Annotated in this window: 49 protein-coding genes and 3 tRNA genes (2 of these 52 running past the window's edge); 29 read left to right on the forward strand and 23 right to left on the reverse strand. The window is 64.3% G+C overall.

The window, feature by feature from the left end; genetic code table 11:
• Nucleotides 1-422 carry the 3' portion of a DUF2214 family protein gene (locus EVC45_RS12035; protein WP_129958206.1) on the forward strand. It extends 43 nt beyond the left edge of the window, so only the last 422 of its 465 coding nucleotides appear in the window; the start codon falls outside the window, past its left edge; the stop codon is at nt 420-422.
• Nucleotides 423-506: 84 nt separating this feature from the next.
• On the opposite strand, the gene EVC45_RS12040 is transcribed toward EVC45_RS12035, so the two are convergent.
• The 5 genes from EVC45_RS12040 to EVC45_RS12060 all read right to left on the reverse strand — a co-directional run bounded on the left by EVC45_RS12040 (nt 507) and on the right by EVC45_RS12060 (nt 5,163).
• On the reverse strand, nt 507-2,381 hold the full coding sequence (locus EVC45_RS12040) for an ABC transporter ATP-binding protein (RefSeq protein WP_129958207.1): 1,875 nt from the start codon (nt 2,379-2,381) through the stop codon (nt 507-509).
• A 517-nt stretch (nt 2,382-2,898) separates the two neighbouring features.
• Nucleotides 2,899-2,973 (reverse strand) — tRNA-Val (locus EVC45_RS12045).
• A 48-nt stretch (nt 2,974-3,021) separates the two neighbouring features.
• Nucleotides 3,022-3,756: a DNA polymerase III subunit epsilon gene (dnaQ, locus tag EVC45_RS12050; protein WP_129958208.1), complete on the reverse strand. Its 735-nt coding sequence runs from the start codon at nt 3,754-3,756 to the stop codon at nt 3,022-3,024.
• 82 nt (nt 3,757-3,838) lie between these two features.
• Entirely contained in the window at nt 3,839-4,285 is a 447-nt protein-coding gene (gene rnhA, locus EVC45_RS12055; protein WP_129958209.1) for a ribonuclease HI, read from the reverse strand.
• Nucleotides 4,282-5,163, reverse strand: a complete 882-nt coding sequence (locus tag EVC45_RS12060) for a class I SAM-dependent methyltransferase (RefSeq protein WP_129958210.1) — start codon at nt 5,161-5,163, stop codon at nt 4,282-4,284. The genes rnhA and EVC45_RS12060 overlap by 4 nt, the downstream gene beginning before the upstream one ends.
• An 18-nt stretch (nt 5,164-5,181) precedes the next feature.
• On the opposite strand from EVC45_RS12060, the gene gloB reads away from it, so the two are divergent.
• The 7 genes from gloB to EVC45_RS12095 all read left to right on the forward strand — a co-directional run bounded on the left by gloB (nt 5,182) and on the right by EVC45_RS12095 (nt 15,570).
• Nucleotides 5,182-5,973: a hydroxyacylglutathione hydrolase gene (gene gloB, locus EVC45_RS12065; protein ID WP_129958211.1), complete on the forward strand. Its 792-nt coding sequence runs from the start codon at nt 5,182-5,184 to the stop codon at nt 5,971-5,973.
• Nucleotides 5,974-6,132: 159 nt separating this feature from the next.
• Nucleotides 6,133-7,812 carry a transglycosylase SLT domain-containing protein gene (locus EVC45_RS12070; RefSeq protein WP_129958212.1) on the forward strand — a complete coding sequence of 560 codons (1,680 nt, stop codon included), beginning with the start codon at nt 6,133-6,135 and terminating at the stop codon, nt 7,810-7,812.
• Between the two features lie 263 nt (nt 7,813-8,075).
• Nucleotides 8,076-9,317, forward strand: a complete 1,242-nt coding sequence (locus EVC45_RS12075; RefSeq protein WP_129958213.1) for a nitrate/nitrite transporter — start codon at nt 8,076-8,078, stop codon at nt 9,315-9,317.
• A 457-nt stretch (nt 9,318-9,774) separates the two neighbouring features.
• Nucleotides 9,775-10,929 (forward strand): glutamine-hydrolyzing carbamoyl-phosphate synthase small subunit, encoded by a 1,155-nt coding sequence (gene carA, locus EVC45_RS12080; RefSeq protein WP_129958214.1) that lies wholly within the window; start codon nt 9,775-9,777, stop codon nt 10,927-10,929.
• A gap of 226 nt (nt 10,930-11,155) precedes the next feature.
• Nucleotides 11,156-14,410, forward strand: a complete 3,255-nt coding sequence (gene carB, locus EVC45_RS12085) for a carbamoyl-phosphate synthase large subunit (protein WP_129958215.1) — start codon at nt 11,156-11,158, stop codon at nt 14,408-14,410.
• Between the two features lie 153 nt (nt 14,411-14,563).
• A complete protein-coding gene (gene greA, locus EVC45_RS12090) occupies nt 14,564-15,040 on the forward strand; it encodes a transcription elongation factor GreA (RefSeq protein WP_026228283.1) in 477 nt (158 codons plus the stop codon).
• A 20-nt stretch (nt 15,041-15,060) separates the two neighbouring features.
• Nucleotides 15,061-15,570 (forward strand): DUF4149 domain-containing protein, encoded by a 510-nt coding sequence (locus EVC45_RS12095; protein ID WP_211193411.1) that lies wholly within the window; start codon nt 15,061-15,063, stop codon nt 15,568-15,570.
• A gap of 191 nt (nt 15,571-15,761) precedes the next feature.
• Here EVC45_RS12095 and EVC45_RS12100 read toward each other — a convergent pair whose 3' ends face one another.
• Entirely contained in the window at nt 15,762-16,289 is a 528-nt protein-coding gene (locus EVC45_RS12100) for a YhbY family RNA-binding protein (RefSeq protein ID WP_129958217.1), read from the reverse strand.
• Nucleotides 16,290-16,486: 197 nt separating this feature from the next.
• On the opposite strand from EVC45_RS12100, the gene EVC45_RS12105 reads away from it, so the two are divergent.
• The 11 genes from EVC45_RS12105 (at nt 16,487) to phoR (ending at nt 28,826) form a co-directional block, all read left to right on the forward strand.
• On the forward strand, nt 16,487-17,149 hold the full coding sequence (locus tag EVC45_RS12105; RefSeq protein ID WP_129958218.1) for an RlmE family RNA methyltransferase: 663 nt from the start codon (nt 16,487-16,489) through the stop codon (nt 17,147-17,149).
• A 189-nt stretch (nt 17,150-17,338) separates the two neighbouring features.
• Complete coding sequence (ftsH, locus tag EVC45_RS12110) at nt 17,339-19,228, forward strand: ATP-dependent zinc metalloprotease FtsH (protein WP_129958219.1); 1,890 nt, start codon at nt 17,339-17,341, stop codon at nt 19,226-19,228.
• Nucleotides 19,229-19,311: 83 nt separating this feature from the next.
• A complete protein-coding gene (gene folP / locus EVC45_RS12115; RefSeq protein WP_373683014.1) occupies nt 19,312-20,211 on the forward strand; it encodes a dihydropteroate synthase in 900 nt (299 codons plus the stop codon).
• Nucleotides 20,212-20,240: 29 nt separating this feature from the next.
• Nucleotides 20,241-21,599, forward strand: a complete 1,359-nt coding sequence (gene glmM / locus EVC45_RS12120) for a phosphoglucosamine mutase (protein ID WP_129958220.1) — start codon at nt 20,241-20,243, stop codon at nt 21,597-21,599.
• 425 nt (nt 21,600-22,024) lie between these two features.
• Entirely contained in the window at nt 22,025-23,056 is a 1,032-nt protein-coding gene (pstS, locus tag EVC45_RS12130; RefSeq protein WP_129958221.1) for a phosphate ABC transporter substrate-binding protein PstS, read from the forward strand.
• 160 nt (nt 23,057-23,216) lie between these two features.
• Nucleotides 23,217-24,218, forward strand: coding sequence for a phosphate ABC transporter permease PstC (pstC, locus tag EVC45_RS12135; RefSeq protein WP_168991452.1), 1,002 nt, complete (start codon nt 23,217-23,219; stop codon nt 24,216-24,218).
• Nucleotides 24,215-25,111: a phosphate ABC transporter permease PstA gene (gene pstA, locus EVC45_RS12140; RefSeq protein WP_129958222.1), complete on the forward strand. Its 897-nt coding sequence runs from the start codon at nt 24,215-24,217 to the stop codon at nt 25,109-25,111. Before pstC ends, pstA begins: the two co-directional genes overlap by 4 nt.
• 16 nt (nt 25,112-25,127) lie before the next feature.
• Complete coding sequence (gene pstB / locus EVC45_RS12145; protein WP_129958223.1) at nt 25,128-25,976, forward strand: phosphate ABC transporter ATP-binding protein PstB; 849 nt, start codon at nt 25,128-25,130, stop codon at nt 25,974-25,976.
• 28 nt (nt 25,977-26,004) lie between these two features.
• A complete protein-coding gene (gene phoU, locus EVC45_RS12150) occupies nt 26,005-26,709 on the forward strand; it encodes a phosphate signaling complex protein PhoU (protein ID WP_129958224.1) in 705 nt (234 codons plus the stop codon).
• A gap of 26 nt (nt 26,710-26,735) precedes the next feature.
• A complete protein-coding gene (phoB, locus tag EVC45_RS12155) occupies nt 26,736-27,437 on the forward strand; it encodes a phosphate regulon transcriptional regulator PhoB (RefSeq protein ID WP_008922879.1) in 702 nt (233 codons plus the stop codon).
• Nucleotides 27,438-27,512: 75 nt separating this feature from the next.
• Entirely contained in the window at nt 27,513-28,826 is a 1,314-nt protein-coding gene (gene phoR / locus EVC45_RS12160) for a phosphate regulon sensor histidine kinase PhoR (protein ID WP_129958225.1), read from the forward strand.
• Nucleotides 28,827-28,942: 116 nt separating this feature from the next.
• On the opposite strand, the gene ppk1 is transcribed toward phoR, so the two are convergent.
• A complete protein-coding gene (ppk1, locus tag EVC45_RS12165) occupies nt 28,943-31,006 on the reverse strand; it encodes a polyphosphate kinase 1 (protein WP_129958279.1) in 2,064 nt (687 codons plus the stop codon).
• A gap of 204 nt (nt 31,007-31,210) precedes the next feature.
• Here ppk1 and ppx point away from each other — a divergent pair, with 204 nt between their 5' ends.
• A complete protein-coding gene (gene ppx / locus EVC45_RS12170) occupies nt 31,211-32,863 on the forward strand; it encodes an exopolyphosphatase (protein ID WP_129958226.1) in 1,653 nt (550 codons plus the stop codon).
• A gap of 96 nt (nt 32,864-32,959) precedes the next feature.
• Here ppx and EVC45_RS12175 read toward each other — a convergent pair whose 3' ends face one another.
• From EVC45_RS12175 to EVC45_RS45570, 5 genes are all read right to left on the reverse strand, one after another.
• Nucleotides 32,960-33,772 (reverse strand): GNAT family N-acetyltransferase, encoded by an 813-nt coding sequence (locus tag EVC45_RS12175; RefSeq protein WP_129958227.1) that lies wholly within the window; start codon nt 33,770-33,772, stop codon nt 32,960-32,962.
• Nucleotides 33,773-33,929: 157 nt separating this feature from the next.
• A complete protein-coding gene (locus EVC45_RS12180; RefSeq protein WP_129958228.1) occupies nt 33,930-34,388 on the reverse strand; it encodes a histidine phosphatase family protein in 459 nt (152 codons plus the stop codon).
• 224 nt (nt 34,389-34,612) lie between these two features.
• Nucleotides 34,613-34,689, reverse strand: a tRNA-Pro gene (locus EVC45_RS12185).
• Between the two features lie 110 nt (nt 34,690-34,799).
• The gene (locus EVC45_RS12190) at nt 34,800-34,958 is read right to left on the reverse strand and encodes a DUF3309 family protein (RefSeq protein WP_018421226.1); all 159 of its coding nucleotides are present in this window, start codon (nt 34,956-34,958) and stop codon (nt 34,800-34,802) included.
• A 396-nt stretch (nt 34,959-35,354) separates the two neighbouring features.
• Nucleotides 35,355-35,531 carry a hypothetical protein gene (locus EVC45_RS45570; RefSeq protein WP_168991453.1) on the reverse strand — a complete coding sequence of 59 codons (177 nt, stop codon included), beginning with the start codon at nt 35,529-35,531 and terminating at the stop codon, nt 35,355-35,357.
• Between the two features lie 181 nt (nt 35,532-35,712).
• On the opposite strand from EVC45_RS45570, the gene EVC45_RS45575 reads away from it, so the two are divergent.
• Entirely contained in the window at nt 35,713-35,880 is a 168-nt protein-coding gene (locus tag EVC45_RS45575) for a hypothetical protein (RefSeq protein WP_168991454.1), read from the forward strand.
• A gap of 287 nt (nt 35,881-36,167) precedes the next feature.
• Here EVC45_RS45575 and EVC45_RS12195 read toward each other — a convergent pair whose 3' ends face one another.
• The 6 genes from EVC45_RS12195 to EVC45_RS12220 form a co-directional block, all read right to left on the reverse strand.
• A complete protein-coding gene (locus EVC45_RS12195; RefSeq protein WP_373683015.1) occupies nt 36,168-37,577 on the reverse strand; it encodes an MATE family efflux transporter in 1,410 nt (469 codons plus the stop codon).
• Complete coding sequence (locus EVC45_RS12200; protein WP_129958229.1) at nt 37,574-37,882, reverse strand: DUF2288 domain-containing protein; 309 nt, start codon at nt 37,880-37,882, stop codon at nt 37,574-37,576. The genes EVC45_RS12195 and EVC45_RS12200 overlap by 4 nt, the downstream gene beginning before the upstream one ends.
• A gap of 814 nt (nt 37,883-38,696) precedes the next feature.
• Entirely contained in the window at nt 38,697-38,879 is a 183-nt protein-coding gene (locus EVC45_RS45580; protein ID WP_168991455.1) for a hypothetical protein, read from the reverse strand.
• Between the two features lie 12 nt (nt 38,880-38,891).
• Nucleotides 38,892-39,218 (reverse strand): hypothetical protein, encoded by a 327-nt coding sequence (locus EVC45_RS12210; protein ID WP_129958231.1) that lies wholly within the window; start codon nt 39,216-39,218, stop codon nt 38,892-38,894.
• A gap of 94 nt (nt 39,219-39,312) precedes the next feature.
• The gene (locus tag EVC45_RS12215) at nt 39,313-40,032 is read right to left on the reverse strand and encodes a peptidoglycan DD-metalloendopeptidase family protein (RefSeq protein ID WP_129958232.1); all 720 of its coding nucleotides are present in this window, start codon (nt 40,030-40,032) and stop codon (nt 39,313-39,315) included.
• A 160-nt stretch (nt 40,033-40,192) separates the two neighbouring features.
• Nucleotides 40,193-41,101: an aldose epimerase gene (locus EVC45_RS12220; protein WP_129958233.1), complete on the reverse strand. Its 909-nt coding sequence runs from the start codon at nt 41,099-41,101 to the stop codon at nt 40,193-40,195.
• A gap of 587 nt (nt 41,102-41,688) precedes the next feature.
• On the opposite strand from EVC45_RS12220, the gene EVC45_RS12230 reads away from it, so the two are divergent.
• Together EVC45_RS12230 and EVC45_RS12235 are read left to right on the forward strand one after the other, a co-directional pair.
• Nucleotides 41,689-42,519: an undecaprenyl-diphosphate phosphatase gene (locus EVC45_RS12230; protein WP_129958235.1), complete on the forward strand. Its 831-nt coding sequence runs from the start codon at nt 41,689-41,691 to the stop codon at nt 42,517-42,519.
• 119 nt (nt 42,520-42,638) lie between these two features.
• A tRNA-Arg gene (locus EVC45_RS12235) sits at nt 42,639-42,715 on the forward strand.
• 71 nt (nt 42,716-42,786) lie between these two features.
• Here the strand turns inward: EVC45_RS12235 and EVC45_RS12240 are convergent.
• Nucleotides 42,787-44,295, reverse strand: coding sequence for an amidohydrolase family protein (locus tag EVC45_RS12240; protein ID WP_129958236.1), 1,509 nt, complete (start codon nt 44,293-44,295; stop codon nt 42,787-42,789).
• Nucleotides 44,296-44,555: 260 nt separating this feature from the next.
• Here EVC45_RS12240 and EVC45_RS12245 point away from each other — a divergent pair, with 260 nt between their 5' ends.
• The 3 genes from EVC45_RS12245 (at nt 44,556) to EVC45_RS12255 (ending at nt 47,128) form a co-directional block, all read left to right on the forward strand.
• On the forward strand, nt 44,556-46,121 hold the full coding sequence (locus EVC45_RS12245) for a methyl-accepting chemotaxis protein (RefSeq protein WP_129958237.1): 1,566 nt from the start codon (nt 44,556-44,558) through the stop codon (nt 46,119-46,121).
• A gap of 127 nt (nt 46,122-46,248) precedes the next feature.
• On the forward strand, nt 46,249-46,632 hold the full coding sequence (locus EVC45_RS12250; RefSeq protein ID WP_129958238.1) for a hypothetical protein: 384 nt from the start codon (nt 46,249-46,251) through the stop codon (nt 46,630-46,632).
• Nucleotides 46,633-46,678: 46 nt separating this feature from the next.
• A complete protein-coding gene (locus tag EVC45_RS12255) occupies nt 46,679-47,128 on the forward strand; it encodes an NUDIX hydrolase (protein ID WP_129958239.1) in 450 nt (149 codons plus the stop codon).
• Between the two features lie 16 nt (nt 47,129-47,144).
• Here the strand turns inward: EVC45_RS12255 and EVC45_RS12260 are convergent, their stop codons facing one another.
• Together EVC45_RS12260 and EVC45_RS12265 are read right to left on the reverse strand one after the other, a co-directional pair.
• The gene (locus EVC45_RS12260; RefSeq protein WP_248295102.1) at nt 47,145-48,038 is read right to left on the reverse strand and encodes a transporter substrate-binding domain-containing protein; all 894 of its coding nucleotides are present in this window, start codon (nt 48,036-48,038) and stop codon (nt 47,145-47,147) included.
• A 191-nt stretch (nt 48,039-48,229) separates the two neighbouring features.
• Nucleotides 48,230-49,939 (reverse strand): glutamine--tRNA ligase/YqeY domain fusion protein, encoded by a 1,710-nt coding sequence (locus tag EVC45_RS12265; protein WP_129958241.1) that lies wholly within the window; start codon nt 49,937-49,939, stop codon nt 48,230-48,232.
• A 350-nt stretch (nt 49,940-50,289) separates the two neighbouring features.
• Between EVC45_RS12265 and ggt the strand changes: the two genes are divergently transcribed.
• Both ggt and EVC45_RS12275 read left to right on the forward strand, forming a co-directional pair.
• A complete protein-coding gene (gene ggt / locus EVC45_RS12270) occupies nt 50,290-52,095 on the forward strand; it encodes a gamma-glutamyltransferase (protein WP_129958242.1) in 1,806 nt (601 codons plus the stop codon).
• A gap of 55 nt (nt 52,096-52,150) precedes the next feature.
• Nucleotides 52,151-52,711 (forward strand): alpha/beta hydrolase, encoded by a 561-nt coding sequence (locus EVC45_RS12275; RefSeq protein ID WP_129958243.1) that lies wholly within the window; start codon nt 52,151-52,153, stop codon nt 52,709-52,711.
• A gap of 79 nt (nt 52,712-52,790) precedes the next feature.
• Here the strand turns inward: EVC45_RS12275 and EVC45_RS12280 are convergent, their stop codons facing one another.
• Nucleotides 52,791-54,011: a CaiB/BaiF CoA-transferase family protein gene (locus EVC45_RS12280; RefSeq protein ID WP_129958244.1), complete on the reverse strand. Its 1,221-nt coding sequence runs from the start codon at nt 54,009-54,011 to the stop codon at nt 52,791-52,793.
• A gap of 320 nt (nt 54,012-54,331) precedes the next feature.
• Between EVC45_RS12280 and alaS the strand changes: the two genes are divergently transcribed.
• Nucleotides 54,332-56,956, forward strand: a complete 2,625-nt coding sequence (alaS, locus tag EVC45_RS12285; RefSeq protein WP_129958245.1) for an alanine--tRNA ligase — start codon at nt 54,332-54,334, stop codon at nt 56,954-56,956.
• A 160-nt stretch (nt 56,957-57,116) separates the two neighbouring features.
• On the opposite strand, the gene EVC45_RS12290 is transcribed toward alaS, so the two are convergent.
• On the reverse strand, nt 57,117-57,206 hold the 3' end of the coding sequence (locus EVC45_RS12290; protein WP_248295098.1) for a LysR family transcriptional regulator. It continues 855 nt past the right edge of the window; 90 of the gene's 945 nt are visible here — the last part of the coding sequence; its start codon lies beyond the right edge, outside the window; it ends in the stop codon at nt 57,117-57,119.

Below are 57,206 nucleotides of genomic sequence, written 5' to 3' on the forward strand. Positions count from 1 at the left end.
ATGGCTTTGCGCTCGCGTCGATTCTCAGGCGCACGTGGTCGCTGCGTCGCGCGTCGGTGCCCGCCGCATTGCGTTCGGTGTTCCGCGCCGATTCACGCTGGGGCATCGCCGGACTGGTGCTGATCGTGACCGGCCTGATGCGTGTGTTCGGCAGCTATGAGAAGGGCGCCGACTACTACCTGCACGAGCCGCTCTTTCACGTGAAGATGGCTTTGCTGGTGCTGATCCTGATCCTCGAAGTGCCGACGATGCTCGGCCTGATGCGCTGGCGCGCGTCGATCCGCAGCGGCGCGGCGCCGAATCTGAAAAAGGCGCGTTCCTACGCGCATTTCAATGTGATCCAGACCGTGCTGCTGGTTCTGATGGTGTTTGCCGCGACCGGCATGGCGCGCGGCATCGGGCTGCCCGCCGGCGTGGTCTAGCCCGGCGGACCTTTTATTGCGGCGGGTAGGTGGCCTCAGGTGTGGCGCCGCTGGCTACGTCGGCCAGTGCGCCCCCGTCTCGTGCTAGCCGACCAGCAAGCCGGAATCGTCGACCCGGTCGGCTTTGACCCTTGCCGTTTCGCGCGCGAGTTCCGGCTCGCCGAGACCCTTGATCAACTCCAGCGCCTGACGCTCGAACAAGCGACGGTACAGGCCGTTGTCGCGTTTGATCAGCGCGTCGTGGCTGCCTTCCTCGATCACCTTGCCCTTGTCGAGCACCAGCAGCCGGTCGAGCGCACGCACCGTCGATAGCCGATGCGCGACCACCAGTGTCGTGCGCCCCTGCATCAACCGCTCCATCGCGCGCTGGATCAGCACTTCGCTTTCGCTGTCGAGGCTCGACGTGGCTTCGTCGAGAATCAGGATCGGCGCGTCGGCGAGGAACGCCCGCGCGATCGCGACACGTTGGCGCTCGCCGCCCGATAGCTTGATGCCGCGTTCGCCGACCAGCGTGTCGTAGCCATTCGGCAGCGCGGCGATGAAGTCGTGCGCGCTCGCGAGCCGCGCGGCCCGCTCGATGTCGGCGCGGCTCGCGCCGGGTCGTCCATACGCGATGTTCTCGGCAAGCGAGCGGTGAAACAGCACCGGCTCCTGCTGCACGATCGCGATCTGGCTGCGCAGCGACGTCTGCTGGACCTGCGCGATGTCCTGACCGTCGATCGTGATCCGGCCGCCCGAAATGTCGTGAAGGCGCTGGATCAGCTTGATGAAGGTCGTCTTGCCCGAGCCGGAATGGCCGACCAGCCCGACGCGCTCGCCCGGCGCGATGCGTATCGAGAAGTCGTCGTAGAGCGGCCGGCTATGCGCGCCATAGTGAAACGACACGTGCTCGAAGCGGATCTCGCCGTTGCGGATCGCGATCGGGCCGGCGCCGGGACGATCCTCGATCCCAAGCGGCTGGCTCTCGAGCGACACCAGTTCCTCCATGTCGTTGACCGAGCGCTGCAGGTTGCGGATGTGCATGCCGATGTCGCGCAGATAGCCTTGCAGCATGAAGAACATCGTCAGCGCGAACGTGATGTCGCCGACGCTCGCTTCGCCGCGCGCCCACAGCAGCAGCGCCACGCCGAGAATCGCGGCCTGGATCGCGGCCAGCATGCCGCCCTGGAGTCCGCCGTTGAGCGTGCCGCGCACCCACGTGCGGCGCGTGCGCTGCCGCCATTTGCCGATCACGTGCGCGAGGCGCGCTTCCTCGCGCGCTTCCGCGCCGAAAGCCTTGACGACGCCGTTGCAGCTGACGGCATCGGCGAGCGCACCGCCCATGCGCGTATCCCACGCGTTCGCGAGACGCGCGGACGGTGCGACGAAGCCGAGCGACACCGTCACGGTCACGCCGATGTACAGCAGCGAGCCGATGCCGACGACGACGCCCATCATCGGCCAGCGCCAGCCGAGCAGCATGGTCGCGCCGACCAGCATCACGAGCGACGGCAGCAGTGCGATAAGCAGCGTGTCGTTCAGCAGGTCGAGCGCCCACATGCCGCGCGTGATCTTGCGCACGGTCGAGCCGGCGAAGCTGTTCGCGTGCCAGTCGGTCGAAAAGCGCTGCACGCGATGAAACGCGCGCACGGCGATCTCGCTCATCATCTTCAGCGTGAAACGGATGATGTTGAAGTACACCCCCTGGCGCAGCAGCGTCGCGGTGAGCCCGAGCGCGGCGAGCACGCCGAAGGCCTGGAGCGCGTGATGCCAGACGGGCGCCAACGTCGCCGGACCGGACGCGATCGCGTCGACGAGACGTCCGGCGAAGACCGGGGTCAGGATGTCCGCGCCCGCCGTGAACAGCGCGAGCGCCGCGATCACGACGATGCGCCACGGCTGTTGCGCCCAGTGACGGAAGGTGAAGCCGAGGACATCCTTGAAGGCTTGTCCGCGAAAGTCGAGTTTTCTGTTGGCCATTTGCTTTCGACCCGGCGACGCACGAGCGCGCCGAGGTTCCAGTCAGAAGCGAAAAAGAGTAGACAGCCAGCGAATGCCGGAACGCGCGCGGGACTGCGCGAAAAATGCGACGGCAAACAACGGCAACGGAACAACGGACTGTCTGGGATGAACGCGGCGCGCCTGTCGAGGCGGCTTTGTACCAGCTACGACGCTGCGGCTTTCAAGGTCGCATCGGTCGTGGCGGACGGGCCGACGGCCGTGGAACCATGCGAGGGAACGCGCGCTGCACAGCGAACATGTGGCGCCTCCCTGAGATGGTTCAAGATGGAGAAACCGGACGGAGCCGGACCGGGCGAATACCCGTCTGCCGAATATAGCAACAGGGCGGGGCGCTCGCCAACCTACGGAACGACGTGGTTCTACAGCCAGCGGTAGCCCGCATGGGCACGCGCGATGTAGCGCCGGACAATAGAAAAAGGGCTTACGCATTGCTGCGTAAGCCCTTTTGTCTTCGGTGATCGACACACCAAGAATCTGGTGGGTAGTACTGGGATCGAACCAGTGACCCCTGCCGTGTGAAGGCAGTGCTCTACCGCTGAGCTAACCACCCGAAGAGATTGAGATTATGTCAGGGAATTTAGGGTTCGTCTAGTCTTTTTTAAGCAGTTTGCTCATCCATTGCTGGCGCGGGTTCAACGCGCCATACGCTCGCGCCTTTGATCTCTTTGTCGAGGCTGTCGAGCACGGCTTCGTGTGCGGCGCTTTCCTCGTCGCTCGCGGCGATCACGACCAGCTCCAGCGAGTCGAGCGCCACCCGCGGCGCATGCGTATCGCCGCCGGCCTGCGTTTCGCCGAGCATGTCGATGACGAGGCTTTCCTGGCCGCGCGTCATCGACAGATAGACTTCGGCGAGCAGTTCCGAGTCGAGCAGCGCGCCGTGCAGCGTACGGTGCGCGTTGCTGATGCCGAAGCGGTCGCACAGCGCATCGAGCGAATTGCGTTTGCCGGGGAACATCTGCTTGGCTTGCGCGAGCGTGTCGATGATCTCGCCGCAGTGCGTGCTCACCGGCGGCAGACCGAGCAGCGCGAACTCGGCGTCGAGAAAGCCGATGTCGAACGGTGCGTTGTGGATGATCAGGTCCGCGTCCTGGATGAAGTCGCGGAACTGGTCGACGATCTCGCCGAACTTCGGCTTGTCGCTCAAGAACTCCGTGGTCAGCCCGTGCACCGCGAGCGCGCCCGGATCGCTGTCGCGCTCGGGGTTGATATAGAAGTGCAGGTTGTTGCCGGTCAGCCGGCGGTTCACCAGCTCGACGCAACCGAGTTCGAGAATCCGGTCGCCGCCGCGCGGGTTCAGGCCGGTAGTTTCGGTGTCGAGGATCAGTTGACGCATGTCGGATTAGCCTGCTTCGAAAAAAATTGCAGAAAGAAAGCGAAGAGGGCGGCGTGCGTCGTTGCCGATGCACGCAGGCCCTTTACATTTCGGCGAGCGACGCCACGCCGCGGTTGGCCAACTGGTCGGCGCGTTCGTTTTCCGGGTGGCCGTTGTGGCCGCGCACCCAGCGCCATTCGATTTCGTGTTGCGCGACGAGCGCGTCGAGCCGCTTCCACAGATCGGCGTTCTTGACCGGCTGCTTCGCCGCGGTGACCCAGCCTTTTTTCTTCCAGCCGTGAATCCACTCGCTGATGCCTTTCTGCACGTATTGCGAATCGGTATGGACGACCGCCTTGCACGGGCGCTTCAACGCCTCGAGCGCGGAAATCACGCCCATCAGCTCCATGCGATTGTTGGTCGTGTTGGCCTCGCCGCCGAACAGTTCTTTTTCCTGGCTGCCGAAGCGCAGCAACGCGCCCCAGCCGCCAGGGCCGGGGTTGCCCTTGCAGGCGCCGTCGGTATAGATGTCGATGTGATCCGGAGTCATTCGGTATGGTTACGTGTGTTCGGGGTGGCGGCGGGCGTGAGGCCTGCCGCAAGCACGGGCTTTTTCACTTTGAGCGGCCCGACGAGACGCATGCCGCGCACGCGCTTGATCGCCTTGATCATGTAGGTGGCGCCGAAAATCGGCCACCAGCGGTCGCCGGCGGCTTCCATGAAGCCATAGCGCGCGAGCCATTGATCGCTCGCGAGCGGTGGACGATAGCAGCCGAAGCGCCCGCGTTCAAGGTCGAAGCCGAGCAGCTTGATCCAGTCCTTCAGACGCGTGAACGCGATCAGGTCGACGGCCGAGGGCACGAACGGGCGTCCCGTCATCTTGCCGATCGACTGCCGCACGCCCCACAGCGACAACGAGTTGAAGCCGAGGATGATCAATTGGCCTTCGGGCACCAGCACGCGTTCGGCTTCGCGCAGCAGCCGATGCGGATCGCTGGTGAATTCGAGCGTGTGCGGCATCACGAGCAGGTCGACGCTTTGCGCTTCGATCGGTAGATCGAGCAAATCGCACCAGACCGCGCTGCGTCCGGCCGGCGCGTGCAGGCCGGGGGCGGCTGGCGCGGCGTTGGCCGGAATCTCGCCGCCGACGTTGCCCGCGCCGCAAATGTCGCTCACGCTGCCACGACGTGCAGACCGCGGATACGTGTACGGCGCGCTCGCGCCGCTCGCTGCGTCGAGCACGAGGCCGCGGCACGGCATGCGGTTCTCGCGCAGCGCGTCGAGTTGTGGCAGGCCGAGTTGCAGCGCATGATAGCCGAACACGTCCGACACCACGCGATCGAGCTGGGTTTGCTCCCAGTCGAGCACGTAGCGGCCTGGCGGCGAATCGGTCCAGGCGGGCCAGTCTATAATCGCTCGGTCAGTCATATTAAGAATGCGTCGCCTATGAATGCGCTCGAGTACGTACCGGTCCCGGCGTTTGAAGACAATTACATCTGGGTCATCGCCGACGGACATCACGCGGTCGTCGTCGATCCGGGCGAAGCCGCCCCCGTGCGCGCCTGTCTGGCCCAACGAGGCTGGCGGCTGAGCGCTATTTTACTCACGCACCATCATCAAGACCACGTCGGCGGGGTGGCCGATCTGCTGAACGGCCAGGACGTCCCGGTCTACGGCCCCGCCGGCGAAGCTATCGCGCACCTCACACATCGTCTCAAAAGCGGCGATCACGTGACGATCACGGCACCCGCGCTCGAATTCAGCGTGCTCGAGGTGCCCGGGCACACGAGCGGACACATCGCTTATTTCCAGGCGGCGGATTCACGCGGCACACCGCACGTGTTTTGCGGCGACACGCTGTTCGCGTGCGGTTGCGGACGCCTCTTCGAAGGCACGCCGCAGCAGATGCTGAACTCGCTCGATGCGCTCGCCGCGCTGCCCGGCGCAACCGAAGTGCATTGCGCGCACGAATATACGCTGTCGAACATTCGCTTCGCGCTCGCTTGCGAGCCGCACAACGCCGCGTTGCAGGCATGGCGTGACAAGGCGAACGAACTGCGAGCCCGCCACCAGCCGACGCTGCCGACGACGATCGCGCACGAGCGCGCCGTCAATCCGTTTCTGCGCGCAGGGGAGCCGGCGATTCAGTCGAACCTCGAAGCACAATTGCACGAAACGGTGTCTGATAGGCTGAAAGCCTTCACATTGATGCGCGAATGGAAGAACCGCTTTCGTTGATCCGGAGCGCATTCGGCGGTTCTTCACGCGATGAATCGGAAAAATTCGCCAAGCCCCAGATTTGGTTGATTTTTTTCGCAATATTCCAATTGACGGAAACGTTGACGTTTCGTACTATCGGCTGCAAATTCCAGCCCTTTTGTGGAAACCGAGACGTTCATGCGATTCATCTTAAGTGCGTTATTAGTCCTGACACTCGCCGCGTGCGCGAGTCAGGGACCGATGACGAATAACGCCACCAGCCAGCAAGCCGTAGCCGACGCCCTTCGCAAGAACGCCACCGCTAAAGAAACCATCAACGTCGACCAGGGTTCCGTCAATCAGTTGACGAGCCAGGACGCCGATCTGTGGGGCCGCATTCGCCGCGGCTTCCAGATGCCGGACCTGCAGAGCGACCTCGTCGACATGCAGCTCAACTGGTATCTGCAGCGTCCCGACTATGTGCAGCGCATGACCGAGCGCTCGCAGAAATACCTGTATCACATCGTCGAGGAACTCGAGGCGCGCCATATGCCGACCGAGCTCGCGCTGCTGCCGTTCATCGAGTCCGCATATAGCCCGCAGGCTTTGTCGGTCGCCAAGGCTGCGGGTATGTGGCAGTTCATGCCGGGTACGGGCAGAACCTATAACCTGAAGCAGAACATGTGGCAGGACGAGCGCCGCGACGTGCTCGCGTCGACCAGTGCCGCGCTCGACTACCTGTCGAACCTGCACGACATGTTCGGCGACTGGCAACTCGCGCTCGCCGCGTACAACTGGGGCGAGGGCAACGTACAGCGCGCGATCGCGCGGAACGAGGCGGCGGGTCTGCCGACCGACTACATGAGCCTGCGCATGCCGAACGAAACGCGCAACTACGTGCCGAAGCTGCAGGCGGTCAAGAACCTCGTGATGAACCCGCAGATGTATGGGCTCACGCTGCCGGCCATTCCGAACCACCCGTACTTCGTTACAGTGACGACCTCGCACGACATCGACGTCGATGTCGCCGCGCGGCTCGCCAACATGTCGACGGACGAGTTCCGCTCGCTCAACCCGTCGTTCAGGAAGCCGGTGATTCTCGGCACAACGCAGCCGCAGATTCTGTTGCCCTTCGACAACGCGTCCGCGTTCGAGCGCAATCTGAAAACGTACTCCGGCTCGCTGTCGTCCTGGACCACCTACACGGTCGACGAACGCGCGACGCCCGCCGCGATTGCACAGAAGATCGGCGTCGACCCCGACACGCTGATGGAAGTGAACAAGATTCCGGTCGGCATGCGGCTGAAGCCGGGCTCGACGATCGTCGTGCCGCGCGGTTCGGACGACGACGAGGACATCAGCGCCGACGTCGCCGAAAGCGCGGTGCTCGCGATGGAGCCCGACGTGCCCGACACGCGCAAGATGCTGATCCGCGTGCGCCGCAATCAGTCGATGGCCGCCATCGCGCTGCGCTACGGCGTGTCGGTCGGTCAGTTGAAGGCTTGGAACAAGACGCATCGCGATCAGGTTTCGCGTGGCCAGGTGATCGTGCTGCACGTGCCGGTCGGCAAACCGGTTCCTAGCGAGCCGGGTCCGGAAAAGATCGCCGCCGACGTGCAAGGTGGCAGTGTGCAGAAGATCGGCGTCCATGTCGCAGACACACACGGCGATTCGCGCTACGATAAAAAGAAGGGGCGCGGCCACTCTGCGATCGTCAAGGTGTCCGAGCCGGGTGGCAAGAGCGACAAGCCGGCGGCGCCCGTTGCCAGCAAGGGGAAGGTCGAGAAGGTGTCGGCCTCGGTGCCCGGCAAGGCGTCGAAGGCCACGGCAGAGAGCCGCCCGAAGACCGTGGCCAACGCGAAGAAGAAGGGTAAATAGACCAATAGCGGCTCCCACGGTAGTGACCACATGCGTTGCGGGGGCAGCGCATGGATTGCGCTCCGATCACGCACCGTGTTCATCCAACGCCGTCGCCTCAGGGTGACGGCGTTTTTCATTGCGCCGACGATTCCTGCGCGTTTGCGGTATTTACTTTATTGTTCGTGCTGCGGTCGCGTTGGCCGTGGGGTGCCGTTGTGTCCCGAACCGTCCGACCCTCAGGCCTGGTTCTTGAGGCCATTTCCAGGCTTACTTCCTGATTTATGTCGTCGACCCAACTGCGCGTCTTTCTGCTTTTTTCCGCCGGCTACTTCGTCTCTTACGTGTTTCGCGGCGTCAATCTCGGTTTCGCGCCGTTCATCACGCGCGATCTTGGGTTGTCCGCCGCCGATCTGGGTGTGCTGACGAGTCTGTATTTCCTCGGTTTCGCGGGCGCGCAGATCCCCGCCGGCGTACTGCTCGACCACTTCGGCGCGCGTCGCGTGACGGCCGCCACGCTGCTCTTTGCCGCGCTCGGCATCTGGGTATTCGGCGCCGCGCACAGCCTCGGCATGATGATGGTCGGGCGACTGCTGATCGGGGTCGGCGTGTCGGTGTGCCTCGGCGCCGCGTTCAAGGCGCTCGCGCAGCATTTTCCGGTCGCGCGTCTGCCGTTGATGAACGGGCTGGTCATGGCGATCGGCGGCTTTGGCGGCGTGATGGTCGGCTCGCCGCTCACGTGGGTGCTGGGCTTTTCCAGTTGGCGCACGGTCTGCGTCGGGCTCGGTGTGCTGACGGTAGTGGTCGCGCTCGCGCAATGGACGCTCGCGCCCGACGCGCGCGACACGCATCGCCAGGCGAGTCTGGTCGCGCAGTTCAAGGGCACGTGGGACATCCTGCGCAGCGCGGCGTTCTGGAAAATCGCGTCGTTCTCGGTCGTGACGCAAGGCGTCTTTTATGCGATGCAGTCGTTGTGGGTCGGTGCGTGGCTACGCGATGTACAAGGCTTCGAGCCGCACCAGGCGGCGGCGCTCGTGTCGATTCTCGGCTTCGCGATGATGGCCGGCTGCGTCGGTTTCGGCGCGGCGGCGCGCAGCCTCGAGCGGCGCGGCATCTCGCTGTACGCGTTCTGCGGCATCGGCATGGCGCTGTACGTGCTGACGCAGATGCTGATCATGTTCAACGCGCCGTTGCCGGCGAGCCTGTTGTGGGCCGCCTATGGAATCTTCGGCGGCACTGGCATTCTGAGCTACGCGGTGATGGCGCGGCATTTCCCGCCGCAGATGATCGGCCGGGTCAACACCACGCTGACGCTGATTATTTTTCTGCTGATCTTCGGTTTTCAGATCGGCGTTGGCGCGGTGCTGTCGCACTGGCCGGCGAGCGGCGGGCATTACCCGGCGCTCGCGCATCTGACCGCTTGGGAAATCCTCGTCGCGCTGCAGGTGCTGAGCGCGATCTGGTACGTATTGCCGGGGCGCCAACTTGCCCGGTCGGCCGAGATGGGTGCGGAACAGGAGGCGTGAGCGGCCGCGCGACGGGTTTTGCATCGGAGGGAGGGGGCACCACGGGTGTTTCGCCCCCGTCAACAGCGTGTGCTCTTACCGCATAGGTTGGCCCGGCAAGTCCCTCGCGACGCCGCTTGGCAACGCTTTGACCCTCCGCCACGCACGTCGCCTCAAGTCTGCGCCCTATCTCAGATTTGGAGGGAAGGGCCGTTTCAGGCTATAATTTCAAGGTTTGAGCTTATCAACCCGCACCCTAGCGCCTACCTCCCCCATACCGTTCATCCGCCGCGCGCCATTGGCGTAGCAAGAAGGGCCCCGCACCCAGCCGAGTCGTCCACACAATGGACCCATCGCGCCCCTTGCAGCGTCACCGGCAGCTCGCGAGCGAGTCTGCGCGCGCATCCACGATGTGTTTCGCTGCGGCTTGCAATCGGATAGACAGGTGGCAACAGGGTGTTCCCCCAAGGAGTCTCCCGTGTTGCCGTCATTTTCTCCCGCTCTACTCGCGCTCGCCGACGGCACGGTCTTTCGTGGTTATTCGATCGGCGCCCCCGGGCATACCATCGGTGAAGTCGTGTTCAACACGGCCATCACCGGCTATCAGGAAATCCTGACTGACCCGAGCTACGCCCGCCAGATCGTGACCCTCACGTATCCGCATATCGGCAACGTCGGCGTGAACGCCGAAGACGTCGAAGCGACGAAAGTCCATGCCGCCGGCCTGATCATCCGCGATCTGCCGGTTCTCGCGTCGAACTTCCGCATGGAGCGCACGCTCTCGCAATACCTGCAGGACGAAGGCGTGGTCGCCATCGCCGGCATCGACACCCGCAAGCTGACCCGCGTGCTGCGCGACAAGGGCGCGCAAAACGGCGCGATCCTCGCCGGTTCCGACGACGAAGCCAAGGCGATCGAACTCGCGCGCTCGTTCCCGGGCCTCGCCGGCATGGACCTCGCGAAGGTCGTGTCGACGAAGGACACCTACGAATGGACCAAAACCGAATGGCAACTGGGCAGCGGCTACGGCGAGCAGAAGGCGCCGAAGTACCGCGTCGTCGCATTCGACTACGGTGTCAAGCAGAACATCCTGCGCATGCTGGCCGAGCGCGGTTGCCACGTCACCGTGCTGCCGGCGCAGGCGAGCGCGGCTGACGCGCTCGCGCTCAACCCGGACGGCGTGTTCCTGTCGAACGGCCCCGGCGATCCGGAACCGTGCGACTACGCGATCGCGGCGACGAAGGAGTTCATCGAGCGCGGCATTCCGACCTTCGGCATTTGCCTTGGCCACCAGATCATGGGCCTCGCGGTCGGCGCGAAGACGATGAAGATGAAGACCGGCCACCACGGCGCGAATCATCCGGTGAAGGATCTCGAAGACGGCCGCGTGGTGATTACGTCGCAGAACCACGGCTTCGCGGTCGATGCCGATACGCTGCCCGCCAACGCGCGCGTGACCCACGTGTCGCTGTTCGACGGCACGCTGCAGGGCTTTGCGCTGACCGACAAGCCGGCATTCTGCTTCCAGGGCCACCCGGAAGCGTCGCCCGGTCCGAACGATGTCGCGTACCTGTTCGACCGCTTCACCGCGTTGATGGACGCGCACAAGAACGGCAAGAGCGCAGCGGCTTGAAGCAGTAAAGGCCGGCCGCACAAGCCAGCCGCCGACGGAAACGAAAGCGGCTCGCGGCGGCCGCAGCGGCCCGGTCCACCTGGCGGCGGCCGCGCCGCGAAACAGCGCGCGCAACGTGAAAACGGCGCGCGCCGACGGAAAGAATAGCAACCGGGTTGCATGGGACTGGAGTAAGGCGCTGAAGCGCCAACTCCAGTCGACACAGGAATACATTAGCGAGAGCGTTATGCCCAAGCGGACAGACATCAAGAGCATCCTCATCATCGGCGCGGGTCCGATCATCATCGGCCAGGCGTGCGAGTTCGATTATTCGGGCGCGCAGGCATGCAAGGCGCTGCGTGAGGAAGGCTACAAGGTCATTCTCGTCAACAGCAATCCGGCGACGATCATGACCGACCCGAACACGGCCGACGTGACCTACATCGAGCCGATCACGTGGGAAGTGGTCGAGCGCATCATCGCGAAGGAGCGCCCGGACGCGATCCTGCCGACGATGGGCGGCCAGACCGCGCTGAACTGCGCACTCGATCTGCACGCGCACGGCGTGCTGGCGAAGTACGACGTCGAGTTGATCGGCGCATCGCCGGAAGCGATCGACAAGGCGGAAGACCGCCAGAAGTTCAAGGACGCGATGACCAAGATCGGTCTCGGTTCGGCCAAGTCGGGCACCGCGCATTCGATGGAAGAAGCGCTGCAGGTGCAGGCGAAGATCGCCGCGGAAACAGGCAGCGGCGGCTATCCGGTCGTGATCCGTCCGTCGTTCACGCTGGGCGGCTCGGGCGGCGGTATCGCGTACAACCGCGACGAGTTCGAAGAGATCTGCAAGCGCGGTCTCGACCTGTCGCCGACGCGCGAGCTGCTGATCGAAGAATCGCTGCTCGGCTGGAAAGAGTACGAGATGGAAGTGGTCCGCGACAAGGCGGATAACTGCATCATCGTGTGCTCGATCGAAAACCTCGACCCGATGGGTATTCACACCGGCGACTCGATCACGGTCGCGCCGGCGCAGACGCTCACCGACAAGGAATACCAGATCCTGCGTAACGCGTCGCTCGCGGTGCTGCGCGAGATCGGCGTCGACACGGGCGGCTCGAACGTGCAGTTCTCGATCAATCCGAAAGACGGCCGGATGATCGTGATCGAGATGAACCCGCGTGTGTCGCGTTCGTCGGCGCTGGCGTCGAAGGCAACCGGCTTCCCGATCGCGAAGGTCGCGGCGAAGCTCGCGGTCGGCTACACGCTCGACGAACTCAAGAACGAAATCACCGGCGGCCAGACCCCGGCATCGTTCGAACCGACGATCGACTACGTCGTCACGAAGATCCCGCGTTTCGCGTTCGAGAAATTCCGCGAAGCCGACTCGCGCCTGACCACGCAGATGAAGTCGGTCGGCGAAGTGATGGCGATCGGCCGCACCTTCCAGGAGTCGTTCCAGAAAGCGCTGCGCGGCCTCGAGGTCGGGGTCGACGGTCTGGACGAAAAGACCAGCAATCGCGACGAGATCATCCGCGAGATCGGCGAAGCCGGTCCGGATCGCATCTGGTATGTCGGCGATGCGTTCCGTGTCGGTATGAGCGCGCAGGAAATCTTCGAAGAGACCGCGATCGACCCGTGGTTCCTCGCGCAGATCGAACAGATCGTGCTGAAGGAAAAGGCGCTGGCCGGCCGTACGCTCGCGAGCCTCTCGAAGGAAGAGCTGAAGTATCTGAAGCAGAGCGGCTTCTCGGACCGGCGTCTGGCCAAGCTGCTCGGCGCGAAGACGGCGGACGTGCGCGCGCGCCGTATCGAGCTGAACGTACGTCCGGTGTACAAGCGCGTCGACACCTGCGCGGCGGAGTTCGCGACCAAGACCGCATACATGTACTCGACCTACGAGGAAGAGTGCGAAGCGAATCCGACGAACAACAAGAAGATCATGGTGCTGGGCGGCGGCCCGAACCGGATCGGCCAGGGTATCGAGTTCGACTACTGCTGCGTGCACGCCGCGCTCGCGATGCGCGAGGACGGCTATGAAACGATCATGGTCAACTGCAACCCGGAAACCGTGTCGACCGACTACGACACCTCCGACCGTCTGTACTTCGAATCGCTGACGCTCGAAGACGTGCTCGAAATCGTCGACAAGGAAAAGCCGGTCGGCGTGATCGTGCAATACGGCGGCCAGACCCCGCTGAAGCTCGCACTCGATCTCGAAGCGAACGGTGTGCCGATCATCGGCACGTCGCCGGACATGATCGACGCGGCCGAAGACCGCGAGCGCTTCCAGAAGCTGCTGCAAGACCTCGGTCTGCGCCAACCGCCGAACCGCACCGCACGCGCCGAAGACGAAGCGCTGAAGCTCGCCGACGAAATCGGCTATCCACTCGTCGTGCGTCCGTCGTACGTGCTGGGCGGCCGCGCGATGGAGATCGTCCACGAACCGCGCGACCTCGAACGCTATATGCGCGAGGCCGTCAAGGTGTCGAACGATTCGCCGGTGCTGCTCGACCGCTTCCTGAACGACGCGATCGAATGCGACGTGGATTGCATCTCGGATGGCGAAGCCGTGTTTATCGGCGGCGTGATGGAGCACATCGAACAGGCGGGCGTGCACTCGGGCGACTCGGCCTGCTCGCTGCCGCCGTATTCGCTGTCGAAGGCGACCGTCGCCGAACTGAAGCGCCAGACCGGCGCGATGGCGAAGGCGCTGAACGTGGTCGGCCTGATGAACGTGCAGTTCGCAATCCAGCAGGTTCCGCAGGCTGATGGCTCGAAAGAAGACATCATCTACGTGCTCGAAGTGAACCCGCGCGCGTCGCGCACGGTGCCGTACGTGTCGAAGGCGACCAGCCTGCCGCTCGCGAAGATCGCGGCGCGCGCGATGGTCGGCCAGAAGCTCGCTGCGCAAGGCGTGACGAAGGAAGTCGAGCCGCCGTACTTCAGCGTGAAGGAAGCGGTGTTCCCGTTCGTCAAGTTCCCGGCGGTCGATCCGGTACTCGGACCTGAAATGCGTTCGACCGGCGAAGTGATGGGTGTCGGCCAGACCTTCGGCGAGGCATTGTTCAAGTCGCAACTCGCGGCGGGTTCGCGTCTGCCGGAATCGGGCACGGTGCTGCTGACCGTGATGGATGCCGACAAGCCGAAGGCGGTCGAAGTCGCGCGCATGCTGCATGAGCTCGGCTACCCGATCGTCGCGACCAAGGGCACGGCTGCCGCGATCGAAGCGGCCGGCGTGCCGGTCAAGGTCGTCAACAAGGTGAAGGATGGCCGTCCGCACATCGTCGACATGATCAAGAACGGCGAGATTGCGCTGGTCTTCACGACGGTCGACGAAACGCGCGCGGCGATCGCCGATTCGCGTTCGATCCGCATGAGTGCGCAGGCGAACAAGGTCACCTACTACACGACGATGTCGGGCGCGCGTGCCGCGGTGGAGGGTCTTCGTTATCTGAAGAACCTGGAAGTCTATGATTTACAAGGACTCCATGCTCGCCTAAACTAAGGCTTCGACTACCTGTCCAAGATGTAAGTGCCGCGGTTAAGCGGCGTTCCGCAGGTGCTGCGGCCCGGGTCTGTCCACGGGCGGCGGTTTTCGCGGAATGCACTTAACCGCGGTGATTTTTTTTATGGCCGTTTTTTGCCTCCAGAGTTGTTTATGAGCACTATTCCATTGACGAAGCGCGGCGCAGACATGCTGCGCGATGAATTGCAGCGCCTGAAATCGGTTGAGCGTCCGGCCGTGATCAACTCGATCGCGGAAGCGCGCGCCCAGGGCGATCTGTCGGAAAACGCGGAATACGACGCTGCGAAGGAAAAGCAGGGCTTCATCGAAGGCCGCATCGCCGAAATCGAGTCGAAGCTCGCAGGCGCGCAGGTGATCGATCCGTCGCAAGTGGAAGCGGACGGCCGCGTGGTGTTCGGCGCGACGCTCGAGCTCGAAGACCTCGAGTCGGGTGCGTCTGTCAAATACCAGATCGTCGGCGACGACGAAGCGGACATCGACCACGGCCTGATTTCGATCAGCTCGCCGATCGCGCGTGCGCTGATCGGCAAGTCGGAAGGCGACGTCGCGTCGGTGCAGGCACCGGGCGGCATCCGCGAATACGAAATCATCGCGGTCAGCTACATCTGAGGATGGCGCCGGTGTCTCTGATGCCGCATCGTTTTTTCCGCCTGTTGACGGTGGTGTGGGTCGGTAGTCTGCTGACTATCGGCTATGCGGTGGCGCCCGTGTTGTTCACGACGCTCGACCGGACCACGGCGGGTGCCGTTGCCGCTCAGCTGTTTCGTATTCAGGGTGTGATTGGCGTCGTGTGCGGCATTTTGTTGCTTGGTCTCGCCAATCTGCTCGTACGGCGCGGAAGTGGCGTGTATCGCCGTCTGCGGTGGCTACTCGCCGGCATGCTCGTATGCGTGCTGGTTGGGTATTTCGCGTTGCAGCCGTTCATGAACGCGATGCGCGTGGCTGCGCTCGAGGCGGGCAGCGACGTCGGACACTCCGTTTATGCGACGCGCTTTGGCATTCTGCATGGCGTGTCGAGTCTGTTTTATCTGATCGAGAGCCTGCTGGGTGTCGCGCTCGTTTGGCTGCTGCCGGCGCGAGTCGGTGCTGCGGCCGAGGAGGAGGGCGCGCGCGAAGTCAGAGGGAAGGTGGCAGGCTGAAGCTTGCGGATGGTGTGACGCGGCACTATTGCCGCCGGTCGGATCCGATGCTCGCGATCGGCCTCACGTTGCGACGAATCGTTGCGATTCCAGTGCCAATTGCAGTTCATTCGCGATCTTGCCTCGCACCTTTCGCTCAAGGTCACCAAGGCACGGTGCGGAATCGATCCGCACCTTGTTCGCGCGTTGTGTTACTTCGACTGATGCGAACGCTTCGCGCTGGTTTGACGCTTCTTCGCGCGCTTGATGTTGCCGCCCTGCGTCACGCGTTCATTGCCGCGTACCAGCACCGCTTTGGCTCGCGGCTTGCGCATCGGCACGTCGGTTGGCTTGACGACTTTGACGACGCGCGGTGCGCGTCCCTTGGCCGGCCGGGCTTCTTCAGCTGCCGCTTCGCGGGCGCTCGGCAACGCGCCGCGCTTCGCTTTTGCCGCCGGCTGTGCCGCTTCGGGCTTCCAGATCACGAGCAGCTTGCCGATATGCTGGATCGGCGCCGCGTTCAGGGTGTCGCAAATCTCTTCGTAGATGGCGATGCGCTCCTCGCGCTCATCGCCGAACACGCGGATTTTGATCAGTTGATGCGCGGCGAGGTGCACCTTGATTTCGGCGAGCACAGCGTCGGTCAAGCCTTCGGCCCCGACGAGCACGACCGGTTTGAGCGCATGTGCCTGGGAGCGCAACTCGGCGCGTTGGTCGGAAGAGACTTTGAGGGCTGGCATGGAAAGTGGGAGACTCGACTAAAATGGCGGCTCGTGCGTTTTCGTCCGATCGCCGAGCGATTCGGGCGGCTTGATTCGGCAGGGCGCGCGTCAGTACAACAGAATCGCGGATGGTCGCCAGTCTGGCGGTGGCCGCGTGAATTAACCGCGTATTATCCCCTAAAGCGCGACCCTACGCAGCAATAGTTCAATCTTTAATGGCAAAAAACAAGTTCAATACCGCGTGGCTGCACGACCACATCAACGACCCGTACGTCAAAATGGCGCAGCGGGAAGGCTATCGTGCCCGCGCGGCCTACAAGCTCAAGGAAATCGACGAGCAGGACAAGCTGATCCGTCCGGGGCAGGTGATCGTCGATCTGGGTTCCTCGCCAGGCAGCTGGAGCCAGTACGCGCGCAACAAGCTCGCTGGCGGCTCGCAACGCAACGCTGAACGCGAAGGTGGCATCGACGGCACGATCATCGCTCTGGACATCCTGCCGATGGAGCCCGTGGCCGACGTGCACTTCATCCAGGGCGATTTCCGTGAAGACTCGGTGCTGGTCCAGCTCGAAGAATTGGTCGGTGCGCGCCAAGTAGACCTTGTAATTTCGGATATGGCGCCCAACCTGTCGGGCGTGGCGATCGCGGATGCGGCGCGGATCGAGCATTTATGCGATCTCGCGCTCGAATTTTCGCAAAACCACCTGAAACCGGATGGTGCCCTTTTAGTCAAATGCTTTCACGGCAGCGGATATAGTCAGATTGTCGAAAAGTTCAAGCGCCAATTCAAGGTGGTGGCGGCCCGCAAGCCGAAGGCATCGCGTGATAAATCGTCAGAAACATTTATTTTGGGTAAGCATCTGAAGCGTCCCGCGTAGGGATGCGGCGAGTCAGTTACACCTCTGTCAATAATGAGCCGGATGCGTCGGGGACCGGCGTCAAGCTGGCCAGCTACCCTATTTCCGTGGTAGTGAAACGTTATGGCAGGGGTCTGCGGACTGGATTAGAATGCTTTCGTGGTGCCGCAAGGCAAATGTAGGCGCCCGTCTAAGTGAAGGAGTGGTGCTTTGAACAACAATATGTTTTCGAAAGCAGCAGTGTGGCTGGTAATCGCACTGGTGCTGTTTACGGTGTTCAAGCAGTTCGACAAGCCCCGTGTCCAGGAAGGCGTTTCCTATTCGCAGTTCATGGACGACGCGAAGAACGGCAAAGTCAAGAACGTCATTGTCCAGGGGCGGAACCTCACGGTCACTCCAGCAGACGGCCAGAAGTACCAGATCGTGTCGCCCGGCGACATTTGGATGGTCGGCGATCTGATGAAGTATGGCGTACAGGTGAGCGGCAAGGCTGACGACGAACCCAATGCACTGATGTCCGTGCTGTATTACCTCGGGCCGACGATCCTGATCATCGGGTTCTGGTTCTACATGATGCGACAGATGCAGGGGGGCGGCAAAGGCGGGGCCTTCTCGTTTGGCAAGTCGCGCGCGCGGCTGATCGACGAGAACAACAACGCAATCAATTTCACCGACGTCGCCGGTTGCGACGAAGCCAAGGAAGAAGTATCGGAACTGGTCGACTTCCTGCGCGATCCGCAAAAATTCCAGAAGCTCGGTGGTCGTATTCCGCGCGGTGTGCTGCTCGTTGGCCCGCCGGGAACAGGTAAGACGCTGCTCGCGCGTGCCATCGCCGGCGAGGCGAAGGTGCCATTCTTCAGCATTTCAGGTTCGGACTTCGTGGAAATGTTCGTCGGTGTCGGCGCGGCTCGCGTGCGCGACATGTTCGAGCAGGCCAAGAAGCACGCCCCGTGTATCGTGTTCATCGACGAAATCGACGCGGTCGGCCGTCATCGCGGCGCCGGCATGGGCGGCGGTAACGACGAGCGCGAACAAACGCTGAACCAGATGCTCGTCGAAATGGATGGCTTCGAGGCGAACTCGGGCGTCATCGTGATCGCCGCGACGAACCGTTCGGACGTGCTCGACAAAGCGCTGTTGCGTCCGGGCCGTTTCGACCGTCAGGTGTACGTCGGTCTGCCCGATATCCGCGGCCGCGAGCACATCATGAAGGTGCACCTGCGCAAGGTGCCGATCTCGAACGACGTCGATGCGGCAGTGATCGCGCGCGGTACGCCGGGTTTCTCGGGCGCCGATCTTGCGAACCTCGTCAACGAAGCAGCACTGTTCGCGGCGCGCCGCGGCAAGCGCATCGTCGAAATGACGGACTTCGAGGACGCGAAGGACAAGATCTTCATGGGTCCGGAGCGCAAGTCGGCCGTGATCCGCGAAGAATCGAAGCGCGCAACCGCGTATCACGAATCGGGTCACGCGGTGATCGCGAAGCTGCTGCCGAAGGCCGATCCGGTGCACAAGGTCACGATCATTCCGCGCGGCCGTGCGCTGGGCGTCACGTGGCAGTTGCCGGAGCATGACAACGAAACGTACTCGAAGGACTATCTGCTCGACCGGCTTGCGATCCTGTTCGGTGGCCGCGTCGCGGAAGAACTGTTCCTGAACCTGATCAGCACCGGCGCGTCGGACGACTTCAACAAGGCGACGCAGACTGCACGCGCGATGGTCGCCCGTTTCGGCATGACGGATGCGCTCGGACCGATGGTCTATGTCGACGACGAGAACGACGCTTCGCCGTTCGGCCGTGGTTTTACGCGAACCATTTCGGAAGCGACGCAACAGAAGGTCGACTCGGAAATCCGTCGTGTGCTGGACGAACAGTACAATCTCGCACGGCGCCTGCTCGATGAGAACCGCGACAAGGTCGAAGCGATGACCGCCGCCCTGATGGAGTGGGAGACGATCGACGCCGATCAGATCAACGACATCATGGCAGGCCGTCCGCCGCGTTCGCCGAAGAGCTCGCCGCCGTCGGCAAGCGACGCCTCGTCGGGCGGCAGCCCGGGCACCGAAGTCAAGCCGGGCAGCGCAACGGCGCCGGCCTGATCGGCAGTCAATAGAAAGTGCGGGCCGGTGTGCTACACACCGGCCCGTTTTGCATTTATCCGTTCCAAGTGAAGCATTGCTACGTGTCGAAAGTCGATTCTTCTTCCGTACCCATTCCAGAGCCGCTGCAATGCGGCCGTTTCAAGCTGACGTTCGAACGCCCGTTGATCATGGGCATCCTGAACGTCACGCCCGATTCCTTCTCCGACGGCGGCATGTTCGCGATGCGCGGCGATGCGCTGCGCCAGGCCGAGCGCATGATGCTCGAAGGCGCGGACCTCATCGATATCGGCGGGGAATCGACGCGTCCCGGCGCGCCGCCAGTGCCGCTCGACGAAGAACTGGAGCGGGTGATACCGCTCGTCGAGCAACTGCGTGGTGCGAACGTGCCGTTGTCGGTCGATACGTACAAGCCGGAAGTCATGCGTCATGCGTTGAGCGCGGGCGCCGACCTGATCAACGACATCTGGGGCTTGCGCATGCCCGGCGCGATCGACGCGGTGCGCGACAGCGACTGCGGCCTTTGTGTAATGCATATGCTCGGCGAGCCGCAGACCATGCAGTTGGGCGAGCCGCGCTATGTCGACGTCGTCAGCGAGGTGCGTCAATTCCTCGAGGAGCGTGTCGCGACGTTGCAGCAGGCGGGGATTGCGCGCGAACGCATTAGCGTCGATCCCGGTTTCGGCTTCGGCAAGGTCGTCGTCGAGCACAACTACGCGTTGCTCGCGCATCTGCGCGACACGGCACCGCGCGCCGCATCGCCCTATCCAATTCTTGCTGGCATGTCGCGCAAATCGATGATTGGCGCGGTGACGGGGCGCCCGGCGCCCGAGCGCGTGGCCGGCAGCATCGCCGCGGCGGTGTGCGCGGCCGAGCGGGGCGCCGCGATCCTGCGCGTACACGACGTCGCGCAAACAGTCGATGCATTGAAAGTATGGGCAACCCTGCGCGACGCAGCCAATCAGAGCCGCGCGAACGGTTGACCCCGCAGCCACATACAGGGAGAACAAATATGGCACGTCGTTACTTCGGAACGGACGGTATTCGAGGCAAGGTCGGCGAAGGTCCGATCACGCCGGAATTCGTGTTGCGTCTCGGCTACGCGGCCGGCAAGGTGCTCGCGGGCGCCGATCGATGGGCGAAAACGGGCACCCGCCCGACCGTGCTGATCGGCAAGGACACGCGGGTCTCGGGCTACATGCTCGAAGCCGCGCTCGAATCGGGCTTTTCGGCGGCAGGCGTCGACGTGATGCTGGCCGGGCCGATGCCGACACCCGGCATCGCCTATCTGACGCGCGCGCTGCGGCTTGCCGCCGGCGTCGTGATCAGCGCATCGCACAACCCGTACTACGACAACGGCATCAAATTCTTCTCGGCCGACGGCAACAAGCTGCCGGACGACGTCGAAGCGCTGATCGAGGAGCAGCTCGAGCTGCCGCTCGCGTGCGCGCCGTCCGAGCGTTTGGGCAAGGCACGCCGTCTCGACGACGCGGCCGGCCGCTACATCGAGTTCTGCAAGAGCACGTTCCCGGCCGCTTACGACCTGCGCGGCATGAAGCTCGTCGTCGATTGCGCGCACGGCGCCGCATACGACGTCGCGCCGCATGTGTTCCATGAGCTCGGCGCGGAAGTGATCCCGATCGGCGTCTCGCCGAACGGCTTCAATATCAACGACGGCGTCGGCGCAACCGCGCCGGATGCGCTGGTTCGCGCGGTGCGGGCGAACCACGCGGACCTCGGTATCGCGCTTGATGGCGACGCCGACCGTCTGCAGGTCGTCGACGCATCCGGCCGCCTGTTCAACGGCGACGAACTGCTATACGTGCTGGTCAAAGACCGGATCGCGACCGCCGGCCACGTGGAAGGTGCGGTCGGCACGCTGATGACCAACATGGCCGTGGAAGTCGCGCTGCAGAAAGCCGGCGTGAAGTTCGTGCGCGCCGCGGTCGGCGACCGCTATGTGCTCGAACAGCTTCGCGAGCACGGTTGGCAGCTCGGTGCGGAAGGCTCGGGCCACATTCTGTCGCTCGATCGCCATTCGACCGGCGACGGCATCGTCTCCGCTCTGCTCGTGCTGGCGGCCATGCAGCGCAGCGGCAAGTCGCTCGCCAATCTGCTCGACGGTGTCACGCTGTTCCCGCAGAAGCTGATCAACGTGCGCATGAAGCCCGGCGCCGACTGGAAGGGTAGCGAGAAGATTCGTAGCGCGATCAAGATGGCCGAAGGCGCGCTCGACGGCCGCGGTCGCGTGCTGATCCGCGCGTCGGGCACCGAGCCGGTACTACGCGTGATGGTGGAGGCGCAGAACGCTGCGGACGCGCTCGCACATTCGGAAGCGATTGCCGAAGCCGTGAGGGTGGCGACGGCCTGATCGCTTCCCGATCAGGCGGTGGGCGGTGGCGATCGCCCACCGCCGCCTGCCTGAGCTTCGCCACCAGAAGCGTCGGTGGGCCCCACCGACCGCGTGGCCGGGTGTCACCCCCAACGAAGGCTCCTTCTTCACCGCAACAAACTCCCTCGCCGAATCCGCCATAAGATAGGCACGTCCCGCGCCAAAACGACCCTCCACGCAGAGCGCAAACGTTAGCGTCCCATCTTTTTCGTCTACCTTGAAAAAAGCGATGCAACGCGCATCGTGAGACCGCCAATTCGCCGGCTCCGGCACCTTTCACTGGGTAATATTACTGTCACATCCGATTCATCATCGGTCACGTTTTTGTCATAAAGAGACCCTAAGCTTCGCGGTGTTCGAGTTTCACGCTCACACCACACGCTCACACCCCCCTTGGAGGTCTCATGAAATTGATGCAAACCGTGTTCGCTGGCGTCGCTGGCGCGCTCTTCGCAATCGCAGCGCAAGCCGCAGACATCACCGGCGCGGGCAGCACGTTCGCGGCACCGATTTACACGAAGTGGGCCGACGCTTATCAGAAGACCGGCGGCGGCAAGGTTAACTACCAAGGTATCGGTTCGTCGGGCGGCATCAAGCAGATCGAGGCAAAGACCGTCGATTTCGCTGGTTCGGACGCTCCGCTGAAGGACGACGAACTCGCGAAGGCAGGCCTGTTCCAGTTCCCGACGGTGGTCGGCGGCGTGGTGCCGGCAGTCAACGTGCCGGGCGTGAAGCCGGGCGAACTGGTGCTGTCGGGTGAAGTGCTCGGCGACATCTATCTGGGCAAGATCAAGAAGTGGAACGACCCGGCAATCGTCGCGCTGAACCCGAAGGTCAAGCTGCCGGATCTGGACATCGCCGTGGTGCGCCGCGCCGACGGTTCGGGCACCAGCTTCATCTGGACGAACTACCTGTCGAAGGTCAACCCGGAATGGAAGACCAAGGTCGGCGAAGGCGCGACGGTCAACTGGCCGACCGGCACGGGCGGCAAGGGTAACGACGGCGTCGCGGCATTCGTGCAGCGTCTGCCGGGCGCGATCGGCTACGTCGAATGGGCGTACGCCAAGCAGAACCACATGAACTATGTCGCGATGAAGAACGAATCGGGCGCCGTGGTTCAGCCGGAGACCGACACGTTCAAGGCAGCCGCTGCTGGCGCCGACTGGTCGAAGTCGTTCTACCAGATCCTGACGAACGAGCCGGGCAAGAACGCATGGCCGATCGTCGGCGCGACGTTCGTGCTGCTGCACACGACGCAGGACAAGGCCCCGCAAGGCGCGGAAACGCTGAAGTTCTTCGACTGGGCGTTCAAGAACGGCGGTCAGGCTGCGAACGATCTCGACTACATCTCGCTGCCGCAGTCGGTCGTGTCGGAAATCAAGACGCAGTGGAAGCAGAAGGTGAAGGATTCGGCAGGCAAGACGCTCGCCGAGTAACAGGCGTAAGCTGGCGCGGTCGATCAGGACCGCGCGCTGTAACACCCCGGCCGTCCTCGTGCGAGGACGGCCTGCGACTTTCACGCGGCATGCGCCGCATGCATGACCCACCGCCCGACATGTGTCGTCCGGCAACTGGAAACAGGTCCCTCAGGCTCTCATGTCCGATATTCATCTAGCGTCCGGCACGAGCCGGGCCACTCCGCCTGGCAGCGCGTCGCAGCAAAAAGCGCCTGGCCGCTCCGGCGATGTGATCTTCGGCGGCCTCGCACGCCTTTCCGCCATCGTCACGCTGTTGCTGCTCGGCGGCATCATCGTGTCCCTGATCGTCGCTTCGATGCCGTCGATTCGCGAGTTCGGTCTCGCGTTCCTGTGGACGGCGGTGTGGGATCCACCCAGCAAGCAATTTGGCGCGCTCGTGCCGATCTACGGCACCGTCGCGACGTCGATCATCGCTCTCGTCATCGCAGTGCCCGTCAGCTTCGGCATCGCGCTGTTCCTGACCGAACTGTCACCCGCGTGGCTGCGCCGGCCGCTCGGCATCGCGATCGAACTGCTCGCCGCGATTCCGTCGATCGTCTACGGCATGTGGGGTCTGCTCGTGTTCGCGCCGATTTTCGCGGTGTGGTTCCAGAAACCGCTCGGCGCGGTGCTCGGCAGCATTCCGATCGTCGGCGCGCTGTTCGCCGGTCCGCCGATCGGCATCGGCATTCTGTGCGCGGGCGTGATCCTCGCGATCATGATCATCCCGTACATCGCGGCGGTGATGCGCGACGTGTTCGAAGTGACGCCGGTGCTGCTGAAGGAATCGGCCTACGGTATCGGCTGCACGACGTGGGAAGTGATGTGGAAAATCGTGCTGCCGTTCACCAAGACGGGTGTGATCGGCGGCGTCATGCTTGGCCTCGGCCGCGCGCTGGGTGAGACGATGGCGGTCACCTTCGTGATCGGCAACACCAATCTGCTCGACAATATTTCGCTGTTTTCGCCGGGCAACAGCATCACGTCGGCGCTCGCCAACGAGTTCGCGGAAGCGGACCCGGGCCTGCACACGTCGGCGCTGATGGAGCTCGGCCTGATCCTGTTCGTGATTACCTTCATCGTGCTGGCGATTTCGAAAATCATGCTGCTGCGTCTAGAGAAAGGGGAGGGCGCGAAATGAGCGGGCCGTCCCTGAACATGCCGGGTCTGAAGGACCCCGCGACGCTCGAAGCGATGCGCGTGCGTCTGCAAGGGCGCCGTCGCATGACCAACGCGCTTGCGCTGACGCTGTCGCTCGCAGCGATGGCGTTCGGGCTGCTGTGGCTCGTGTGGATTCTCTACACGACGCTGCGTCTCGGTGTCGGCGGTCTGTCCGTCGAGTTGTTCACGCAGTCGACGCCACCGCCGAACACCGACGGCGGCGGCCTCGCCAACGCGATCGTCGGCAGCCTGATGCTGGTCGGGCTCGCGACCTTCGTCGGCACGCCGATCGGCATCATGGCGGGCGTCTATCTCGCCGAATACGGCCAGAAGGGCTGGCTCGCGAACCTCACGCGCTTCATCAACGACATCCTGCTGTCGGCGCCGTCGATCGTCATCGGTCTGTTCGTCTATGCGCTCGTCGTCGCGAAGATGGGCCATTTCAGCGGCTGGGCCGGCGTACTGTCGCTGGCGCTGCTGCAGATTCCGATCGTGATCCGCACGACCGAAAACATGCTGAAGCTGGTGCCGAACGCGATGCGTGAAGCCGCGTTCGCACTCGGCACACCGAAGTGGAAGATGGTGCTGTCGATCACGCTGAAGGCGTCGATCGCGGGCATCGTCACCGGCGTGCTGCTCGCGGTTGCACGGATTGCCGGCGAAACCGCGCCGCTGCTCTTCACCGCGCTGTCGAACCAGTTCTTTTCGGTCGATATGGGCCAGCCGGTCGCGAACCTGCCGGTCACGATCTACAAGTTTGCGATGAGCCCGTTCGCGCAGTGGCAATCGCTCGCGTGGGCCGGCGTCTTCCTGATCACGCTCGCGGTGCTTGGACTGAATATCCTCGCGCGCACGATCTTCTCGAACAAGTAAGGGCGGAGTGAATCCGATGAACATGGCAGAAACCCAACTCAATCCGATCGGGCATGCAGCCGCGCCCGCGGGCTCCGACCCCGAAAGCAGCGCGCACGCCCAAACGCCGGCGCGTCCGAAGATCGAGGTCAAGGACCTCAACTTCTTCTACGGCAAGTATCACGCGCTGAAGAACATCAATCTGCAGATTCCCGAAGGCAAGGTAACCGCGTTCATCGGCCCGTCGGGCTGCGGCAAGTCCACGCTGCTGCGTACCTTCAACAAGATGTACGCGCTCTATCCGGAACAGCGCGCGGAAGGCGAGATCGTGATGGACGGCGAAAACCTGCTGACCACCCGGCAGGACATTTCGCTGCTGCGCGCGCGCATCGGCATGGTGTTCCAGAAGCCGACGCCGTTCCCGATGTCGATCTACGACAACATCGCTTTCGGCGTGAAGATGTTCGAGAGGCTGTCGCGCTCGGAAATGGACGATCGCGTCGAATGGGCGCTGACCAAGGCGGCGCTGTGGAACGAAGTGAAGGACAAGCTCGGCCAGAGCGGCTACGGTTTGTCCGGCGGCCAGCAGCAGCGTCTGTGCATCGCGCGCGGTATCGCGATCCGCCCCGAAGTGCTGCTGCTCGACGAGCCGTGCTCGGCGCTCGACCCGATCTCGACGGGCCGCATCGAAGAGCTGATCGCCGAGCTCAAGAGCGATTACACGGTTGTGATCGTCACGCACAACATGCAGCAGGCGGCCCGCTGTTCGGACTACACTGCCTATATGTACCTCGGTGAATTGATCGAATTCGGCGATACCGAAAAGATCTTCATCAAGCCGGTCCGCAAGGAAACCGAGGACTACATCACTGGCCGCTTCGGCTGATCCGCCGGGCAATACAACGGAGTACGACATGTCCGATAAACATCTGTCCAGCCAGTTCGACGCCGACCTGAACCTGGTTTCGTCGAAGGTGCTCGAAATGGGCGGGCTCGTCGAATCGCAGATCGTCAACGCGATGCAGGCGCTCAACGAATTCGACCTCAATATCGCCGAGCAGGTGATCGCCGCCGAAGACCGTCTGAACAAGATGGAAGTCGAGATCGACGAGGAGTGCAGCAACATCATCGCGCGCCGTCAGCCGGCCGCGCGCGATCTGCGCCTGCTGATCGCGATCTCGAAGACCATCACGAACCTCGAGCGCGCCGGCGACGAAGCCGAAAAGATCGCGAAACGCACCAAGCGTCTGATGGAAGACGGCGCGTCGCGGACGATCAACATCGCCGAGATCAAGCTGTCCGGCGAAATGGCCGTGTCGATCCTGCGCCGTGCGCTCGACGCGTTCGCGCGTCTCGACACGGTCGCCGCCGCGCAGATCGTGCGCGACGACAAGGCGATCGACGAGGAATTCCGCGCGTTCGTGCGCAAGCTGATTTCGTATATGACCGAAGATCCGCGTTCGATTTCGGTGGGCCTCGACTTCCTGTTCATCGCCAAGGCGATCGAGCGGATCGGCGACCACGCGAAGAACATCGCGGAATTCATCATTTACATCGTCAAGGGTACCGACGTGCGGCACCAGTCGCGCGACGCGCTCGAACGCGAAGCGCTCAGCTAATCCAGAGATAAGGAACAGAGGTGCCGATGCCCAGCAGCATTCTCGTCATTGAAGATGAGCCCGCCATTTCCGAACTGATTTCGGTCAATCTTCAACACGCCGGGCACTGCCCGATTCGCGCGTACAACGCAGAGCAGGCGCACAACCTGATCAGCGACGTGCTGCCCGATCTCGTGCTGCTCGACTGGATGTTGCCGGGCAAATCGGGTATTTCGTTCGCGCGCGATCTGCGTAACAACGAGCGTACCAAGCACATCCCGATCATCATGCTGACCGCTCGCGGCGACGAGCAGGACAAGGTGCTCGGCCTCGAGATCGGCGCCGACGACTACGTGACCAAGCCGTTCTCGCCGAAGGAACTGATGGCGCGCATCAAGGCGGTGCTACGCCGCCGCGCGCCGCAGCTGACCGAAGACGTGGTCGCGATCAACGGCCTGAAGCTCGATCCGGCCACGCACCGCGTCGCCGCGCATGCGGAAGGCAGCGAGATCAAGCTCGATCTCGGCCCGACCGAATTCCGTCTGCTGCACTTCTTCATGACTCACCCGGAGCGCGTGCACAGCCGCACGCAACTGCTCGACCAGGTGTGGGGCGATCACGTGTTCGTCGAGGAGCGTACCGTCGACGTGCATATCAAGCGTCTGCGCGCGGCACTCAAGCCGGCCGGGTGCGATGCTATGATTGAAACGGTACGCGGCAGCGGCTACCGGCTGGCGAAGAGCGCCTGATAGCCGTCGGCGGCGCACTGCGCTGTGCCGCCGCACCTCCTTCCTGCGCTGTATTTTCTCTTCGATCGCCAGACCATGAACATCATCTGGGCGCGCTCCATCGTGTCGGTCGTGCTGCTTGCTGTTCTGTGCGCGGTGGTCGGCGCACTGGTGAACGTCAAGGCAGGGCTCGCTCTCGCCATCGTCATGCTGCTCGCGCAGAGCATCTTCAGTACCTTCCACAAGCAGCGTCTGTGGCGTCTGCTCGACGCGCCGGTGTACGGCGAAGTGCCGAGCGCCCCCGGCATCTGGGGCGAAATCTACTACCGTCTGCACAAGCTCGCGAAGCGCTGGCACGCGCAGGTGCGCCAGGTCGAGCAGCAGCATTCGCGTTTCATCCAGGCGATCCAGGCGTCGCCGAACGGCGTCGCGATGCTCGACGATCACGATCAGATCGAGTGGTGCAACGCGATTTCCGAGAGCCACTTCGGGCTCGATGCGAAGCGCGATCTGCGTCAGCACATCACGCATCTGGTGCGTCATCCGGATTTCGTGCGCTATCTGAACTCGCATCGGTACGAGGAAATGCTGATCATGCGCGGCATGGGCGACAAACGCCAGAACGTGCTGTCGGTGCAGGTGTTTCCGTATGGCGACAATCGCAAGCTGGTGCTGTCGCAGGACATCACCGAGCTCGAGCGCACCGATGCGATGCGGCGTGACTTCGTCGCCAACGTGTCGCACGAATTGAAAACGCCGCTCACCGTGCTGTCCGGTTTTCTCGAGACGATGCGCGAGCTGCCGTTGGGCGAAGCCGAGCGCGCGCGTTATCTCGATCTGATGGAGCAGCAGGCGTCGCGCATGCGTCACATCGTCAGCGATCTGCTCGTGCTCGCGACGCTCGAAGGCGACAACAAGCCGCCGAGCGATCAGATGATCGACATGCGCGCGGTGTTGCGGCATCTGCACGACGACGCGCAAAGCCTGTCGAGCGATCATCACAGGATCGTCTTCGATGCCGACGAAGCGTTGACCGTCACCGGCGTCGAAACCGAGATTCTCAGCGCGTTCGGCAACCTGGTGACGAACGCGATCCGCTATACGCCGGACGGCGGCTCGATCAAGGTGAGCTGGCGCGCGCAGGGCGGCCATGCGGTGTTCTCGGTCGCCGATAGCGGCCTCGGCATTCCGGCGGCCGATATTCCGCGGCTCACCGAGCGCTTCTATCGCGTCGATCGCAGCCGTTCGCGCGACACGGGCGGCACCGGGCTCGGTCTCGCGATCGTCAAGCACGTACTGCAACGGCACGATGCGCAACTCGACGTGAAGAGCGAAGAAGGGCGCGGCAGCACGTTCACGGTGCGCTTCCCGGTGTACCGGTCGGCGCGCTGTCAAACCGCGCAGGTTTGAACGCGGCAGTCGTCCGAGCGGTCGACCCGTAAAAGAACCGCCTGAGAAGGCGGTTTTTTTATGCGCGGTCATTTTGAGGTGCTCACGGTCGCGGCGAGCACCCGCAATGCGAGCGACTACGTGCAGAACTTGCCGAGCAGACTCATCTGCGCATTGCGCGACGCCTTGCCCGGCCGGCGCCGGCGATAGTGACCGTCGCTCTGCATCAACCAGGCCGACTGGTTGTCGCCGAGAAACGCCGACAGCCCTTCCGCGATCACGCGCCGCTTCAGGCGCCGGTTGTTGACCGGGAAGGCGACTTCGACGCGTCGGAACAGATTGCGATCCATCCAGTCGGCGCTCGACAGATAGACCTGCTCGCGGCCGCCGTCGTAGAAGTAGTAGATGCGATGGTGTTCGAGAAAGCGCCCGACGATCGAGCGCACCGTGATGTTCTCGGAGAGTCCTTGCACGCCAGGCTGCAGCGAGCAAACGCCGCGCACGATCAGATCGATCTTCACGCCGGCCTGCGATGCTTCGTACAGCTCGGCGATCACCGTCGGTTCCAGCAGCGCGTTCATCTTCGCGACGATGCGCGCCTTCTTGCCCGCGCGTGCATGCTCGGCTTCCTTGCGGATCGCGTCGACGAGTTTCGGATGCAGCGTGAACGGCGATTGCCACAGCTCGTGCAGCTTCAGCTCGCCGCCGATCCCGGTCAGCTGCTGGAACACGTGGTGCACGTCCTCGCAGATCTTCTGATCGGCGGTCATCAGACCGAAGTCGGTATAGAGACGCGCGGTGCGCGGGTGATAGTTGCCGGTGCCGAGGTGCACGTAGCGCTTGAGCGTCGACTTGCCGCCCGCCGATACGCGTCGCACGATCAGCATCATCTTCGCGTGGCACTTGTGGCCGACCACGCCGTAGACCACATGCGCGCCGACCGCTTCGAGCTGCGATGCCCAGTTGATGTTGGTTTCCTCGTCGAAGCGGGCGAGCAGCTCGACCACCACCGTGACTTCCTTGCCGTTGCGCGCGGCCTGCATCAGCGCGTCCATCAGCGGCGAGTCGGTGCCGGTGCGGTAGATGGTCTGCTTGATCGCGACCACGTTCGGGTCCTTGGCTGCCTGCAGCAGCAGCTCGAGCACCGGCTGGAAGCTCTCGTACGGATGATGCAGCAGCACGTCGCCCTGATCGATCACGTCGAACATGCTCGTGGCGTTCGCGATCTGCGGCGGTGTCGACGGAATATGCGGCACGAACTTCAGATCCGGCCGGTCGACCATCTCGGGCAGCTGCATCAGCCGCACCAGATTGACGGGGCCATTCACGTAGTAGCAGTCCTTGTTCGACAGACCGCTTTCGTCGAGCAGGCGCCGCACCACATGCGCGGGCGTCTCCGCCGACACTTCGAGCCGCACCGCATTGCCCAGATGCCGCGCCGGCAGTTCGCCCTGCAACGCGACGCGCAGATTGGTGATTTCGTCTTCATCGACGAACAGTTCGCTATTGCGCGTGATCCGAAACTGGTTGCAGCTGCGCACGACGAGGTTCGGAAACAGCTCGCCGACGAAGCGTTGCAGGAGCGAGCTCAGCAGCACGAAGCCATGCGGATAGCCCGACAGCTCCTGCGGCATGCGCACGAGGCGCGGCAGCGCGCGCGGCGCCTGCACGATGCCCATCATCGCCTGGCGGCCGAACGCATCCTTGCCTTCGAGCTCGACGACGAAGTTCAGGCTCTTGTTCAGCACGCGCGGAAACGGATGCGCGGGATCGAGACCGATCGGCGTCAACACCGGCAGCAGCTCGTCGAAGAAGTAGTTGCGCGCCCATTCGGTCTGCGCGTCGCTCCAGGCTTCGGTGCCGTGGAAATAGATGCCTTCCTGTTCAAGCGCGGTCAGCACCGTGTCGTGCAGCATCGTGTACTGGCGATGCACGAGCTTCTGCGCACGCTCGACCACGAGGTCGTACACGTGCTGCAGCGACATGCCGTCCGGCGACAATGCGCCGGGATTGTCGCGCATCTGTTCCTGGAGCCCGGCCATGCGGACTTCGAAGAATTCGTCGAGGTTGCTGCTGGTGATGCAGATGAAGCGGAGGCGTTCGAGCAGGGGGACGGCGGGATCGGCGGCTTGCGCCAACACGCGCTCGTTGAAACCCAGAATGCCCAGTTCGCGATTCAATAAGGGATAGCGGACGGACATCGGCGGCGAGATTGGAATGTCTGAAATGGAGACGGAAAGACGCTCGGAAATTCTCACGATTTGATGACGTCCTGATGACATCGACGGTGTTTTTTAGATTTTATGCCGCAATCGTCGCCTGTCGTCAATATGACTCGTTACCTATGCGACGATACGAAACTCCCTGCGCCGCGAGGTGGCACCGTGAAGGCTGCTACGCTTAGAATGGCGTCTTTGAACAGTGCCGCCGGCCGCGACGCGCATCATGCGCCGAAGGCGCCGGGCAGGCGCGCGGCGCTGCCAGCGGCCGCCGCCACGCCCGTGGCCGCAGCCGCCGCGCTCGCGCGCATGGAGTACGCTTACCCGATGGCCAATATTCCTCATCTCCTCGCCGCCGTCGACCTCGGTTCGAACAGCTTCCGGCTCATCGTGGGCCGGGTCGAGGAAACCGACGCGGGCAGCCAGATCTATCAGGTCGACGCCTTGCGCGAGCCGGTGCGCCTCGCGGCCGGGCTGTCGAGCGACAAGATGCTCGATCGCGCCTCGCAGGTGCGTGGCTGGGATGCGCTGAAGCGCTTCGGCGAGCGCCTGCGCGATTTTCACCCCGACCACGTGCGCGCGGTCGCGACCAATACGCTGCGCATCGCGAAGAATGCGGGCGAGTTTCTCGGCGAGGCGCAAGCCGCGCTTGGTTTTCCGATCGAAGTGATCGCGGGTCGCGAGGAAGCGCGCCTGATTTATGCGGGCGCCGCGCACTCGGTGCCGGCGAGCGCGGGCAAGCGGCTGGTCGTCGATATTGGCGGCGGTTCGACGGAATTCATCATCGGCTCGCACTACACGCCGATCACGATGGAGAGCCTGTATATCGGCTGCGTGAGCCATAGCCGGACGTTTTTCCCGGCTGGCAACGTCGACGAGTACACGATGCGCCAGGCCGAGCTCGCCGCGCGCCGCGAAATCCAGATCATTTCCGCCGAATACAAGAAAACCGGCTGGGAGCAGGCGATCGGCTCGTCCGGCACCGCCCGCGCGCTCGCCGAACTGGTCGAAGCGAACAATTTCAACGATGCGGGGGTCACGCACGGCATTTCGCGCGGCGGCCTCGAGCGGCTCAAGCGCGCGCTGATCAAGGCCGAAAACGTGAACCGGTTGAAACTGATCGCGCTGAAGAGCGACCGCGTGCCGGTGCTCGCGGGCGGCCTGTCGATCATGATCGCGGTGTTCGACGAACTGGGCGTCGACTATGTCGACACCACCGACGGCGCGCTGCGCCTCGGGGTCATGTACGACCTGCTCGGTCGTTCGCAGCACGAGGACATGCGCACGGTGACGGTCGAGGGCTTCATGCGCCGTTATGGCGTCGATCGCCCGCAGGCGGGGCGTATCGGCGATCTGTCGACGAGCTTCTACGACCAGTTCATTGAACCGGACGAAGAGCGCCGCGAGGAAAACCGCATGTTCATCGGCTGGGCGGCGTCGCTGCATGAAATCGGGCTGTCGATCTCGCATAGCGCATATCACAAGCATTCCGCATATATCGCCAGCAACGCCGACATGCCTGGCTTTTCGCGCACCGACCAGGCGCGCCTCGCCGCGCTCGTGCTCGGCCATGCGGGCAAGCTCGGCAAACTGTCGCAGACGCGCGACGTCGAATGGCCACTGCTGTTCTGTCTGCGGCTCGCGGCGTTGCTGTGCCGCCGACGCGCGGACGTCGGCCTGCCGGGCATCACGGTTGCCCAGGCGAACGGCGGCTACGAGGTGCGGTTGCCGAACGAGTGGGTCGGCAACAATCCGTTGACGGACTACAGCCTGATCCAGGAGGCGGCGGAATGGGAGAAAGTCGGGATTCCCTATCGCGTCGTTTATACGGACGATTGACGCGACGCGGATCGACGCACGTTTCGATCCGCAGTGTGTGCGTGAACAAAAAAAGCCCTGCAAATGCAGGGCTTTTTCGTTATCCGGTGGCGCAATTTAGCGCGGCAACGCATCACCGAGGAAGTGCCGCGCGTAGCGCGCGTTGATCTCCGACAGACGGAACAGCGTCAGGAAGTCCGCGGTATTGAAGTCGGGGTCCCATGCCGGCGCGCCGCAAATCTTCGCGCCGAGACGCAGATAGCCCTTCACGAGCGGCGGCGGCGCGACGGCGGCGCCGGTCTGCAGTTCGTCGACCGGCAGCGGCGTATGCGGGAACGCGCGATATTCGGGTGCGGTCAGCGCGTTGTCGCGCAGCGAGCAATACAGGTTCGCCGCGTAGTGGCCGCCGTCGGCCATCGCGACGCTCGCGCAGCCGAGCATCGTCTCGTAGCCGTTGTGCTTCATGTACGCGGCGAGCCCCGCCCACAGCGACATGATCACCGAGCCGCTGCGATAGTCGGGATGCACGCACGAGCGGCCGACCTCGACCATCTTCGCGCGCAGATGCGTGAGACGCGACACGTCGAATTCGCTTTCCGCATACAGACGGCCGATGCGCGCAGCCTGATGCGGCGGCAGCGCGCGATACGTACCGACTACTTTCAACGTGTCGAGATCTCGCACCAGCAAATGATCGCAGTACGAATCGAATGCATCGACGTCGAGGCCCGCGGGGCCGCTGAGGCGCGCGCCCATTTCGTCGGCGAAGACGCGATAGCGTAGACGCTGCGCTTCACGCAGCTCTTCGTCGGTACGCGCCCACGACACTTGCAGGCGATGCTGCGCGGTGACCGTTTCCTCGGCGCGCGGCAGACGGCGCGATTCGAAAAGCGAGGCGAAGGGCAGGGTGGGCGTCGGCAGTTCTCGCATTGGCTGTCCTGGTCGAAAAGAGTGAGGATTTCTTTTTTCGCCAATGTAGTAACGCGCGGTGACGCTCGCATGGCAAAGCCGTGACGATTGGATGACTGCCCGTAAGCCCTCGCGTGTGTGCCTGTAATGTCGGGGGGGCGCCGCGGGATGCGCGCGCTCAGATCAGATCGGGGCTGATGGCGGCGCGCAACACTGCCTCGTCTTCGCCATTGCGCTCGCGGCTCTCGATCCACCAGATGCCCGCTTTTTTCAGCGGCCAGCTCGCGCGGCTGTCGCCGAGCAGTTGCGCGGCGACGTGACCGAGCGTCGGTTGGTGGCCGACGATCACCACGGTCTGCGCGATGCCGCCGGGCCAGCCGGCCGCTTCGAGGACGTCGTTCGCGCTCGCGTTCGGCGCCAGTTCGCGCACGACGCGATACTGGTCGCTCAACGTCTCGGCGGTCTGGATCGTGCGCACAGCGGGGCTCGCGAGTACGACCGCATCGTCGGGCAGGCGGGAGCGCAGCCATTTCGCGACGTTCTGCGCCTGCTTGCGGCCGCGCGTGGTGAGCGCGCGGGAGAGATCGCTCGCGGCGACATCTTCGGCTTCGGCGTGACGCCAGAGGATCAGGTCCATGGGAGTCTCCTTGATGAGCGGCTTGGGATGGCGTTGCGGCGAGTTTGCGTTCGGTTTGACGCGTCTTCGCGGCGAGGTACGTGCTCAAGCACTGTCGCATGCACGGGTGATGATTTGCAAGGCGAGTGCCTGACGAATCGGAATGTCGGCGTTCGGGGGAACGCGAGCCCAAAAGCAAAAAACCCGCGAAGCCGGAGGCTACGCGGGTTTCGTACTGCTTTTCGTGGTCGGAGCGAAAGGATTCGAACCTTCGACCCTCTGATCCCAAATCAGATGCGCTACCAGGCTGCGCTACGCTCCGACGAGTCCGAGAGTATAGGGGGTGCGGACTGGAGCGTCAATCCCTCGGCGGCGTCGACCGTATTGGCCATGCCGTTCACCGCATCGCGCTCGCGCTGGCCTCGCGCAGAGCTATATGCGCCCCATCAACAGCAGAATGATCACGATGATCAGCACGACGCCGACGAGTCCAGTCGGCCGATAGCCCCAGCCGCTGCTATACGGCCAGCTGGGCAACGCACCGATCAGCAGCAGGATGAGCACGATTAGGAGGATGGTTCCGACGGTCATGGCGTTCTCCTTGTTGAAGGGGCCGCGAATTCGCAGGCCGCATCGTCACGCTGGTTTGGCGCATGCGCGCCGCGACAATTGACGCGCGTATCGCGCGCCTGTTGCTGGATCGGAACCAGCAAGGCATGTGCCCATCAGCTATGAAGATTGACGCAGCGAGTGTCTGGTCGAAGGCGCAAAAGAACCGCGTGGCGCCGGGAAGCGTCGTGGTTCGAGGTGATGTGTCCAAAGAACTGGAAGGGGCGTTGCGCACGTCCAGCGGACGTCGGCCAGCGCGGCGCGTTCATGCGCCGCAACGCCCGTCACCGCGCCATGGAGGGGACGCGCGACCGAGGCACCGCGACATGTCGGTGCCGCTACCACAGGCCATTCGGCCCGGGTCGATGATTACCCGCATCAATGCCTTGGACGCCTCCAATGCGGCATATGCAGATGCTGGTGGGTCCAGTGATGCAGCATGCCTTCGCCGTCATGTTCACGCCGGTAGGTTCGCGATTCGAAAATCGACAACGCCACCAGTACGATCAGGCCTATGGCGAGCCCAATCAGGCCCGCGATCGATTCACCGTCCATGGCAGTCTCCGGTAGGTTCAGCCATGGACCCATAGTAGCGCAGGTCCGGCGAAATCTCACGAAATGGAGCGAGCGACGCACGAGCGCGCGTGACGGCGTCGCTCAGCGTGCTTTGCGGTTAGACTCTCGGCGCGCCGGCGGACGTCCGTCCGCCAATCCTTTGTCCCGGAGACGATGCAAAATGACCCGCGTTCTGACTCTTGCCTTGCTGTTGTGCGCCGGCGTCGCCGGCTGTGCGGACAATCCGTCCGCGCATCACGGCAGCCCGCCACACGATCCCGCCGACTACCACGGCGTTCCTACCGACGATCGGCCGCCCACGATGGTGCCCGCGCCCGACGCACAGTGAGCGCTCGTTCAGCGAAGAGGGAAGAGTGGAGCCCGCGGTGACGCTGGGCAACGAAAGCGCCAGCAACGCGAAACCGGCATCGAAGTGAAAACGACCGACAAAGGGCATGGAGAAGGCGAAGCACCGGCGCGGGCACGCCGGCACTTCTGACCCGCGCCGACTGTTCGCGCGGAGAGCACGGGCTGAAAGCATTCTAGGACGCGCTCGTTATGCGATATGTATGCGCTTGTTTCAAGCCGTAACGGTCTGTCGAGCGCCGAACCGCCCACCTGGCGCGGCGCACCCCACTACGCCGCCGCAATCCCCCGCGACACGCCCGGCAGGTAACGCGCGAGCGTCACGCCTCGCGTAGCCATGAAAATCAGCAGCGCGATCCACAGCCCGTGATTGCCGTGCCATGCGAGCAATGCCGACGACGCCGCCACGAACACCGCGAGCGAAACCACCATCGCCGCCATCAGCTCGCGCGTGCGCGTCGCGCCGATGAACACGCCGTCGAGCAGGAAGCCCCACACTGAGATCACCGGCGACAGCGCCGCCCACGGCAGATAGGTTTCGGCCGCGGCACGCACAGCGGCCTGATCGGTCAGTCCCTCGATGATCCACGCACCCGCGCCCCAGTACACGAGCGAGAACCCGATCGCGCCTAACGCCGACCACAGCGCGGTGACCTTGACCGCCTGCGCGAACGCGTGACGATCGCGCGCGCCGATTGCCGCGCCGACCAGCGCCTCGGCCGCATGCGCGAAGCCGTCGAGCCCGTACGCCATGAAGGTCTGGAAATTGAGCAGCAACGCGTTCGCGGCGAGCGTCGCGTCGCCTTGCCGCGCGCCGAGATGCGCGAACCAGCCGAACGACGATAGCAGGCACAGCGTGCGCACGAAGATGTCGCGATTGAGCACGACGAGTCGCTTCAGCGCGGTGCCGTCGAACAAGGCGGCGCGACTCAGCGCGGGCAGGCCACGCGGCCTGCCGTGCCACAGCAGCGCGAGGCCGAGCGCGAAACCGAGCGCGTCGGCGGTTGCGGTGGCCGCGCCGATGCCGGCCACGCCCCAATGAAACGCGTACACGTACAGCAACACCGCGACGATGTTCACGCTGTTGATGAACACCTGCGACAGCAGCGCGAGCCGCACCCGCTGCGTGCCGAGCAGCCAGCCGAGCACCACGTAGTTGCCGAGCGCGAGCGGCGCGGCCCAGATGCGCGCGTGGCAATAGACCTGCGCGTGCCGCTGCACGGCGTCGCTGCCGCCGATCGCCCGCAGCGCGTAGTCGATCAACGGCTGCTGCACGAGCAGCACCAGCGCGCCGATCGCGGCCGCCATCAGCAGTGCGCGCACGACGGTGTTGCGCAGCTCGTCGCTGCGGTCCGCCCCGTGCGCCTGCGCGACGAGGCCGGTCGTGCCCATGCGCAGGAAGCCGAAGCCCCAGAACACGAAGTTGAAGAAGAGCCCGCCGAGCGCGACGCCGCCGAGGTACGAAGCGCTGTCCAGATGACCGGCGACGGCGGTATCGACCGCGCCGAGGATCGGCTGCGTCAGATTCGCGAGGACGATCGGGAACGCGAGCGCAAGCACCCGGCGATGCCAGCGCACCGGCAGTGCGGGCGCGTCGGCCGCGTGTGCAGCGGTTCCGGAAGGCGCGGCGGCCGGCGTCCCGGCTTCGGGCGTCCCGGCTCCGGGCGCCCCGTCGCTCAAGAGCGCTCCTGCACGCAGACCCACGGCGAGACGACGACCGCCCACAGCTCCGGGTCGCGCGCGGCGAAATCGGCGGCGGTCTCCGACTGCACGCGCTCGACGAGGCCGGAGGACAACCATTGCGCGACCTGGGTGGTGTCGTCGTTGGCGATCGCTTCGGCGACGCTCACGAGATCGAGGTCGCGCGCGACGCGCAGGAGTATGCCGCGCGCAAAGAAACGTTCGAGTTCGCTCCAGCCTATCTTGGCGGTTTCGCCGAGCAGCTTCGCGTAGAGGGGGCTTTGGGAGGCGTCGTTGGAAGTCATCGTAGGCGGGGTCGGACGGGGTCGTCACTATAAACCATTGGGGCGGACCGGCGGGCCGCGCGGCGGCCTTGCGCAACGCGCCGGGCGGTCTTTTACGCAGCGCCGGACTGAGTCGGATTCTGAACCTGGATGCCCGCGGATTCAACGACGATGGGACGCGAGCCGTACCGTCCATCAGCGTCACCATTAATCGTCCGAATATTCAAAGTTCAAACCGGTTTTTAATGCGGTTTCAAAATTGTCGGTAGAATTGTCAATGTTAAATGCTTCCCTATTTGCGAATTTGTTGTGAAGAAATATCGACGCATATTCGGAAGTGAGGCTGCGACTAATCGATGCGTTGCGTGCGTTTCCGCACCAAAGCAATATTCCCGGGCAAAACCGGCCTTATTGCCGAATGAGTTAGTGTTATTCGGCCAGACGTCTTTCCTCTGCTGTTTTCGCGAGACTTACGGCCGATCGCCCTGGAACATTGGCTGGTGCGATGCTCGCGCATTCCAGTTCGGATCACTTTGCGTATTGCGTATCTCAATCACGGCGCATTAAGCCGGTCTCATTCCGACATTTCCGATTCACGGATTGCGTAATCCGTACGCCGTGTAACATTGACCGCAAAATTAATGGATTGCGCTTGTAAATGCAGATTGTTAGATTTCGTTCTGGCGCATGGTGAACCGGTCCTTTGCCGATATGCGCCGAACCCCCGTTAGCCCGGCTTCGTGCCGGGCTTTTTTTTGAATGGACTTACGTGGATGTTTTGAGCTGCCGCAGCGATCTTCACCGCCAATTCACATACGCATCCGATGATGGCGGATTATTTTTTCGGCGCGAGGCTCATGAACTGGGTGATCATCTTCGTCGGCGTGTGGGTGATCGCGCTCGTTTTGTTGCTGCTCTTCGCCGCGCGCATCGATCCGCGCTCGGGGCGCTGGCGACGCCGCCAGGTGGCGACGCCAAGCGGCGACGCGATCCGGCTGGGTGGCCGCGCGGGCCGCATCGCGCGCCGCCTTTACTGCTTGCAGCGAATGACCATCGAACGGTTTTTCACGTTAGCACCGAAAATCCCGCCGACCGTGCCGCCCGACGTCCCGCCGTTGTCGACGTCTTTCGAAATCACGTCGTAGCCGTAGTTGCCGCAGGTTTCGCCCGCGCGCTTGTAGCACTCGGCCCAGCTCGTGCTGGCGTCGCTGCCGCTGCAATTGATCGCGAAGCCGGTGTCGCCACTCGGCAGATAGGTCATCGTGGTCGTGGTCGAGCAGCCGCCGAGGCCGCCGAGCGTCAGCAGGCCAAGACTGATCGCTGCAGCCGTCGCGACGCGCGCCAATGGGCTTTTCATTTCTGACTCCTTGCAAATAGCGGAAGGGCGTGGCGCGCAGCCACGTCGCTTCGAATTGAGCGTTGGTAGCACGGCGGGTTCCCGCGCCCGTCGCCTAGCGCGGCGGCAGTTCCTTCGACGGATCGATCGAGCGGCCCTGGTAGCGAAGCTCGAAGTGCAGCATCACGCGATCGGTATCGGTGTCGCCCATCTCGGCGATTTTCTGGCCGCGCTTGACCGATTCGCCTTCCTTCACGAACAGCGCGCGATTATGCGCGTAAGCGGTCAGGTAGTCCGCGTCGTGCTTGAGGATCAGCAGATTGCCGTAGCCGCGCAGGCCGTTGCCCGCATAGACGACGGTACCGGGCGCCGCCGCGACGATGGGCGTGCCGGCCGCCGCGGAAATATCAATACCCTTCGAGTTGCCGCCGTCGAAACGGCGGAACACGGTGCCGTCGGCCGGCCATACCAGCGAGATCGACGCAGGCGCGGTGGCCGGCGCCGAGTCGGCGGGCGCAGGTCGCGGCGCAGTCGACGCGCCAGCGCTTGCGGTGGCGTTGCCACCGCCGCTGCGGATCGCGCCGCCCGTCGACGCCGCCCCGGCTGGCGGCGCGACACGCAGCACCTGGCCCACCTCGATGCTGTCGGGATTGGTCAGGTTGTTCCAACGCGCGATGTTCTGCACCGATTGCCGGTTGCCGCGCGCGATTTTCGACAGCGTGTCGCCCCGTTCGACCCGGTAGTATCCCGGCCCCACCGGCGCCGAGCCGCACGCGGCGAGCAGCGCGAGCAACGCCGCGCAGCCGAGTCGTTTGATTGTTGTGGTTTCCAGCATTGGACCTCGCAAAGCGCTGCCGCGCGCCGATCCCGATCACGCGGCACAGACAGACAAAGCGTTCGATTCTAACGGTTTTGTGTTGCGCCCCCGGGGAGGGGGCGCGGCGGTGGGCGACCGCTTCGAGCGGTTCGAGCGGTTCGCCGCCGGCGCCAGCGTCTCAGCTGGTCTTCTCGACGGTGATGCGCAGTGCCGCCGTTTCGGTCTGACCCGGCTCGAGCCAGCGCAAACCCCGGCCGTTATGGATCGCATCGGGCAGCCCAAGCCACGGCTCCACGCAGTAAAAGTCCGACTGCGGCGTCTCGGTCCACGTCGTCACCGAGTACCAGGGCACCGAGCCCGGCCGCTGCAGATCGATCGTGATCACGCGGTTGATGCCAGGCGCGTCGACCCGCACCGGCCGATCCGGCGTGCCGATCAGGCAATGGAAGCGGTCGTAGATGCGGTCTTCGTCGAGCGTGTAGCTCGCTTCGCCCGGCTCGGCGGGGCTGATCGAGCCGTCCTCGAGCTGACGGCAGCGCTCGGTGCGCGGCAGCTCGAGCGTCGTCTGCGCGCGCTGCGTATGCGGCAGCGTGAAGTAGAAGTGATGGCCGGCGTAGTAGGGCAGGCGCGTGTCGCCGGTATTGGTGGTGGTGAGCGTCACGTCGAGCGTGCGCGGATCGACCAGTTCGTAGGCGGCCTCGAAGCGAAAGCCGAACGGATAAAAGCCGCGGGTCGCTTCGCTGTCGGTCAGGACCATGCGCAGCCCGGCGCCATGCACGTCGGCGTGGGGCTCGAACGGCAGGTCGCGCGCGAAGCCGTGCATCGGCAGCTCGCGCACGGTGCCCTGCGCGTCACGCCAATAGCCGATCTTGCCGTCGACGCGGTGACGGCCGAGAAACGGAAACAGCAGCGGATTGCCGCCGCGAATCCGCGCGGGCACGCTCCAGTCGGCGTGCTCGGGCCAGTGAATCACCTCTTCGCCGTCGATCGTCCATGACAGCAGACGGCCGCCGGCCTGCGGCGAAAAGCGGAGCACGGAGGCGTCCTGGGCGATCTCGAGAATGTCCTGTTCCGGGGAGAGGGGCATGGTCAATAGGTAGCCAGATAGAGGTTGAGGGTCGCGCAAAGCTGCCGTGGGGCTGGCCGCTGCGCCTGCACCGAAGCGGCGTTTTGCGCCACTCGCCGCGACTGCGTCACGCGCGGCGAAACCGCGATTTTGCGCTGCTTTACGCTACGGGGAAACCCTTCCCGGGAAATTGCGGGTGTCGGAAAAGCGCGAATCCTAACGATAATCCGTCTGCGCGTCCGGTCAATCCGACTCCCGGGCGAATCGGCTCAGGAGGCATCATGGATCTCGCAATGGCAATGGCAGTGGCATTGTTCGGTATATTCACAGCTAGCACGTACTTCTTCTTCCACTCGCTTAAGCGCTGATCCCGCCGGTTTCATTCCCCGTCTTTCGCAGCACGCGCGCGACGAATCCGCCGCCCGCTTTCTTGCTCACGTGTGACAACTGTGTCGAGTTGTGACGCGGCGCGTCAATATTTCCCCGAATGTGGCCTAACCGCTTGGCGCCGACTTTGCAGCCAGGCATAATCGGTGCGCTTTTTCACGCGCCGTTCTCCTTTTGTGCGGCGCGCAGTTTCCTGACACTTTGCTTACAAGGACCGCCGCGTGAACCTCTCGTTTCTGATTTTTCTGAGCGTATTGCAAGGCGTTACCGAACTGTTTCCGGTAAGCAGCCTCGGCCACACGCTGCTCGTGCCCGCGGTGTTCGGCATGCATATCGATAAGCATGCGCCGCAACTGCTGCCGTTCCTCGTCGCGCTACACCTCGGCACCGCGTTCGCGCTGCTGTGGTACTTCCGCGAGCGCTGGTGCGCGCTGGTGCGCGGTTTCTTCGCGTCGCTCGGCGGCCGCCGCAACGACGACGGTCACATGATGTGGGCGTTGATCATCGGTACCATTCCCGCGGGTCTCGTCGGTCTCGTGCTGGAAAAACGCCTCGAGGCGCTTTTTCACGATCTGCGGATCGTCGCGATTGCGTTGATCGTCAACGGCGGGCTGCTGTGGTTCGGCGACCGTCTGCAACGCGCTCGCGCGCATCAGGCGCCGGAAAAGCTGACGTTTCGCCAGGCGTTCTTCGTCGGCCTCGCGCAGATCGGCGCGCTGATTCCGGGCTTCTCGCGCAGCGGTCTGACGATGATCGCCGGCAATGCGGCCGGCCTCACCACCGAGAAAGCCGCCGAGTTTTCGTTTTTGCTCGGCACGCCGATCATTTTCGCGGCTGGCGTACTCGAACTGCCGAAGCTGCTTCAAGCGCCGAGCCAGCTTGTCGACGCGGTGCTCGGCGGCGTGCTGACCGCGATCGCGGCGTACCTGAGCGTGCGTTTCCTGATGCGCTATTTCGAAGGCCGCGGACGTCTCGCGTCGTTCGGCGTGTACTGCGCGATCGCCGGTATCGTGTTCCTCGGCTGGTTCCTGCTGCATCCGCAACCGGTCTGAGCGGCCGGGTCGATCGGTTATAATCCGGGCCCGGTTGGTTGCAGGTCAGTTAGAATTTTAGTTTGTGGCAAATCGGGCGGCTCGCTGCGAGTGCCGGTTGTATGCAGATATCGATCCATACGGCAGTAGCTCAGCTGGATAGAGCATCGGCCTTCTAAGCCGAGGGTCGGGGGTTCGAGCCCCTCCTGCCGTACCAGAATCATCGAAGGGTTACAGGCCTCGCGCCTGTAACCCTTTTTTTTACTGTCGTTTCGCGCCTCGCGCTGATCAGTTGAACGCCACGTCCAGCGTGTTCTTGTAGATCCGCCCATCTTTCATGATGACCGCGAGGTTGCTGCCCGGATCGGCGAGCAGCTGAATGTTGGCGAGCGGGTCGCCTCTGACGATCAGCAGGTCCGCGAGCGCACCCTCCTCGATTACGCCGAGCTTGCCGGGGTAGGGGTTGCGTGGCCCCGCCATCGCGAGCAGTTCCGCATTGGTGCTCGTCGCCATCGTCAGCACGTCGGCGGCTTCGTACCAGCGCGTCATCTTCGCGAGCTGGGCGCCCTGGCGCGTCGCGAGCTTCGCGTCGAATAGCGTATCGGTGCCCCACGCGGTCTTCAGACCGTGTTTCTTCGCGAGCGCGTAGGCGGTATCCGTGCCATTCGACATCTCGATCTGCTTCGCGCGGCTAGGCGATCCCGCAGGAAAGAAGATCGCGTCCTCGTCGTCGAGAAACGGTTGCAGGCTGAGCCAGATGCCTTCGCCGGCGAGCAGCCTGGCGGTTTCCTCGTTCATCAGCTGGCCGTGCTCGATGCAGCGCACGCCGCCGCGCACCGCGGTCTGGATCGCGCGCGGCATGTACGCGTGCACGGCCACGTAGGTGCCCCAGTTTTCGGCGGCGTCGACGGCCGCGCGAAACTCGGCCTCCGTGTATTGCGACACGTCGAGCGGGTCGTAGCTGGACGCGACGCCGCCGCCGGCCGCGAGCTTCAACTGACTCGCGCCGAGCATCAGCTGCTCGCGCGCGCGTTTGAGAATCTCGGATGTGCCGTCGGCGATCGCGCCTGCGCCCAGCACCTCGCCGCGCGAAGGCGACTGCCCCGGATACGACGGAACCTCGAACGCCATGCGAAAGTCGCCGTGCCCCGAGGTCTGCGAGATCATCGCGCCCGACGGCCAGATGCGCGGCCCCGGCATCATGCCGATGTCGATGGCCTTCTTCAGCGAAAACGCCGGACCGGCCATGTCGCGGATGCTCGTGAAGCCTCGCATCAGCATGCGTTCGGCTTCGCTCGCCGCGGCGAGGTGGATGAAGCCGATGTCGGCGACCATCAGCTGGGGCATCGACAGCGAGGCCATCATGATGTGCGCGTGCGCATCGATGAGACCCGGCATCAGCGTATGTCCGCTGCCGTTCACCACCTGCATGCCGTCTAGGGTCTGGCCGTCGTCGGGTTCGACCGCGGCGATCCGGTTGCCGTCGACGATCACGCGATAGCCGCTCTTCAGCGTTTTGCTCTTGCCGTCGAAGAGACGAAGGTTCGTGAACACGACGCGCAGCGGTTGGGTCTTCGAGCCGGCCGAGGCGCCGGGCTGCGGGGCGGCCGCAGAGCTGGCCAGGATGCCGTGAGGGGCGAGCGGAGAGGGGTGACTGAAAGACGGCTCGATCGACCGATCGGGCGCCTCGTGGTGCAGTTGATCGAGACGCGCGTTGAGCCGCAGAAAGGACGGACTGTGGCAGATACATCCCCAGCCGGCGGCGCGTGCGTGAGCTTGCGATGCTTGCATTTCCATTCGAGACTCCAGGGCTCAAAAGGGGGCGCGGCCGCCGACACAATGCGGCGCCGGGACAGACGTTCATCATGCAATCGACGCATCTTAGCAGCATGTTTTGGCGGCGCGATAGCCGATGCGCGCGTGTCCGCGGCTGCCTCGCGTGCCGTGTCGGGCCGTCATCGCACCGCTCGCTTCGGGTGTTTCCCGACTCAGGAAATCGCGCTCGACGCCGTTAATTCGACAGAACCGTCTGACGCGCCGTGATTGGAGGAACCCGCGTGAACCGACTCAGCCTCAACACCAAACTCTGGCTCGCGCTGCTGATTACGTGGCTCGGCCTGCTCGGCCTCGGCGGCTGGGCCGCGTGGCAGTCGCGCGCGACGATGCTCGCCGAGCGCAAGTCGGCCGTGCAGAACGTCGTCGAGAGCGCGTACGGCATCGTCGCCGACTACGCGCAGCGCGCCGACCAGCACGAGCTCACGCCCGAACAGGCGCGGCAGCAGGCACTGGCGCGCCTGTCCGCGATGCGCTATCCGGGCAGCGGCTACATGATCGTGTCGACCGCCACGCCGGTCGTGATCATGCATCCGGTGCTCGCCGATCTGCGCAACAAGGACGTCTCTCACTACGCGGACAGCGACGGCAAGCTGCTGTTCGTCGAGATGGTCAAGGTCGCCCAGGCGCAGGGTCAGGGCTTCGTCGATTACATGGGGCGGCTCGCCGGCAACAACGAGCGCGTGCCGAAGATCAGCTTCGTGAAGCGCTTTGCGGCGTGGGACTGGTATCTGATTTCGGGCGTCTACGTGAACGACATCGACGCTGCGTTCCGCGCCGACCTGTTGCGCTATCTGCTGACGATCCTCGTGATCGGCAGCTTCAGCACCCTCGCGCTCGTGCTGATCATCCGCAACGTGAAGCGCAGCCTCGGCGGCGAGCCGGCCTATGCGGCAAGCGTCGCGGAGACCATCGCCGACGGCGATCTGTCGTGCCCGGTCGCGCTCGCCGGCGACGATCAGCAGAGCATGCTGTTCGCGATGCAGCGCATGCAAAGCCGCCTCGCCGACGCGATCCGGCGCATTCGCGGCGGCACCGAAACGATCACCGTCGCGGCCGAAGAGATCGCCGCGGGCAATCTCGATCTGTCGGCGCGAACCGAACAGCAGGCCTCGTCGCTCGGCGAAACGGCCGCGAGCATGGAGCAGCTGACGGCGACCGTCAAGCAGAACGCCGACAACGCGCTGCAGGCCAATCGGATGGCGCGCTCCGCGTCGCAGCTCGCGGGCGAGGGCGGCGAGGCCGTGCAGCACGTGGTCGCGAACATGCAGAGCATCGCGGCGAGCTCGGCGCGGGTGGTCGATATCATCGGCGTGATCGAGAGCATCGCGTTTCAGACCAACATCCTCGCGCTGAACGCGGCTGTCGAAGCCGCGCGCGCCGGCGAGGAGGGCCGCGGCTTCGCGGTCGTCGCGGGCGAAGTGCGCAATCTCGCGCGCCGCAGCGCCGATGCGGCCAAGGAGATCAAGACGCTGATCGAGGATTCGGTCGCGCGCGTCGGCAGCGGCAAGGCGCTCGTCGAGAAAGCGGGCGGCACGATGGAGTCGCTCGTCGATGCGGTGAAGCGCGTGACCGACATCATCAGCGAGATTTCCGCCGCATCCGACGAGCAGAGCCGCGGCATCGAGCAGGTCAATCTCGCGATCGCGCAGATGGACGAGACCACCCAGCAGAACGCGGCGATGGTCGAGCAGGCGGCGGCCGCCGCGCAGTCGATGCAGGAACAGGCGCAGATGCTGCGCGACGTCGTCAACATGTTCCGCCTGCAAGGGACGACCGCCGCGCGTTGAGGGCCGCGCGTTTAGGGGCGCCCGAGGACGCGCTGCCTGCCGAAGTGTGCATGCTATGCTTTTGAGGTCAGGATCAAGAGCCGCCGGGCGCCGTTGCGCGCGGTGCACACTTCGAGGAGAGTCCTTCATGTCGATGCGAACCCGTGTGCTATTCCACCTCAGTGCCGCCGGGCTGCTGCTCGGCGCGGCGGTCGGCGCCCAAGCGGCGAACCTCGCCTTTCTGAACGACACGCCGATCACCTACATGCATCAGCGCGACAACGACTCGATCAAGCAGGCGGTCATGAGCGCACTCAACGACAGGAAGGACGGCGACAGCTTCACCTGGGTCAACGACGGCACCGGCAACAGCGTGAGGATCGACGCGAACATCACGATGGACAGCACCTCGACCGACGGTGGGCGCACCTGCCGCACCCTCGGGGTCGTCCTCAGTGCGAAAGGGCAATCGATGAATCTGCGTCCGAACTTCTGCAAGGTGGGCGGCGCCTGGCAGCTGCAGAAGCGTTGAGCATGCGCGAGTGCGGCGACGGGAGTGTTTGCAGTGAGGCTGTCCGATGAGCCCGCGTATCGTCTCCTGCGGGATCGTGCTGCTCGATCCCGACGGACGCGTGCTGCTCGCGCACGCGACCGAAACGACGCACTGGGACATCCCGAAAGGACATGGCGAAGAGGGTGAGGTGCCCCACGTGACCGCGCTGCGCGAGCTGGTCGAGGAAACCGGCATCGCGCTCGAGGCCGATCGGCTGAAGGATCTCGGTCTGTTCGTCTACCGGCGCGACAAGGACCTGCATCTGTTCGCGGCGCGCGCGGGCGCCGGCGAGTTCGACCTGAGCAGGTGCACCTGCACGTCGCTGTTCCCGCGCCGCTCGGACGGCACGCTGATCCCCGAAATGGACGCCTACCGCTGGGCGTCGATCGATGAAATCCCGCGCTATGCGAGCCATAGTCTGACGCGGCTCTTCGAGACGACGCTGTCGCTCGCGGAGCTGCACCGGTCGCTATAGACGGCGCGCGCCGTTCTCAATCGAGCGCGCGGTCGTTCGGATGCGCGAACAACGCGCGGTTCTGCTCCGACAGCGGGTAATTGACGTTGATGCCCTGCGGCGGAATCGGCTGCGTGAACCACTGCCGGTATAGACGCTCGGCGTCGCCGGACGTCTGCGAACGCGCGATCACGCGATTCACGAGCGCGCGGAACGGCTCGTCGCCCTTGCGGAACATGCACGCATACACCTCGTAGCCGAGCGGCGTACCGGTCACGATGAAATCGTCGGGATGCGGGTCGGTCGCCTTGAAACCGTAGACGATCGGCTCGTCCATCACGAACGCCACCGCGCGACCGTCCTTCATCGCGTCGAAGGCCTCCTGATGATCGCGCACGCTCATGATGCGCATGTTCAGTTGCTTCTCGCTATTAAGGCGGCGCAGCAGGCGTTCGTCGGACGTGGCCGCGGTCGTCACGACCGGCTTGCCGGCCAGATCGGAAAAATCGGTAATCCCGCTGTTCTTGCGCGTGATCATGCGCACCGCGTACTGGAAAAAGCTGTTCGAAAACGCGGCGACGTTTTCGCGCTCGACCGTGTGCGTGGTCGAGCCGCATTCGAGGTCGATCTGGTTGTTCATCAGCATCGGCGTGCGGTTCGACGACGTCACCGTGACTTCGTGAACCCGCAGTTGCGGCATGCCGAGTGTTTTGCGGATCTCGTCGACGATCTGCAGCGCGATCGTCTGCGAGTAGCCGACCGTGCGCGTGCCGTCGAAGTACGAGAACGGGATCGACGCTTCGCGCACGCCGAGCACGACCACGCCGTCGTCGTGGATCTTTCTCAGCGTGCCGGTCAGCTCGTCCGCGCGGGCGGGGCCGGCGAACGCGACCACGCCGCAGGCGGCCAGTGCCAGCAGCACGCGTTGCATGCCGCGCAGCAGACGCGGCATGTGGGGGCTCTGCGCGACGCGAAGCGTAACCTCAGACCTTTCCCCGCGGCGGTCTGCAACCATCATCGGACCTCCCGGACCGGCGCGCCCAGGCGAGCGCGCAGTGTGTGTCGATCGAACATCCTGCAAACCGGATGCGCCGGCAACGCCGGGCCGTCGCTGACGCGAGCTCAGGCCGGCTTGCCCCAACTGTCGCGCAGACTGACGATGCGGTTGAATACGGGCTTACCCGGCTTCGAATCGACGCGGTCGGCAACGAAGTAGCCATGGCGCTCGAACTGGTAGCGCTGCTCCGGCAGCGCATGGTGCGCGCCGGTTTCGAGGTAGGCCTGGACCACGCGCTTCGAGTCCGGATTCAGCGCTTCGAGGAAGTCGCGCCCGCCGGCGTCCGGTTGCGGTTCCTTGAACAGCCGGTCGTAGATGCGCACTTCCGCCGGGCACGCGGCCGCCGCGCTGACCCAGTGGATGTTGCCCTTGACCTTGTAGTTGTTCGCGCCTTCGGTGCCCGATTTGCTGTCCGGGAAGTAGTTGCAATGCACCGCGACGATATTGCCGTTCTCGTCCTTGTCCGCGTGCGTGCACTCGATCACGTAGCCGTAGCGCAGGCGTACCTTGTTGCCCGGGAACAGGCGGAAGTAGCCCTTCGGCGGCGTCTCCGTGAAGTCATCGCGCTCGATCCACAGCTCGCGCGAAATCGGGAACTCGCGCAGGCCCTGTTCCGGGTGATGCGGATGCACCGGTGCGTGGCACGGCTCGGTGAGGCGTTCAGGGAAGTTGTCGATGATCAGCTTGACCGGATCGAGCACGGCGGCGATGCGCGGCGCCTTATCGTCCAGATCGTCGCGCAGCGCGCCTTCGAACACGCTCATGTCGATCCACGAGTCGACCTTGGTCACGCCGATACGCTCGCAGAACAGCTGGATCGATTCGGGCGTGAAGCCACGCCGGCGCACGCCGACGATGGTCGGCATGCGCGGGTCGTCCCAGCCTTCCACATGGCCTTCGGTTACCAGTTGCAGCAGCTTGCGCTTGCTGGTGATCGCATAGGTCAGGTTCAGGCGCGAAAACTCGATTTGCTGCGGCAGCGGACGCTTGAAGATGCCGGCTTCGGCGAGCTCGTTGAGGATCCAGTCGTACAACGGCCGATGGTCTTCGAACTCGAGCGTGCACAGCGAATGCGTGATGTTTTCCAGCGCGTCCGAGATGCAGTGCGTGTAGTCGTACATCGGGTACACGCACCACGCGTCGCCGGTGCGGTAGTGATGCGCGAAGCGGATCCGGTAGATGACCGGGTCGCGCATGTTGAAGTTCGGCGACGCCATGTCGATCTTCGCGCGCAGCACGTGCTCGCCTTCCTTGAACTCGCCCGCCTTCATGCGGCGGAACAGGTCGAGGTTTTCCTCGGCCGAACGCTCGCGGAAACGCGACGGCGTGCCGACTTCGGTGGCCGAGCCGCGGTTCGCGCGGATTTCCTCGGCCGACTGGCTGTCCACGTACGCCTTGCCGCGCTGGATCAGCAGCTCCGCGAACTCGTACAGCTTGTCGTAGTAGTCGCTCGCGTAGTACAGATGCTCGGTGCGGTTCTTTTCCCATTCGAAGCCGAGCCAGCGCACCGAGTCGATGATCGACTCGACGTACTCGACGCTTTCCTTCTCCGGATTGGTGTCGTCGAAGCGCAGATGGCACACGCCGCCGTAGCTGCGCGCGACGCCGAAGTTCAGGCAGATGCTTTTCGCGTGACCGATGTGCAGATAGCCGTTCGGCTCCGGCGGGAAGCGCGTTTCGACGCGCTGGCTCCATTTGCCGGTGCGGTTGTCGTCGTCGATGATGTTGCGGATGAAATTGGATGCCGCGGGCGCGTCGTTGCGTTCGGTATTCATGCGAGAAGATGAGAGTCCGTTGGGGCGCGCGATGCGCCCGCTTAGCCGTCAATTCTACCTGACGAGGCGGTTCGCGGCAGGCGCTTGCGGCGCGCAGCCAACGGCGGGGCGGGTTTGGGCGCGGATGCCGGCGTCGGACGAGCAGGCGCGCGGGGCTGTAACAGGAGGTAAAACGGGTTGGCGACGCGCGACGCAGCGACTTAGGATGCGCTGCTGCGCGAGTCCCACGCGCCTGCGCTGGGCCTTCGCGCGGGCGGGCCTGCCCGAGCCGCCCACGCCGTCCTTCATCTTCTTGCACGAGGCTCTGTTGCTCGTGCGTCATGCTCGCCTCGTTGCCGGAGTTTTCACGGATGTCCGTCCCGACGCACGGCGCGTTCCGCGCGCCTTTCGCCTGCGCTTCGGCTAATGCCCGTTGTTCCTGCCGTACCCGTCGCGTGCTGGCTTCGGCCTGGTTTGCCGCGCTCGCGGTGAGCGTGGCCGCGCCGCTGTCCGCCGCCGCGAAAACGCCCGCGCCGAAGCCGGCGCTCGATGCGTCGGCAGTCGCCGCGCCGGATCGCTACAGCGCCGACACTGCGCAGCAGATCTTCGCCGCAGGCGGCAACGCGGTCGATGCCGCGGTCGCGATGGCCTTCACGCTCGCCGTTACACGGCCCGATGCTGGCAACCTCGGCGGCGGCGGTTTCATGACGCTATTGGTCGACGGCAAGCCGTATTTTCTCGACTATCGCGAGCGCGCGCCGCAGCGGGCGACCCGCGACATGTACCTCGACGACAAAGGCAACGTGGTGCCGGGCATGAGCACGATTGGTCATCGCGCGGTGGCCGTGCCGGGCACCGTCGATGGCATGTGGGAAGCGCAGCGGCGCTTCGGCAAGCTCAAATGGAAGCAGGTGCTGGCACCCGCGATCCATTACGCGACCGATGGCTTCCAGGCCGATGCGCGGCTGCAGCAGCGGCGCGACGCGGCCGCGAAGAGTTTCGCCGGCAAGACCAATTTCGACGCGTATTTCTCGAGCCTGAAGGCGGGCGCGACGCTGCGCCAGCCGGAACTCGCGCAGACGCTCGGGCGGATCGCGAGCGACGGCGGCCGCGAGTTCTACGAGGGCCGCACCGCCCAGATGATCGCCGCGCAGATGTACGGCCACGGCCTGATCACCAGCCAGGATCTGAGCCAGTACAAGGCGCTGTGGCGCGAGCCGCTCGTCGCCGACTGGCATGGCTACCGCGTGATCACTGCGCCGCCGCCGGGCTCGGGCGGCATCGGGTTGATCCAGATGCTGAAGATGAGGGCCGATCTGCAGCCGGCGTTCGACGGTCTCGCGCTAAATTCGGCGCCGTACATCCATCTGATCGCGCAGATCGAGGATCGGGTGTTCGCGGACCGGCAGAGCCATATCGGCGACCCGGACGCGGCGCCGGTGCCGGTCGCGAAGCTGATCGGCGACGCCTACCTCGCGCAGCGCGCAGCCGAAGTCAAAGCCGCCGAAGCGCCGGTCACGGAGCAGGTGAAGCCCGCTGTCGACAGCGCCGCATCGGCGGAGAAGGCGCAAACCACGCATTTCTCGGTGGTCGACAAGTGGGGCAACGCGGTATCGAACACCTACACACTGAACGGCGATTTCGGCTCAGGCGTGGTGGTGGACGGCGGCGGGTTTCTGCTGAACGATGCGATGGACGATTTCGTGACCAGGCCGGCCAGCGCCGGCGCGACGGGCGCGTCGGGCGCGGCCTCGACACCAGGCGCCCCTGATGCCGAGCCGAACACGATCGCGCCGGGCCGCCGCCCAATTGCGTCGATGACGCCCACACTGCTGCTGAAGGACGGCAAGATCGCACTCGCGATCGGCACGCCGGGCGGCTCGCGGATCCTGACGACGATCTTCCAGGTCATGACGAATCTGTACGACTTCGACATGCCGCCGACGGACGCGCTCGCCGCGATGCGTTTCCATCATCAGTTGCTGCCGCAAAAGACGATCTACTTCGAGCCATACCATCCCGCGCCGGATGAGCTCGCCGCGCAGCTGAAGGCGCTCGGCTACACGGTCGAGCAGCAGTCGTTCAACGGCGACGTGCAGATGATCCGCGTGGACGGCACGACACCCGAGCCCGAGAGCGATCCCCGTGGTGGCGGCGTGGCACGCGTGATACGGTAGACGGCCCGCCGCGCTATCGCGCGAGCGGTCGATAAGCCGAACACGGGGAAGCACGATGAACGAACAACAACCAACCACACTCGTACTGCCGGGCTATCTTGGCTCCGGTCCTGGCCACTGGCAAACGCGCTGGGAAGCGCTCGATCCCGCGTTCGTTCGCGTGCGGATGCCGGACTGGGACCACCCTTCGCGCGACGCCTGGTGCCGCACGCTCGCCGCCGCCGTTGACGCTGCGGATGCGCCGGTGTTGTTCGCGGCTCACAGTCTCGGCTGTCTGACCACGGCGTTCTGGGCCTCGCAGTACGCGAGCGCGGCGCAGCTCGCGAAGGTGGCCGGCGCTCTGCTGGTCGCCTTGCCCGATCCGGCCGAAGCGCTTTTCCCGCAAGACGCGACCGGCTTTGCGCCGGTGCCGCTCACCCGCCTGCCGTTTGCGACGATCGTCGTGGCGAGCCGCGACGATCCGTATGGCGGCGTGCCGTTCTCGCAAACCTGCGCAGACGCGTGGGGCAGCCGCTGGATCGGGATCGGCGCGCGCGGCCACATCAATGCCGACAGCGGCCTCGGCGATTGGGACGAGGGGCGGGGCTGGCTGGCTTCGCTAGCGGCGGGGCGCTGAAGCATCTTGCGCATCGCGCACGCCGAGCTTACGTCTCAGCCTGCGCCAGCCGCCTCAGTTGCTCTAGCCGCCGCACCGATCAGATCACCGCCTTCCTCTTCAACTCCGCAATCGTCCGCGCGTCGTATCCGAGCACGTCGCTCAGCACGCGCTCGGTATGCTCGCCGAGCAGCGGCGGATGGCTCAGCGCCTGCGGCGGCGTGCCGGTCATGTTGATCGGATTGCGCACGAGCTTGACCGTGCCGCCTGACGGATGCGGCAGTTCCACCTGCAGACCGCGCGCGACCACCTGCTCGTTGTCGAACACTTCGTCGAGGTTGTTGATCGGCCCGCAAGGCACGCCGGCCGCTTCGAGCGCCGCGATCCATTGCTGCTTTCCCTGCAGACGCACCATCTCCGCGAGCATCGGCACCAGCAGTTCGCGGTTGCGCACGCGCGCGGGGTTGGTCGCGAAACGGTCGTCGTCGGCGAGCTCCGGGCGGCCGCCCGCCTCGACGAACTTGCGGAACTGCCCGTCGTTGCCGACCGCGACGATGATCCAGCCGTCGCTCGTCTGGAAGGTCTGGTAGGGCACGATGTTCGGGTGCGCATTGCCCCAGCGCACCGGCGGCTGGCCGCTCGCGAGGTAGTTCGAGTTCATGTTGGCGAGCATCGCGACCTGCACGTCTAGCAGCGCCATGTCGATGTATTGGCCTTCGCCCGTGCGGTCGCGGTGCGTGAGCGCGGTCAGCACGGCGATCGTCGAGTACATGCCGGTCATCAAATCGGCGATCGCGACGCCGGCCTTCTGCGGACCGCCCCCCGGCTGGCCGTCGCGCTCGCCGGTAATGCTCATGAAGCCGCCGATACCCTGCACGATGAAGTCGTAGCCGGCGCGCTGCGCATACGGTCCGGTCTGCCCGAAGCCCGTGACCGAGCAGTAGATCAGGTCGGGCTTCACCGCTTTGAGCGATTCGTAGTCGAGGCCGTACTTCTTCAACTGGCCGACTTTGTAGTTCTCGAGCACGACGTCGCTTTGCGCGGCCAGTTCGCGCACGATCCGCTGGCCCTCGGGCGATGCGATGTCGAGCGTGACCGAGCGCTTGTTGCGGTTCGCCGCGAGATAGTAGGCGGCTTCGCGCGTGTCCGCGCCGTCCGGCGTTTTCAGATACGGAGGCCCCCAGTGGCGCGTGTCGTCGCCGACCTCGGGGCGTTCGATCTTGATGACGTCGGCGCCGAAATCGGCGAGCGTCTGTGCGCACCACGGACCGGCGAGCACGCGGGTGAGATCCAGCACTCGGATGTGACTGAGAGCGCCCATATTCTTCAATGTCTCCTGATGGTTGCAGGCCGCGCGAGCTGCCATGCGTTGTTTCGCGCGAAGTTTGCTGGAAGTCATCTTAAGCGATTCCCGTTCGAGGGCGCAGTCAGCCGAACGTCATAGCGCCTTTCGGACGCGGGGACACGCGGCTGTCGCATCGGGCGCATGCCGTGCTGGCCGGATGGCCAGCACGGCTGCGCGCAGTGCCGCGCGCGCTTGCCGATCCCGTATAATCAGTCGTTTAAAGAAACAGACAGTTGGCGCCTCCCACCGGCCGCCAGTCTCCGTCAGGAACCGTCAGGACCCGTCCCCCGCACGCTATGAAAGCCGCTGAAATCCGCGAGAAATTCCTCAAGTTCTTCGAATCGAAGGGCCATACGATCGTCCGTTCGTCGAGCCTCGTGCCCGGCAACGACCCGACTCTGCTCTTCACCAATTCGGGGATGGTGCAGTTCAAAGATGTGTTCCTCGGCGCGGAATCGCGTCCGTATGCGCGCGCCACGACCGCGCAGCGCAGCGTGCGTGCCGGCGGCAAGCACAACGACCTCGAGAACGTCGGCTACACCGCGCGTCACCACACGTTCTTCGAGATGCTCGGCAATTTCTCGTTCGGCGACTACTTCAAGCGCGATGCGATCCACTACGCGTGGGAACTGCTGACCGGGGTCTACCAGCTGCCGAAGGAAAAGCTCTGGGTCACCGTCTACCAGGAAGACGACGAAGCGCACGACATCTGGGCGAAGGAAGTAGGCGTGCCGGTCGAGCGCATCATCCGCATCGGCGACAACAAGGGCGCGCGCTACGCGTCGGACAACTTCTGGCAGATGGCTGACGTCGGCCCGTGCGGCCCGTGCTCCGAAATCTTCTACGACCATGGTCCTGAAGTGTGGGGCGGCCCGCCGGGATCGCCCGAGGAAGACGGCGACCGCTACATCGAGATCTGGAACCTCGTGTTCATGCAGTTCAGCCGCGACGCGCAGGGCAACATGACGCCGCTGCCCAAGCAATGCGTGGACACCGGCATGGGCCTCGAGCGTATCGCGGCGGTGCTGCAGCACGTGCACAGCAACTACGAGATCGACCTGTTCCAGGCGCTGATTCAAGCCGCCGGCCGCGAAACCGGCGTGACCGATCTCGGCAACAACTCGCTGAAGGTGATCGCCGATCACATCCGCGCGTGCTCGTTCCTGATCGTCGACGGCGTGATTCCGGGCAACGAAGGCCGCGGCTACGTGCTGCGCCGTATCGTGCGCCGCGCGATCCGCCACGGCTACAAGCTTGGCAAGAAGGGTTCGTTCTTCCATCGCCTCGTGGCCGACCTCGTCGCGCAGATGGGCGAAGCCTATCCGGAACTGGCGCAGGCCGAACAGCGCGTGACCGACGTGCTGCGTCAGGAAGAAGAGCGCTTCTTCGAGACGATCGAGCACGGCATGTCGATTCTCGAAGCCGCATTGGCCGATCTCGACGCGAAGGGTGGCAAGACCCTCGACGGCGAACTCGCGTTCAAGCTGCACGACACCTACGGCTTCCCGCTCGACCTGACCGCGGACGTTTGCCGCGAGCGCGAAGTGACGGTCGACGAAGCCGCGTTCGACGACGCGATGGCGCGTCAGCGCGAGCAGGCGCGCGCGGCGGGCAAGTTCAAGATGGCGCAGGGCCTCGAATACTCGGGCGCGAAGACCACGTTCCACGGCTACGAAGAAATCGTCTTCGACGACGCGAAGGTCATCGCGCTGTACGTCGATGGCGCATCGGTGCAGCAGGCGCAGGCCGGCCAGCAGGCGGTCGTCGTGCTCGATCACACGCCGTTCTACGCGGAGTCGGGCGGCCAGGTCGGCGACCAGGGCGTGCTCGCGAACGCCAGCACGCGCTTTGCGGTCGCCGATACGCTGAAGGTGCAGGCCGACGTGGTCGGCCATCACGGCACGATCGAGCAGGGCACGCTGAAGGTCGGCGACGTCGTGAAGGCGGAAATCGACGCGGTGCGCCGCGCCCGCACGGCGCGCAACCACTCGGCCACGCACCTGATGCACAAGGCGCTGCGCGAAGTGCTCGGTTCGCACGTGCAGCAGAAGGGCTCGCTCGTCGACGCTGACAAGACCCGCTTCGACTTCGCGCACAACGCGCCGATGACGGACGAACAGATCCGCCAGGTCGAGGCGATCGTCAACGCCGAAGTGCTCGCGAATGCACCCGGTATCGTGCGCGTGATGTCGTACGACGATGCGGTGAAGGGCGGCGCAATGGCGTTGTTCGGCGAAAAGTACGGCGACGAAGTGCGCGTGCTCGACCTCGGCTTCTCGCGCGAGCTGTGTGGCGGTACGCACGTGAATCGCTCGGGTGACATCGGTTTCTTCAAGATCGTGATGGAAGGCGGCGTTGCGGCGGGTATCCGTCGCGTCGAAGCGATTACGGGCGACAACGCGGTGCGCTACGTGCAGGAGCTCGAAGCGCGCGTCAACGCGGCCGCGGCCGTGCTGAAGGCGCAACCGGCGGAACTCACGCAGCGCATCGGCCAGGTGCAGGACCAGGTGAAGGCGCTCGAGAAGGAACTGAGCGCACTGAAGTCGAAGATGGCGTCGAGCCAGGGCGACGAACTCGCGGGCCAGGCGATCGAAGTCGGCGGCGTGCACGTGCTCGCGGCGACACTCGAAGGCGCGGACGTGAAGACGCTGCGCGAAACGGTCGACAAGTTGAAGGACAAGCTGAAGAGCGCGGCGATCGTGCTCGCGTCGGTCGAAGGCGGCAAGGTCAGCCTCATCGCCGGTGTGACCGCCGACGCCAGCAAGAAGGTCAAGGCGGGCGAACTGGTCAACTTCGTGGCCCAGCAGGTGGGCGGCAAGGGCGGTGGCCGTCCGGACATGGCGCAGGCTGGCGGTACCGAGCCGGCCAACCTGCCGGCGGCGCTCGCGGGCGTCAAGGGCTGGGTCGAAGGGCAGCTTTGATTGTGATGTTCCGTTGAGTCCGGCTTGACCAAAAGTCGAGCTGGGTTCGACAAAGGGGCCACGCGGCGCGCCAGCAGGATTGGCGCGTTGCGTGGCCCCTTCGTTTTTGCGGAAGCCGATCGGGTCGCGTCGAGCCCGATCGCCGGCCCGGCTTCAACGATCAGACGACGTTCGCCTTTACCGACACCGCCGCACCCGCTGCCGGCAAATCTGCGTCGACCGTACCGTCTGTCCCTTCCTGCGACGCCAC

Source organism: Paraburkholderia sp. UYCP14C, assembly GCF_004197395.1.
Lineage (GTDB): Bacteria > Pseudomonadota > Gammaproteobacteria > Burkholderiales > Burkholderiaceae > Paraburkholderia.

Bases quoted from the DNA above. Each gene is read 5' to 3' on its own strand.
- EVC45_RS12040 (WP_129958207.1), bottom strand. From the start codon at position 2,381: ATGGCCAACAGAAAACTCGACTTTCGCGGACAAGCCTTCAAGGATGTC.
- dnaQ (WP_129958208.1), bottom strand. From the start codon at position 3,756: ATGCGTCAACTGATCCTCGACACCGAAACTACCGGCCTGAACCCGCGC.
- rnhA (WP_129958209.1), bottom strand. From the start codon at position 4,285: ATGACTCCGGATCACATCGACATCTATACCGACGGCGCCTGCAAGGGC.
- EVC45_RS12060 (WP_129958210.1), bottom strand. From the start codon at position 5,163: ATGACTGACCGAGCGATTATAGACTGGCCCGCCTGGACCGATTCGCCG.
- gloB (WP_129958211.1), top strand. From the start codon at position 5,182: ATGAATGCGCTCGAGTACGTACCGGTCCCGGCGTTTGAAGACAATTAC.
- EVC45_RS12070 (WP_129958212.1), top strand. From the start codon at position 6,133: ATGCGATTCATCTTAAGTGCGTTATTAGTCCTGACACTCGCCGCGTGC.
- EVC45_RS12075 (WP_129958213.1), top strand. From the start codon at position 8,076: ATGTCGTCGACCCAACTGCGCGTCTTTCTGCTTTTTTCCGCCGGCTAC.
- carB (WP_129958215.1), top strand. From the start codon at position 11,156: ATGCCCAAGCGGACAGACATCAAGAGCATCCTCATCATCGGCGCGGGT.
- greA (WP_026228283.1), top strand. From the start codon at position 14,564: ATGAGCACTATTCCATTGACGAAGCGCGGCGCAGACATGCTGCGCGAT.
- EVC45_RS12095 (WP_211193411.1), top strand. From the start codon at position 15,061: ATGCCGCATCGTTTTTTCCGCCTGTTGACGGTGGTGTGGGTCGGTAGT.
- EVC45_RS12100 (WP_129958217.1), bottom strand. From the start codon at position 16,289: ATGCCAGCCCTCAAAGTCTCTTCCGACCAACGCGCCGAGTTGCGCTCC.
- EVC45_RS12105 (WP_129958218.1), top strand. From the start codon at position 16,487: ATGGCAAAAAACAAGTTCAATACCGCGTGGCTGCACGACCACATCAAC.
- glmM (WP_129958220.1), top strand. From the start codon at position 20,241: ATGGCACGTCGTTACTTCGGAACGGACGGTATTCGAGGCAAGGTCGGC.
- pstS (WP_129958221.1), top strand. From the start codon at position 22,025: ATGAAATTGATGCAAACCGTGTTCGCTGGCGTCGCTGGCGCGCTCTTC.
- pstC (WP_168991452.1), top strand. From the start codon at position 23,217: ATGTCCGATATTCATCTAGCGTCCGGCACGAGCCGGGCCACTCCGCCT.
- pstA (WP_129958222.1), top strand. From the start codon at position 24,215: ATGAGCGGGCCGTCCCTGAACATGCCGGGTCTGAAGGACCCCGCGACG.
- pstB (WP_129958223.1), top strand. From the start codon at position 25,128: ATGAACATGGCAGAAACCCAACTCAATCCGATCGGGCATGCAGCCGCG.
- phoU (WP_129958224.1), top strand. From the start codon at position 26,005: ATGTCCGATAAACATCTGTCCAGCCAGTTCGACGCCGACCTGAACCTG.
- phoB (WP_008922879.1), top strand. From the start codon at position 26,736: ATGCCCAGCAGCATTCTCGTCATTGAAGATGAGCCCGCCATTTCCGAA.
- phoR (WP_129958225.1), top strand. From the start codon at position 27,513: ATGAACATCATCTGGGCGCGCTCCATCGTGTCGGTCGTGCTGCTTGCT.
- ppk1 (WP_129958279.1), bottom strand. From the start codon at position 31,006: ATGTCCGTCCGCTATCCCTTATTGAATCGCGAACTGGGCATTCTGGGT.
- ppx (WP_129958226.1), top strand. From the start codon at position 31,211: ATGGCGTCTTTGAACAGTGCCGCCGGCCGCGACGCGCATCATGCGCCG.
- EVC45_RS12175 (WP_129958227.1), bottom strand. From the start codon at position 33,772: ATGCGAGAACTGCCGACGCCCACCCTGCCCTTCGCCTCGCTTTTCGAA.
- EVC45_RS12180 (WP_129958228.1), bottom strand. From the start codon at position 34,388: ATGGACCTGATCCTCTGGCGTCACGCCGAAGCCGAAGATGTCGCCGCG.
- EVC45_RS12190 (WP_018421226.1), bottom strand. From the start codon at position 34,958: ATGACCGTCGGAACCATCCTCCTAATCGTGCTCATCCTGCTGCTGATC.
- EVC45_RS45570 (WP_168991453.1), bottom strand. From the start codon at position 35,531: ATGGACGGTGAATCGATCGCGGGCCTGATTGGGCTCGCCATAGGCCTG.
- EVC45_RS45575 (WP_168991454.1), top strand. From the start codon at position 35,713: ATGACCCGCGTTCTGACTCTTGCCTTGCTGTTGTGCGCCGGCGTCGCC.
- EVC45_RS12200 (WP_129958229.1), bottom strand. From the start codon at position 37,882: ATGACTTCCAACGACGCCTCCCAAAGCCCCCTCTACGCGAAGCTGCTC.
- EVC45_RS45580 (WP_168991455.1), bottom strand. From the start codon at position 38,879: ATGCGGCCCGCGCGGCCACCCAGCCGGATCGCGTCGCCGCTTGGCGTC.
- EVC45_RS12210 (WP_129958231.1), bottom strand. From the start codon at position 39,218: ATGAAAAGCCCATTGGCGCGCGTCGCGACGGCTGCAGCGATCAGTCTT.
- EVC45_RS12215 (WP_129958232.1), bottom strand. From the start codon at position 40,032: ATGCTGGAAACCACAACAATCAAACGACTCGGCTGCGCGGCGTTGCTC.
- EVC45_RS12220 (WP_129958233.1), bottom strand. From the start codon at position 41,101: ATGCCCCTCTCCCCGGAACAGGACATTCTCGAGATCGCCCAGGACGCC.
- EVC45_RS12240 (WP_129958236.1), bottom strand. From the start codon at position 44,295: ATGGAAATGCAAGCATCGCAAGCTCACGCACGCGCCGCCGGCTGGGGA.
- EVC45_RS12250 (WP_129958238.1), top strand. From the start codon at position 46,249: ATGTCGATGCGAACCCGTGTGCTATTCCACCTCAGTGCCGCCGGGCTG.
- EVC45_RS12255 (WP_129958239.1), top strand. From the start codon at position 46,679: ATGAGCCCGCGTATCGTCTCCTGCGGGATCGTGCTGCTCGATCCCGAC.
- EVC45_RS12260 (WP_248295102.1), bottom strand. From the start codon at position 48,038: ATGCAACGCGTGCTGCTGGCACTGGCCGCCTGCGGCGTGGTCGCGTTC.
- EVC45_RS12265 (WP_129958241.1), bottom strand. From the start codon at position 49,939: ATGAATACCGAACGCAACGACGCGCCCGCGGCATCCAATTTCATCCGC.
- ggt (WP_129958242.1), top strand. From the start codon at position 50,290: ATGTCCGTCCCGACGCACGGCGCGTTCCGCGCGCCTTTCGCCTGCGCT.
- EVC45_RS12275 (WP_129958243.1), top strand. From the start codon at position 52,151: ATGAACGAACAACAACCAACCACACTCGTACTGCCGGGCTATCTTGGC.
- EVC45_RS12280 (WP_129958244.1), bottom strand. From the start codon at position 54,011: ATGGGCGCTCTCAGTCACATCCGAGTGCTGGATCTCACCCGCGTGCTC.
- alaS (WP_129958245.1), top strand. From the start codon at position 54,332: ATGAAAGCCGCTGAAATCCGCGAGAAATTCCTCAAGTTCTTCGAATCG.